The sequence below is a fragment of the Bradyrhizobium sp. KBS0727 genome, assembly GCF_005937885.2.
In the GTDB taxonomy this organism is placed as follows: domain Bacteria; phylum Pseudomonadota; class Alphaproteobacteria; order Rhizobiales; family Xanthobacteraceae; genus Bradyrhizobium.
Map to the genome: position 1 here is coordinate 1327140 of NZ_CP042176.1, position 55819 is coordinate 1382958.

A 55819-nucleotide genomic window follows, 5' to 3' on the forward strand; every position below is an offset into this window, starting at 1 on the left:
ATCAAAGCCCGGTTGGGCTCAACAAATCTCCGCCAGCTTGACATCAGCAACGGATGCCAGGCCCACACGGTTTTGCCGTACGCAGCAATCCAGGTTCGCCAACAGGCTTCGCCGGACACGCCCGTCTTTGCCAGAAGGCTCAGCCGAGCAAAGCGCCGTTCGTCTGCATGAGGGTGATCGCTCACAGGCCAAGCCCGCCCTGCAATTCCCGTTCACGCCGACGCTGCCGCGTCCACCGCATCCCGCCCCGCGTTTCTGACGATCCGGATACGCCCCTCGTTTGGGACGGGATGGCGGAGTTGTAGGAGTGATTTGGGGGAATCGCGAAGCGGAATATTTTTGCGCGAAGGACTCGACCGAGACCAAGCGTGATTTGCCCGTCGGGCAACACAAGGGGTTGGGGGTGGTGGCGCCCTTCGCGAGGGCTGATCGGCGATGGCATACGCAGCTGGTCGCCTCGCCGCAGTCACAGATGCTGCTGGCGGTCGATGTGGTGAATAAGGTAGTCGTCGCCCTTACTGCAAAGTTGGGTGGGCTGTCGATTTGGAAAGACTTTACACGGGGATACGTGCACTGCACACCAGTTTCCCCCTTGAATTGTGTACAAAGTGGCCGTCCTAATCGAGATTGGTTGAGCTCTCACAGATGGTCACAACATTTAGAATTGCGGAATATGGCTGGAAATCGACAATTACTCCTCACTAGACTTGCAGAGCGGCTGCACGGCCTTTTTGATGGTGCAGTGAATCTAAGCGATGTCGCTGGTAAGCCCGAAAAAGATATTGAGAATTTCTTTTTAACTCGATCCTTGGCGGCGTTGTCTTTGATGGACGATGCCGACTTGAGGCCTGAGGATGCTGCCAAATGCGTAACCGATGGTGGTTCTGATGACGGCATCGATGGAATCTACATCGATGATAAAAAGAAAATCATCTATTTTGTTCAGAGCAAATGGAGGTCGGGTGGAAAAGGAGTCGAGCTGGCGGATTTCACGCGATTCCGTGATGGAGTAAAGAACGTTTTGGAATTGAAGTGGACAACCGACAATTCCAACCTGCATCCGTTTATCAACAAGATCGAAAATTCGCTAAAAGATATTGAGACTACACTCGTTATGCTCTTGGCGCATACGAGCGACAACAACATTGCTAAGAACATAAATTCAAAGATTAGCGAATTTCTTCTGGAGCAAAATAAGATCCAGAAGGACTTTATGGAATTCCGCGAGATTGATTTCTCGAAGATCACTCATATCGCAAGGTCAAAAACGAGGGCGTCTGACATTGACGTTTCCGTAATGCTGCGAAACTGGGGGCGTCTGCTGAAACCTTACGACGCCGTGTATGGCGCCGTCTCGGCTATGCGTTTAGACGGGGCGAGCCCGATCCTCCTCCGAGTTTAGGTTTCAATATTCGCGCGGCAACAGTTGCCGCCGCCTGCGCATCTGGGGACTTGAAACTAGCCGTTTCTGCGAAGCGCTACATCAGCGGATTGTGGGATGATATCAAGAAGGAGCCGTACACGAAGCTTTTCAATGACGGCACGACCGCGTTGTATCTGTGGAACATTGTTCAGTTAATGATGGCGGTCGATGCAAAGCTTGCCGAGCTAGCAGATAGCCTTGAAGGGAGAGAACGATTGATTGCAGTTCATGGCAATCGCTTTATTCTTTTCCGTGTTCTGTCTCAGGTTAATCTTGGGATTCTGAAAGATGCGAACTGCGACTTAAAGCCCGTGATGCTCAAATGCGAGCAATTGGCGTTTGATACTTTGAACGCAATTATACCCGCGATAAATAAGAAGTTTCCGGATGCTTATCCTGGCAACATCTTCAAGAACCAAGATAGGCAAGCGGAATTACTGACGGCAATCTCAGCATAAGAACGTTCTTTCGCCTCTGTCCAGATTGTAGTTTGAAGCAAAAGATGTCTCACCTCTTCTTCCACCCGCCGCGGTGCCCGGGTGCACCGCCGCTCGAGCGCGGCGTCGGCCCGAACTCCGGGCCTGATTGCCGCGAGTCCGTCGGCTGGAAGATTTTGCTGCCGCTGCCGAGGTCCGGCTTGCGCGGCTTGGCGCTGTCGGGGCGGAAGGGCAGGGACTCGGGCCCGTGCATTTCGTCGAGATGGGGTTTGTGGACTTTGGAAGAGCCGCTGGCACCACCCGTGGAGCGCCCCTCACCCCGCCCCTCTAAGAGCGAGCTTCGCTCGTCTCGACCCCGTAAAGAACGGGGCGAGGGGGAAGATGAGCCGGCGCGCATTCCACCTTTCTTTTTCATCGCGCTCGCGGGAAGGTTGGCCGCGTCGCCGTATTTTTTCGTGCCCGTGTAGGCGCCGGCTTTCGCGGCGACGCCGCGCTGCTTGATGGTGGGATCGTCGACCACGGCCAGTTCTGTCGCACGCAGGCGTTTGACTTCGTCGCGCAGGCGGGCGGCTTCCTCGAAGTTCAGGTCGGCGGCGGCTTCGCGCATCCTGGTTTCGAGATCGCCCAGCACGGCCTCGAAATTGTGGCCGATCGAGATGACGTCGTCGGCCATGCCGCCGTCGCCGATCTCGACCAGCACGTGGTCGCGTTCGTAGACGGAGTTCATGATGTCGCCGATCGACTTCTTGATGCTCTCCGGCGTGATGTTATGCGCGGTGTTGTATTCGACCTGCTTTTCGCGGCGGCGGTCGGTTTCGGCGATGGCGCGCTCCATCGAGCCGGTCATCTGGTCGGCATAGAGGATCACCTTGCCGTCGACGTTGCGCGCGGCGCGGCCGATGGTCTGGATCAGCGAAGTTTCGCTGCGCAGAAAGCCTTCCTTGTCGGCGTCGAGAATCGCGACCAGCGCGCATTCGGGAATGTCGAGGCCTTCGCGCAGCAGGTTGATGCCGACCAGCGCGTCGAACGCGCCGAGCCGGAGGTCGCGGATGATCTCGATGCGCTCGATGGTGTCGATGTCGCTGTGCATGTACCTGACACGGATGCCCTGCTCATGCAGGTATTCGGTGAGGTCTTCGGCCATCCGTTTTGTCAGCACCGTGATCAGGCTGCGGTAACCCGCCTGCGCGGTGGCGCGGACTTCGCCGACGAGGTCGTCGACCTGGGTGCGCGCCGGGCGGATGTTGACCGGGGGATCAATCAGGCCGGTCGGGCGGATCACCTGCTCGACGAATACGCCGCCGCTCTCGTTCAGCTCCCAGCCGCTCGGCGTCGCCGACACCGCGACCGATTGCGGGCGCATCATGTCCCACTCTTCGAAGCGCAGCGGACGGTTGTCCATGCAGGAGGGCAGGCGGAAGCCGTATTCGGCCAAGGTCGCCTTGCGGCGGAAGTCGCCTTTGAACATGCCGCCAATTTGGGGGACCGTGACATGGCTTTCGTCGGCGAACACCAGCGCGTTGTCGGGGACATATTCGAACAGCGTCGGCGGCGGCTCGCCGGGGCGGCGTCCCGTGAGGTAGCGCGAATAGTTTTCGATGCCGGCGCAGCTACCGGTGGCTTCCATCATTTCGAGATCGAAGGTGGTGCGCTGCTCCAGCCGCTGCGCTTCCAGCAGTCGGCCGTGGTTGTTGAGCTCGTCGAGCCGCAGTTTCAGTTCCGACTTGATCGACTTGATCGCCTGCACCAGGGTCGGGCGCGGCGTCACATAATGCGAGTTGGCGTAGATCTTGATGAATTCGAGATCGTCCTGGCGGTGGCCGGTGAGCGGATCGAACTCCTCGATATTCTCCACGGTGTCGCCGAACAGGTTCACGCGCCAGGCGCGGTCTTCATAGTGCGCCGGGAAGATGTCGATGACGTCGCCACGGACGCGGAAGGTGCCGCGGGTGAAATCGGCCTGGGTGCGCTTGTATTGCAACGCGACGAGATCGGCGATCAGTTGCCGCTGGTCGATGCGCTCACCCTTCTTCAGCGCGAACGTCATCGCGGTATAGGTCTCGACCGAGCCGATACCGTAGATGCAGGACACCGAAGCCACGATGATGACGTCGTCGCGCTCCAGCAGCGCGCGCGTCGCCGAGTGGCGCATGCGGTCGATCTGCTCGTTGATCGACGAATCCTTCTCGATATAGGTGTCGGTCCGCGGCACGTAGGCCTCGGGCTGGTAGTAGTCGTAATAACTGACGAAGTACTCGACCGCGTTGTCGGGGAAAAAACTCTTGAATTCGCCGTAGAGCTGCGCCGCCAGCGTCTTGTTCGGCGCCAGGATGATGGCGGGCCGCTGCGTCGCCTCGATCACCTTGGCCATGGTGTAGGTCTTGCCGGAACCGGTAACGCCGAGCAGCACCTGGGTGCGGTCGTTGCGCTGGATGCCTTCGACCAATTCCTTGATCGCGGTCGGCTGGTCGCCCTTCGGCTCGTATTCGGATTTGATCTCGAAGCGCACGCCGCCTTCGGATTTTTCGGGACGCGGCGGCCGGTGCGGCGTCCAGATCCGGACCTGGCCGTCATCGCCCTTGAATTCGGGGCGGCCGTCGCGGATCAGGTTTTCCAGCGCGTCGGCGGTGGCCTTGACGCCGAAGGCTTCCATCTTGCTGCGCGGCGGCCGTGCCAGCGCCTCGTCATCGTCTTCCGCGGTCGGCAGGCCAAGCTGCCGCGCCAGTTCGGGATCGAGGGTCGGGATCGTCGCCGACGTCCCGTAATTGGCTTGCGGCGCCTCGTCGAAGCCTTGCGCGTCGCGTTTGGCGACATTGTCGCCGGTTGCACGCGTCGACGCCCGCGCGCGGTGCGCGGCGGCCTCGCCGCCGGCGCGGCGGTCCCAGGAATTGTCCGGCGGCGGCTGCAGCCCGGTGCCCGAGCCCATGCCGGCATCGCCGCGGTTGAGCGCGGGATTGAGCAGTTCCGCCAGCGCCGGCCCGATTGGCTGAACGTCGGGCCGGGACGCCTTAGAACTTGGCGCTTTGGATTTCGGGGTTTTCGCGGGTTTTTTGGGAGTGCCGGGGTTCTTCGCCATGGCCGGAATATGGGGCGAGTCAGGGGCTGAGAAAAGGGCAAAGGCTGGGGGGAAGAAAGGCTGCTGACGTGTTTTGGTTGTCAGCAGATGTCAGTAAGACGCCGCACGGAAGGAAAGACGGAACTGCAATCGCGCAGCTAAGCCCGCAGATCGCCCGGGCCTTGCGTGACCTCGCTCGCCCCGACGATGTCGAGATGAATCCCGCCGCATCGCGTGCAGCGCATGGTCCAGTATTCGGCGCCGGCGCGGCCGGGGATGATGCGCAGCACCGTCAGGTCAGCTTTGCAATCCGGGCAGTTGGTCAGCCGGGACGGCAGCGCCGACGAAGTGGCCGCGACTTGGGCTGCCGGCACCTTCGGACTCGCTACAGGGCCGCCGTGAACCGCGGCTTGAAGCGGTCGATATGGGCTATCGCATCCGCGATCGCCGCCTCCGGATCCGACCAGGCGAAGCCGACTTCGAGCGTCGGAAACGACAGGCCATCGATCACGAACGGCTCCTGATCCGCCCGTTGAATCCTGGCGTGCCATAGACCTCTCCCCACCTCGAACGACTGAATTTCAAAGCCGCCATACATCATGGCGAATCTCCCGGGATTGTGCGTTGGGTCAGCAGATCATGGCGCGGCAAGAGCCGGTGTGAACGAGTTCACATTCTCAGCACTATTTCCGGCGAGCGCGGCGGAAATCAGCGCCGCGCGACGATATGGTCGGCGAGCACGGCGGCATCGTCGCCGACACCTGACAGGAACGAGGAATTCATCTTCGACAGCCATGGCAGGCCGAGGAAATACAGTCCCGGCACCTCGGTGACGCCATTGCGGTGCAGCGGATCGCCGTTCGTATCCTTCACCGGGATATCGATCCAGCCGAAATCGAGGCCATAGCCGGTCGCCCAGATCACCGCGCCGATGCCGGCTGCGCCAAGGTCGAGGCGCTGCAAGGGTTCGATGACGCAAGCCGGATCCGGCAGCGTTGTCCGCGCCCCGGGTTCGTCGGGCAGATCGAGACCATGCAGCTTGACGTAGCCGTCCACCATGTTGAGGAACGTGGTGAAGACGAGGTCGCCGGCGATGAGGCTTTCGGCAAGTCCAGGCGCGATCTCGATCACGCCGCCGCGCGCGCTGCGCAGATGTCCTGTTAGCGTCATGCCGTCGGCGGCATAACGGCGGAAGTCGATAGTTTCGCCGCCATAGGCGCCCGAGATCACCGGTCCCAACCCCGACGCCCCGCGCTGCGCGGTCGGGATCTGGTCGATCCCCATTTCGGCAAGCCACCAGAACAGGTCGCGGCCGCGGTAACGGCGCGGCAGCCGGCGGTGGGTGCCGACCGAAAGATAGACGCGGCGTCCGGCGCGCTGCAGCTCCTCGGCGATCTGCGCGCCCGACGCGCCGGCGCCGGCCACCAGCACTGAGCCTGACGGAAGCTGCTCCGGATTTTGGTAATTCGAGGCGTGGACCTGAAACACCGGATGGTCGCGCAGCAGGTCCGGCACCAGCGCGCGCTGATAGGGACCGGTGGCGACCACGACATTGCCGGCCTCGATGGTGCCATCGGTGGTCTGGGCGACAAAGCCGCGTGCATCATCGCGTCGGTGTAGCCGTGTCACCTCGACGCCGCAGCGGATCGGCGGCGCGACGAAATCAGCATAGGCCTCGATGAATTTTACGATCTCATCCGTGGCGGCGAAGGCGTCCGGCTCGGTGTGTGGAAACGGAAAATCCGGCAGCCGCACCGACCAGTTCGGAAACTGGAATTTCAGGCCGTCCCAGCGTTCGCTGCGCCAGCGTTCGGCGATCCGTGAGCGTTCCAGCACCAGATGGGAAAGTCCGCGCTGCTTGAGCCGGTGGCTCATCACGAGGCCGGCCTGGCCGCCGCCGATGATCAGGGTCTTGACCCGATCAGCCGGCATGGCGCTGGCCCTTGCGGCGCGCGGCCGGTTCCGCCGCCGCGCGAATGATCCAGCGCCGGAACGCGGCGAAGTCGCGCTGCTCGGTGCGGAAGCCGCGATAGACCAGATACCAGCGCATGCCCTTGGGCACGCCAATATCGAACGGCGCCACCAGCCGTCCGGCCGCGAGGTCGTCGTCGATATAGGGGCGGATGCCCATCGCGATGCCGAGGCCGTCGACGGCGGCCTGCAGCGCCTGGCCGTAGAACTGAAACTCCGGCCCGCGCGCGGTGAGGCGGGCGACGCCGGCGGCCTTCAGCCAGGACGGCCAGTCGTCCGGCGAATGCGCGACGCGCAGCAAGGTCGGACCCTTGAGGTCGCCCGGGCGCTTCAGCGCGTTGGCGAGCCGCGGCGCGCAGACCGGCGTGAGGTCGGCGGCGAATAAGGGTTCGGCGATCAGGCCCGGCCACTCGCCGTGGCCGAGCTTGATGCCGCAGCTCCAGTCGTCGCCGAACGGCGCGGCCGCGCCGCCGGTGGTGATGCGCACCTCGATGTCGGGTTCTTGTTTGCGAAAATCTACCAGCCGCGGGATGAACCAGCGCATCGCAAAGGTCGGCCCGACGCCGATGGTCAGCACCCGCGCGCCGGAGGGAGCCGTCACCTGCGCGGTCAGGCTCGCCAGCGCATCGAAGATCGGGGTCAGTCCGCTCTGATAGGCCCGCCCCGCCGCGGTGGTCTCGAGGCGGTTGGCCTTGCGCTCGAACAGAGCGACGCCAAGCCGTTCTTCCAAAAGGTGCACCATGCGGCTGACCGCGGCCGCCGACACGTTCAGCTCGGCGCCCGCCGCGGCAAAGCTGCCGCTCCGCGCCGCCGCCTCGAATGCCTTGATGCCGTTGAGAAAGAGCAGCCGCCGCACGTAACCCTCAGGAAAACTGATGCCAGGGCAAGATAACTCAGTTTGCGCCCGCGGTCCAAGCACGGCAAAACAGGCTTACGGAGATTCCAATGACGCCGCTTCTGATCGCCGCGCTCGGCCTGCTGATGGTCGCGACCGCGTTCCTGTCGGGCCTGTTCGGCATGGCCGGCGGGATGATCCTGATCGGCGTGCTGCTGACCTTCATGCCGCTGCCGACGGCGATGGTGCTGCACGCCATCACGCAGATGGCGTCGAACGGCTGGCGCGCCTTCCTGTGGCGCGCGCATATCCGCTGGCGGCCGGTATCGGTCTATCTGATCGGCTGCGCGCTTGCGCTCGGCCTGTGGTCGATCACCCGCTACGTGCCGGACAAGCCGATCGCGTTGCTGCTGCTCGGCGCGACCCCGTTCATGGCGCGGATGATGCCGAAGGACATCAAGCCCAATCCGGACAGCATCTGGCAGGGCACCTTCTACGGCACAATCTGCATGGGGCTGATGCTGATGACCGGCGTCTCCGGTCCGCTGATGGATACGTTCTTTCTCGGCGGCAATTTCGGCCGCCGCGAGACGGTCGCCACCAAGGCGACCTGCCAAGTCGCCAGCCATTTCACCAAGCTGATCTACTTCGGCGGCATCATCGATCAGGCGGCCACGCTCGATCCGGTATTGGCAGGGGTTGCGATCGCGGCGTCGATGCTCGGCACCACGCTGGCGCGGCGGATTCTGGAGGCCATGAGCGATGCGCAGTTTCGCACCTGGGCCAACCGGCTGATCACGACCGTTGCCGGCTATTACATTCTTTATGGCGGCTGGTTGCTGTTGTCGCGCACCAGTGCCTTTGCTTTCTGATCTCGGCTCTTTGAGCGAGGAGAGTTCCGATGACCGATCCATCAGACCCGCTGGTGCTGGATCTCGTCGAGTGGGTCGCGCGCGAGCCGCGGCTCTATTCCGACGTGATCGAGACCTGGCGAACGTCCTGCCCGCGGCTGACGATCTGGGAGGACGCCATCGATCGCGGCTATGTCGCGCGCCGGCCGACCGTGGAAGGGCTGCGGGTCACCGTCACCGAGGGTGGCGCGAAGTATCTGCGCGAACACGGTCGCTCCGGCTGAGCGGGTTTTCGCGTGAAAACGCTATAGCCGCGGCCGGATGATCTCCACCATGCGGTCCGCGGACGTACCCGGCGGGAAGAAGCCGAGATAGTTTCCCTCGCGGTCCATCAGGTAGATGAAGGCGGTGTGGTCGACGGTGTAGTAGCCGCCGTCTTCCTTGACGCTTTCCTTGGGGGGATCGACCTTGGCGTAATAGACCTTGTAGGCGTCGGCGGCGTTGCGGATGGCCTCGGCGCTGCCGGTCAGTCCGATCAGGCGCGGATGGAACATCGGTACATATTCGGCGAGATGTTTTGTCGTGTCGCGCTCGGGATCGACGGTGATGAACAGCGGCTGCACGCTGTCGGCATCGGCGCCGAGTTTGTCGAGCGCGAGCCCGATCGCCTGCAGGTCGGCCGGGCAGATGTCGGGACAATAGGTGAAGCCGAAATAGACCAGCATCAATTTGCCGCGAAAGTCGCGCTCGGTGCGTACCTTGCCGGTGTGGTCGGTCAACTCAAAGGGACCGCCGACCGGCTCCCGATTCCACATCAGGATGTCCATGATCTCCGCCGGCGAGCGCGTCGGTGTTTCGCCGGCGAACGCGGGTGCCAGAATCAGCCACAGGACGATGGCGCGCAAGATCACATGCCCGACGACCAGATCCCGGCGAAAGCTCATATTCCAAAAGTGAGGCGGCTGCCGGTGGTAGTGACCAGCACCTTGTCGCCCATCTGCGCGGTGGCCTCCTGGACGAAATTGAGTCCGCTGCAATGCATCGGGATCAGCACATCCGGCTCGAGCGCCTTGATCTCGCCGACCACCTGCTTGAGGTAGTCCGCCGGCGCCGGCCCGAGATGAAAACCGCCGACGATGGCATGAATCTTCTGGATGCCGGAGACCTCCTGCGCCTGCTTGACCGAATTGACGATGCCGACATGGCCGCAGGAGGAGATCACCACGAGGCCCTGATCGCGGACATTGAAGCAGGTCGCGTGCTCGTGGATGTGCTCGTCGGGCACGATCTTGCCTTCCATCTCGGCCGGCAGGTAGTGACCGATGTTGCAGCCGAGGCCGTCCTTGATGCCGAATTCGACCCAGGTCTGCGGCAGCACGCGCTCCCCGCTGCGGCGGGTGATCTTGCCGGTCGTAAACGCGTGCCCGGCGATGACCGTCGGCGTTTCGCACAGCACGGTCGTGACCTTCTGCGAGGCGAGCTGGCGGCGGTCGAGCGCGCCGAAGTCGGTGAACTGACCCTTGGTGGGCGTGGCGTTGACGCGATGGCAGAAATTGTCCTCGCCGCCGGCGTAGAGTTTGACGTCGGCCGGAAGCTTGTCGCGGAACTTGTCGAGGAAGCCGAGCAGACCGCCGAAATGATCGTAATGCCCGTGGCTGACGATCAGCGCATCGATCTTGCCGGGATCGACGCCGACCAGTTCCATGTTGTTGATCAGAACCTCGGGCGTATAGCCGTAATCCAGCATCAGCGTGCGCTGGCTGCCCGCGGCCTGCGATTCCAGCCACAGCGACAGGCCCCATTCGCTGTGTACCGGCTTTCGGTAATCGGCGCTTCTTGGCAGCGGCGTGATCGAAACGCCGCTGGCCTGTTTGGGGCGGAAGAACGCATCGAAGCTGGAATCGACCAGCACCTTGATCGACAGCTTGTCCACCGTCGGCACCGCAATGGGTGCTGCGCTGGCGATCTCGACGCAGGAAAATGCGCCCGTGGCTGCGATGCCGGCGAAGGCGGCGGATGCTTTCAGAAAATCGCGGCGGGCAAGATCCGTGGTCATCGAAATACCTCCCCGATCATCTTGCGGTTAAATCCGCAAAACCTGCCGGCAAACTTAGGCGCAAACCTGCGCCGCCTCAATGGCGGGGCGCGCGCCTCTCATCACATTCGCGCGCGACCACGCCGGCGGCATTGACTTGGGAATGCGACCCGGCTCAAATCGATGCATCCGCATCCTTTTCGGGATGCGCTTCTATTTCAAGCAGGGACAGCAACGCCCATGATCGATCTCCATTACTGGACCACGCCGAACGGTCACAAGATAACGATGTTCCTCGAAGAGGCCGCCCTGGAGTACAAGATTTTCCCGGTCGTCATCGGCAAGGGCGATCAGTTCAAGCCGGAGTTTCTGAAGATCGCGCCGAACAACCGGATCCCGGCGATGGTCGATCACGCGCCGAAGGGCGGGGGCAAGCCGATCTCGATCTTCGAGTCCGGCGCGATGCTGCTCTATCTGGCGGAGAAGACCGGAAAGTTCCTGCCCGCCGACCTCTACGGCCGCTACGAAGCGATCCAGTGGACGTTCTGGCAGATGGGCGGGCTCGGGCCGATGGCTGGGCAGAACCACCACTTCCGCAACTATGCCGTGGAAAAGCTGCCTTACGCCATCGACCGCTATGTCAATGAGACCAACCGGCTCTATGGCGTGCTCAACAAGCGCCTCGCCGACCGTGAATTCATCGCCGGCGATTATTCGATCGCCGACATGGCAAGCTATCCCTGGATCGTGCCGTACAAGAACCAGGGCCAGAACATCGACGACTTCCCGCACCTCAAGCGCTGGCTGGAAACCATCGGCGCCCGCCCTGCCACCGAGCGCGCCTATGCCAAGGCGAAAGAGGTCAACCCGAACTTCGGCCAGCCCGCGATCCGCACCGAGGAAGAGCGCAAGCTGCTGTTCGGGCAAACGGCGGCGGTGGTGAAGTAGGGCGTCACGCGCTGCTTGTCATCATCCGCCACCGGGTCGCGCGAATGCGCGCCCGATGACAGGCTCCGGCGGATGATCCAGTAAAGTCGCCGGTCATCGTTGCTCCGACCGCCGCGGCGTACTGGATGCCCCTTCGCGAGGCATGACGAGTGTTGTGTGTTCGCAGCGGAATCGAAAAGTGCCGAACCCGGAAGTCGTCGCTTCATTCGATCACCTCGTCGGCGCGGGTCAGCACCGTGGAAGGGACGATGAGGTCGAGGGACTTGGCAATTCTCAGGTTCAAGGCGAATTCGAATACAGTCGGCCGCTCAATCGGAATTTGGCCGGACGCGATGCCGATGCTGAGCCGACTCCAAGCTCGGTGATCACTTCATCAACTCCTTCGCCACCGCGGCAAAGGCCGGAAGCGTGACAGGATCGTTGGCGGCATTGGCGGCGTATGGGTGCGAGGCGTAGCGCACGATCACCATCTCCGCCTTCGGATCGATGTAGATCGCCTGCCCGTAGATGCCGCGCGCCTCGAACGCGCCGTTCTCGTTGCGGGTTTGCCACCACATGTCGCGATAGGACCAGCCGGGCAGGGTCTTGTAGCCGGCCTTGGCAAATTTTTCCTTGTCGCCGCCCTTTACAATGTCGGCGACCGCTTCCGCCGGGATAATCTGCTGACCGTTGAAGCGACCCTCGTTGCGGATCATTTCACCGAAGCGGGCGAGATCGCGCAGCGTGGTGTTGAGCCCACCGCCTCCGCTCTCTGTGCCGATACTATCAACCATGAAATAAGCGTCGTTCTCGGCGCCGAGCTTTTGCCAGATCTGCTGCGACAAGAGATCTGCCATCGACTGGCTAGATGCACGCTTGATAATCCACGCCAGCACCTCGGCGTTCGATGTCTTGTAGGCGAAGGCGGCGTCGTGCTCGCCCTCCTTCTGCAAGGCCACGAGGAATTCGAAGAACGTCTTCGGCCCGGTGTAGCCCGGCGGCTGCGGCACCATGCCGCCCGCGCGCGCATAGTCGAACACTTCTGCCTTGGGGTCGGTGTAGTTCTCCGAATATTTGACGCCGATGGTCATGTCCATCACCTGCCGCACGGTGGCGTCGCCGTACGCGGAGTCCTTTAGCTCCGGCACGTATTTGACGACCCGCGCCTCAGGATCGAGCTTGCCTTGCGCTGCGAGTGTCGCCGCCAGCGTGCCGACGAACGACTTGGTGACCGAGAAGGCGATGTGCGGCCGATGCGCGTCGCCCGCGCCGAAATATTTCTCGTAGATGATCTTGCCCTTGTGCAGCACCAGGAGGCCGTCGGTGTAGGTCAGGGCCGGCATGTCGCCGAAGGCGATCTGCTTGCCGTCCATTGTCGTGACAGCAATTTTGTCGAGGTCGCGCTCGGCGCGCGGCAGTTGCGCAACCGGACCTTCGCCGCGCCACACATTCGCCGTGGGTACCAGTTCGCGAATGTGGCTGAACGCCCAGCGCGTGCCGGGGAATTTTCCGCTGGATCCGTCGGTGAAGCGCACGGTCTTGTCGGCCGGCGGCGGAAAGCCTTGCATCACGCGGTTGGCGACGGGATCAGTCTGCGCCGCGCCGGGCAGTGTCGGCGCATCCTCGGCGCGGACGTCATGGGCAAAGCCTGTGAGCGCGAACGCGAGCAGGCTGGCGCCAGCGAAATTGGACGCGCGGCGCGCGCTGAGATGGGTCATGGCGTTTCCTCGCATCGTTTTCGTGCCGTTGCCGCAATGGCGGTCCGGCAGGATTCCGTATACGCCGCGCAGCGTAGCGAAAGCCACGTGGGATAGGGAAGGTTCGATTGAACTACTTTCGAGGTATTTTCGGGTCTCGGATCGCACAGTTTTCAGTCGAAATTTGAGCGGATGCCGGCATCGCGTCAGCGGCCGGTGTAGCTCGGCGGCCGTCGCTCTCTCCACGCGGCGAGGCCCTCGGCGAGGTCGCTGGTCGGCACCATCGCGGCGAACTGCTCGCTTTCGACCTGCAGTCCTTCGCCGATGGTCATGTTCAATCCGCGGGTCACGGCGGTGATGATGCTGCCGACTGCAAGCGCCGAATGCCGCATGATGCGGCCGGCGAGTTCGCGCGCCGCCGGCAATAATTCCTGATGCGGCACGACCCTGTTGACGAGCCCGATCTGCAGCGCCCGCGCCGGCGGAAAGGGGTCGCCGGTCAGCAGCAGTTCCAGCGCACGCTTGCGCCCGGCGAGCCGCGGCAGCCGCTGGGTGCCGCCGAACGTCGGCGGCATGCCGAGATTGATTTCGGGCTTGGCAAAGGATGCGCGGTCGCTGGCGATGGCGAGATGGACGGCTTCGGTGATTTCGCAGCCGCCGCCGAACGCCAGACCGTTGACGGCGGCAATCACGGGCTTCCTGAACGCTTCCAGCCGTGCGGTCATGGCCTGGCCGCGCCGCACGAAGTCGCGCGCCGCGGTATTCGCACCGCGGCGAACGCTGCCGGAAAATTCGTGGATGTCGGCGCCGGCGGAAAACGCGCGTTCGCCGGCGCCCGTGAGCACCACGACGCGCGCGCTGGGATCGACCTCGACCTGATCGAGCACGGCCATCAGCCGGTCGATCAGCTCATAGTTGAGCGCGTTCAATTTATCGGGCCGGTTGAGCGTGATCAGTGCGATCCCGCCGTCGACGTCGAGCAGTATGGTGTCGGACATTCAGGTCGTCTCCGAGGGTGCAGGGTTGCGCGCAGCATAGGAGTCGGCCCGGATTGAGTATATTCACTGGGTAGTATACATGATGGCCATGGCACGATCCGCAATCCCGACCCGCGAACGCATCATCTCGGCGGCGAACGTGCTGTTCTACAATGACGGCATCCGGGGCGTCAGCGTCGACGCGGTGGCGGCGAAGGCCGGCGTCACCAAGCGCACGCTGTATTATCATTTCAGGAGCAAGGACGATCTGGTGGCGGCCTATCTCGCCGGCCGCGATCAGCCCAATCTCGCGCTGTTCAAGCAATGGTTCGCCGAGAGGACGACGGGTTGCCGGCCCAGGTCGAGCGCATCTTTCGCAACCTCGCCCGCGCCGCGCGACATCCGAAATGGAAAGGCTGCGGCTTCCTGCGCACCTCGGCCGAACTCGCCAACATGCCCGGTCATCCCGCGATCAGGATCGGCGCCGCGCACAAGAAGAAGTTCGAGGAGTGGCTGCGCGGGACGTTTTCGGCCGCCGGGATTGCCGAAGCGTCAAAACTGTCGCGGCAGATCCTGCTGCTGCTGGACGGCTCCTTTGCCGTCGTGCTGCTGCACCGCGATCCCAGCTACATGGAAACCGCCGGCGAGGCCGCGCGAGCGTTGATCGAGGCCGCTCTCGCGGCCCGTGCGAGGCAAGCTCGCGCCAGGCCGGCGTCGCGGCGGGCCAAAGGGTCGGCGGGTTGACTCGGTCGCAATCATGTAACATATGATGTTACATGAAACGAGATAGCAGATTATCCGGTGTGCTCCACGTCCTGCTGCACCTGGCAGAGCAGCGCGGGCCCGTGACTTCCGAAATGCTGGCGAAAGCGATGGACACCAATCCGGTGGTGGTCCGTCGGATCATGGCGGGCCTGCGGGAGCAGGGATATGTCCGGTCGGAAAAAGGGCATGGCGGCGGGTGGCGGCTCGCCTGCGACCTGTCGAAGGTGACCATGTGCGACATTTACGCGGCGCTTGGCAGCCCCGCGCTTCTCGCCATGAGCCACCGGGCGGATACGCCCGGCTGCCTGGTCGAACAGGCGGTCAATGCCGCTCTCAATCAGGCGTTTTGGGATGCCGAGGCGTTACTGCTCGCGCGTCTTGGGCAGGTGACGCTGGCCATGCTGAGCGCCGATCTTCACCAGCGCATCATCGCCCGTGGCGGATCTCATGATCTGGAGAATGTCCATGCGTCGTGACGCCATCATCACCGGCGGATGTAGGACAGCATGAGCGAGTGGATGGCCGCATTTTCCGATCCTCAGGCGGTGGCGCGCTACGCCGATGGGCCGCCGCGTTTCGTGCCTGGTTACACCGCCATGCAAACCATGACGACGCTGCTGCTGGCCGAGCGTGTCGCGGAAGATGCCCGCGTGCTGGTGCTTGGCGCCGGAGGCGGGCTGGAATTGAAGGCATTTGCGCAGGCCCGTTCGGGCTGGACCTTCGACGGCATCGATCCGTCCGCCGAAATGCTCAGGCTGGCCGAACAGACCCTTGGGCCACTCTCGTCGCGCGCGCGCCTGCACCAAGGCTATATCGATGGCGCGCCACAGGGGCCGTTCGATGCAGCCACCTGTCTGTTGACCCTGCACTTCATGACCGCCGAGGAGCGGCGACGTGCGGCTGTCGAAGTCCACCGCCGCCTCAAGCCCGGCTCGCCCTTCGTGATTGCCCATCTCAGCTTTCCGCAGGGTGACGGCGAGCGCGCGCTCTGGCTGTCGCGACACGCCGCCTTCCTGATCGCCTCCGGCCTCGATCCCGACAAGGCGGCGAATGCTCGCGTGGCGATTGACACGCAAACGAACATTCTCGCGCCGGAGCAGGACGAAGCGATTCTCCGCGAGGCCGGCTTCTCGAATGTCAGTCTGTTCTACGCCGCCTTCAGCTTCCGCGGCTGGGTGGCCTACGCCTGATGCGAGCCGTCATCGTCAAGGCCGGCGGGCAGAACCGGCAGGGGGTTCGCAGCACGTCGCGCACTGCGCCGAGGTCGGCACTGCGGCGCAGTTCGCGCGCGGTCACCTGAACAGTCCGCCCACCACGCCGCCAATCAGCCCACCTGGACCACCACCGCCGCGGTGGCGCCGACGGGCCGGACGGTCGCCATCGGATTTGTCGCTGCTAACGAAGCCGGCGTTCGCCACCGCGACGGACTCGGTCAGTAGCGCCTGATGCTGCAGCGTGTTGAGGAAGCCGGTCTTGGGATAGCCTCGTGCCGCCTGCCAGCGCGCGATCACCGCACGGGTCGGATCGTCGAACCGTCCGTTGATCTTGGTGTCGAAGCCGAGGCGGGTCATTCGGCGTTGCACGTCGCGACGCCTTGCCTTGTCGAGGCCGATCTGATCTTCGGTTTCCTGAGTTGCTTCGTCAGCAAAGATCGCGGGATCGACGGATGCCTGCAGGTCTCGGTCGGTCGTACTCGGACCGGCTTTGGCAACATTTGCGCTGACGAGAATTCCCAGGACGAAAAGTGCGAGGATCGAGACACGCATGGGCGTCCTTCCCTGATCTTGAAGTCTCAATGATTTCGCATTGAAAGTCTGCGTCGATTCAAACGCGCCGCCGCCAAACGCGAACGTCCGGCGAGCGGCGTCCAATCAAAGGCCAACTTCAGCTTCCTCGCTGGTCAACTGTTGTGCAGATCACTTGTTCCGTATCGCGCGTCGATTGTTGCGCTGCGTTGCACATCCAGAGCGCCCGTCCCAGCTAACGCCGCTCGAACCGGCACTTTGTTCGCAACGTCTCAAGCACCGCGCCGAGGTCGGGCACGATCGCCGCGCAGTTCGCGCGCGACGCTTCCGTCGGCGGCACCATGTCGGGGACCATGATCGTGATCGCGCCGGCGGCAAGCGCCGCCGCGACGCCGTGATTGGAATCCTCGACCGCCACGCAGGATTCCGGTTTGACGCCGAACCTTGATGCCGCCAGCAGATAGAGTTCGGGGCTCGGCTTGCCGCGGACGACGTCGTCGCGGGTCAGGATGGTTTCGAACCGATCCCGGATGCCGGCAAGCGCCAGATGCGCATCGGCCGTGCGCCGCGACGAAGAGGTGACGATCGCCATCGGGTATCCGGCCGCCTGCAGCGCGTCGAGCAGTTCGACCGCGCCGCGTTTCACGGGCAGCCCCGCCGCCAGAATTGCATCGCGCTTGACGATGAAAGCCTTGCTGATTTCGGCCAGCGGAAAGCTGTCGCCGTAACGCGCCCGCAGCATCGCCTCGCATTCCGGTCCCGGAAGGCCGACCATTGCGCGGCAGAGCGGAACGACATCGTCGGTATAGCCATGCCCATGCAGTGCCGCGACCAGGCTGTCGAGATAGACCTGCTCGGTGTCGAGCAGCGTGCCGTCCATGTCGAGCAGGACGGCGCTGACGTTCCATGTGCCGGTCACGTTGACATCGCATCTGCGGCGCGCGCGGCCGCCTCGCGCAGGCAATCCGGGCAGAGACAATCGCCGCGGTCCGACGGCAGCGGCAGGCGATAGGCTTCGTCCTTGCACCAGCACGGCCCGGACAGGTTGCAGCCGAATTCGGCGCCACAGGCGGCGCAAGCGAGGCGGCGTGCGGGCTGGTTTTCCGACCGATTTGTCATGAATTGGGGCCGCATTCCTACGCGGAATTAATCTCGGGTTCATCTCGAACGGCAGTATAGTCCGGGGCAATATACGCCCGGGAACGCTTAAGGGAAATCGAATGGCCCGCGATTCGCAAGCAGCCCTGGTTGCGCTCAATCGCTTCGGCTTCGGCGCGCGCGGCGGGGCATCCGGCGATTTCGTCAACGCCGCCTCCGATCCGCGCGGATTTGTGAAGGCCGAGCTTCTTCGCCCTAACGGCGTGCTGCTCGAAGTTCCCGGATTGCAGTCGACGGCGGCGCTCGGCAAGGCGGTGTTCGACTATCAGTTCGAGATCCAGCAGGCCCGCGACGCCGCCGCCAAGGCAGCACCCGCCACTGGCACCGAAGCGCCCGCCCAGCCGGCGCCGCCGGATGCGAAAGCGCAACGGCGAAACCTGTCGCTCAGCAGCATCGCCATGGACATCACGGCGAAGGAACCGCAGGCAAAGGAATCGCAGGCGAAGTCGGGCGACGGCGCCAATGCGACGATGGCCGATCCTTCAGCTAAGTCTGCCGAGACCATGCAGCCCAATGCGCCGAAGCCGCCGCCACAACAGCTCAACATCATCCAGAAAACCTTCCGCGCCGAGGCGCTGGCGCGGCTGCAGCGCGCCACCATTGCCGATTGCGGTTTCGTCGAGCGGCTGGTGGTGTTCTGGTCCAATCACTTCTGCATCTCGGCCGGCAAGGGTGGACTGGCGCGGATGTGGGCGGGCTCGTTCGAACGCGAGGCGATCCGGCCGCATGTGCTCGGCCGCTTCGCCGATATGCTGAAGGCGGTCGAACAGCATCCGGCGATGCTGTTTTTTCTCGACAACCAGCAGTCGCTCGGCCCGGACTCCCGCGCCGGCCAGAACCGCAACCGCGGCCTGAACGAAAATCTCGCGCGCGAGATCATGGAACTGCATACGCTCGGCGTCGGCGGCGGCTATTCGCAGGACGACGTCACCTCGCTGGCGCGCATCATCACCGGCTGGACCTATGCCGGACGCCAGGGCCAGCTCGGTACGCCCGGCACCTTCGTGTTCAACGCCAATGCGCATCAGCCGGGCGCCCAGCGCGTGATGGGCAAGATCTATGAAGCCAACGGCGTGGCGCAGGGCGAGGCGGTGCTGTCCGATATCGCGCGGCATCCGTCGACCGCGAAATTCATCGCCACCAAACTGGCGCGGCACTTCGTGGCTGATGATCCGCCGCCGGCGCTGGTGGCGCGGTTGAGCGATGTCTTCGTCAAGACCGACGGCGATCTGAGGGCGCTGGCGACGGCGCTATTGAATTCCGACGAAGCCTGGCAGGCGCCGCTGACCAAGATGCGCTCGCCTTACGAATTCCTGGTCGCGAGCGGGAGATTGCTCGCGCAAATTCCCGGCGATCCCGCCCGCTATCTCGGTGCCCTCAATGTGCTGGGGCAGCCGCTATGGGCGCCCGCCGGGCCGAACGGCTTTCCCGACAGCAACGCGGCATGGGCTGCACCGGAGGGCATGAAGCTGCGGCTCGATATCTCCGCGCAGATCGCTTCGCGGCTCGGTGACGGCATCGATCCCCGCGCTTTGCTCGAACTCGCCGCCGCGGACGCGGCCTCCGAGGAGACGCGCAAAACCGTCGAGCGCGCCGAATCGCGGCAGCAGGCGCTGGCGCTGTTGTTGATGTCGCCGGAATTCCAGAGGAGATGACACCCATGGAAACGACAACGACGCAAACCACCATGGATTGCTGCGAAGGCCTACGGGCTTCGGTAACGTCGCGGCGCGCGCTGTTGCTGGGCGGCGCGTCGTTTGCGGCCTGGGCCTACTTGCCGAAATTCGCGCGGGCCGCCGACGGGCGCGATCCGCGGCTGGTGGTCATCATCCTGCGCGGCGCGCTCGACGGGCTTGCCACCGTCGCGCCGATCGGCGACCCCGACTATGCCGGCCTGCATGGCGCGATCGCGCTAACGTCATCAGGTCCGAACGCGGCGCTGCCGCTGGATTCGTTCTTCGCGCTGCATCCGTCGATGCCGGAATTCGCGCGGATGTATCGCGACAAGAAGGCGGCGGTGGTTCACGCGGTGGCGACGTCCTATCGCGACCGCTCGCATTTCGACGGACAGGACGTGCTCGAAAGCGGCTTTGCCGGTCCCGGCCGGGTGCAATCCGGCTGGCTCAACCGCGCGCTGGAATCGCTGCCAAGAGGAGATCGCGTGACGAGCGCGCTCGCGGTCGGTCCGACCACGCCGCTGGTGTTGCGCGGCGCAGCACCAACGGTCGGCTGGGCGCCGGTCGCGTTGCCGCAGGTCGCCGACGATACCGCGACGCGGCTTGCCGAACTTTACAGCCACCGCGATCCGGCGCTGGCGATGGCGCTGACCCAGGGGCTCGCGCTCGACAAGGCGGCGCAGGGCGACGACATGAAGCCGAAGCCCGGCACCAATGGTGTCGGCGCGATGCGGCTGGTAGCGCGGGGGGCTGCGAAACTGATGATGGCCGACGACGGTCCGCGGATCGCCGCACTCGCCTTCGACGGCTGGGACACCCACGCCAATGAGGGCGGCCCGGTCGGCCGGCTGGCGCAACTGCTTGGTGGCCTCGATGGCGCGCTGGCGGAATTCGAAAGCGGGCTCGGCGCGCGCTGGCGCGACACCGTCGTCGTGGTCGCCACCGAATTCGGCCGCACCGCGCGCATCAACGGCACGCAAGGCACCGATCACGGCACCGGCACCGTCGCACTGCTCGCCGGCGGCGCGGTGAAGGGCGGCCGGGTGATCTCGGACTGGCCGGGCTTGAAGTTCGCCAATCTCTACCAGGGCCGCGACCTCGCCCCGACCACCGACCTGCGCGCCGTCATGAAAGGCGTGCTGCACGATCAGTTCGGTTTAGGGGAGCGGGTGCTGGCCGAAACCGTGTTCCCCGACAGCGCGCCGGTGAAGCCGATGCAGGGATTGGTGGGGTAATGTGGTTGGTCATTCCGGGGCGCGCAACGCGCGAACCCGGAATCTCGAACTTCCGGGTCCGGTCCTTCGGACCGTCCCGGAATGACGAACCTACTTCGTAATCCCGTCGATCTCCGCCATTTCTTCCGCGCTCAGCGTCCAGCCGATCGCCTTGACGTTCTGCTCGACCTGTTCGACACGGGTGGCGCCGGCGATGACGCTGGAGACTTGCGGGCGCGCCGCGAGCCAGGAGAAGGCGAGTTCGAGCATGGTATGGTCGCGCGCTTTCGCGAATGTCTCGAGCTTCTCGACGATGTCTTCGTTGCGCGGCGTGACGTAGCGGTCCTTCAGGGCGGGCGCCTTGGCGAAGCGCGTGTCGGCGGGAGCCGCCGCGCCGCGCTGGTACTTGCCGGTCAACAGGCCGCTCGCCAGCGGGAAGAACGGCAACAATCCCAGTTTGTATTGCTGCGCCGCCGGCAGCAGGTCCTTTTCGATGCCGCGCACCACCAGGCTGTATTCGTCCTGGCACGAGACGAAGCGGTTGACGTTCATCTGCCGCGCGACCAGTTCGGCGTCCGCGATGCGCCAGGCCGGAAAATTCGAATTGCCGATGTAGCGCACCTTGCCCTGGCGAACGAGATCGTCGAGCGCGCGCAGGGTTTCCTCGATCGGCGTCAGGGGATCGTAATCGTGCTGCTGGTAGAGGTCGATGTAGTCGGTCTTCAGCCGGGTCAGGCTGGCTTCGACGGCGGACATGATGTAGCGGCGCGACGCGCCCTGCTTGGTGCCGTCGTTGCTCATCGGCTTGGCATATTTGGTCGCCAGCACGATGTCCTTGCGGCGATCGCCGAGCACCTGGCCGAGCACGGTTTCGGAGCCGCCCATGCCGGCATAGATGTCGGCGGTATCGAACAGCGTGATACCGAGGTCGATCGCCTTGTGGATCACCTTGCGCGAAGTCTCCAGGTCGGTGCGCTGGCCGAAATTGTTGCAGCCGAGGCCGACGGCGGAGACGCGCAGGCCGGAGCCGCCGAGATTGCGAATTTGCATGGATCGATCCTGTGGGGGTGGCACGAAAAGGGCCGGCACTCTGGCCCGCCTGACCTCTGCCCGCAAGGTGCGGTGTTACCGCGATCGGCGGGGGGCAGGAATGCAGGAATAAAGCAAAAAAGATGCGGCCCCGGTCAGACGCGGCGACTGACCGGGAACCGCTTGGGGCGCGTGATCTGAGACGGGGGGCCTGATCAGACGCAGGCACAACCTAGCCGGGCTATGTTACGCGCCGGTGACACCGCGACTTATCCACAGGGACGCCAAGAGGGTCGCAAAGCTAGGTCAGAATATCTTGCGGTAGACCACGAAGCCCGACTTGTCCGCGACCTTGTCGTAGAGCAGCATCGCGGTGTGGTTGGTCTCGTGCGTCTGCCAATAGACGCGCGACGAACCGGCGAGTTGCGCCTGGGCGTAGACGCCCTTGATCAGCGCCCGCCCGACGCCCTTGCCGCGTGCGGCGGCGCCGGTGAACAGGTCCTGCAGATAGCAGGTCGGTTCGATGGCGGTGGTCGAACGGTGAAACAGATAGTGCGTCAGCCCGAGCAGTTCGCCGCCACTGTCGGCGACCAGCGCGTGCACCGGTTCATAGCCGTCGAAGAAACGCTGCCACGTCATCGCGGTGATCTCAGGCGCCAGCGCGGTCGGCCCCGACCGGCCGTAGAACGCGTTGTAACCGTCCCACAGCGGAAGCCACTGCGCGTAGTCCTGGCGGGTGACGAAGCGGATGGTGACATCGCCGGGCATGCGTGTTTCCGTTCTGGAGGAAGTCGCGCGGAAAAGTAATGACGGCGCGCGAGGGCGCACCATTCCTATCGTCGCAATGCTGTGGGATCAATCGCCTGGCGACCGGGCGCGGCGCCGGGGCGACCGGGCCGGGCCGGGTTTACTCCGCCGCGCGCAACCGCCGGGCGAGGTAGCGGTCGCTGCCGCCGCCGCGTAGCGAGCGGTAGTAGTCGGCATTCGCGGGATCGTCGCTGTGACGGACGAGGTCGGTGACGGGCGTGTAGCTCAGCATGCGTCCGCCGTCCGGCAGCGCCGTGCAGCTGAAGCGCAGCACCTCGCCGCTGGTGAGATTGATGTTGATCGGCGTGGAATCGCCGGCGCGCATCGCCTCGGTGCGCCTGGCGATGAAGGCGCCCAATTCGTCCTCCGGCAGCTCCCAGGCGCCGGTGTCGCGGCCGTGATACATCAGCGCGATAAAGGGCGGCTTGCTGTCGGCCTGCTGGTCGGAGAGCTGGAAATAGTCGCGGAAGGCGCGGTTGATGAATTCCGCGCGGGTGTCCGGACCGAGCAGTACGATGCCGATGTCGACCTGATCGAGCGCCGCCGACAGCCGCGCGGAGGTGGCATGGTGCTTCTGCTCCCAGGCGAAGGCGTCGATCCATTTCTGCCGCAACACCCCGGTGATGACGGCGGTGCCGGCCGCGGTCGCCGCCAATAGTCCCATGCGCGCCAGATCCGACATGTCGTAGCCAGGCATCGCGCGGTGCCCGAGAAAGAACACCGCCGATGACGCCACCGCGATCGCAGCGCTGATCAGGCCCCAGACAATGCCGCTGATCGAAGCGGCAAGTGCGACAATGCAGACGAACAGCGGAGCCGGATTGGGGACGGCAACGAAGTGGCGGTCGACAACGAAGGCGATCGCCGCCGTTGCTGCCGTCAAAGCGGGACCCGAGATTGCGCGCCAGTCGATCCGCATGCTCTTATCCGTCGTCCGCCGACTAACAATAAGGCTCCCAGTCTGCCCGATAGTTGCCACAGTGGCGGGCTTTCGCTTGGTAGCCTTAAGAAGGCGTTGCGCGGATGTGTCCGGCTTTTGTGGTTTTGAAATCAAATGATATTCGAAATCGGCTGGAACCGGGTTCCGCGCCCGCTTGTTAGCGCGGGTAAATTTCAAGAGGACGTAATGCCGACGATCTCCCCCTCGATCCTGCCCATCCTGATGCTGTTTGCCTCCAATGTGTTCATGACCTTCGCCTGGTATGGCCATCTGAAATTCAAGGAAAGCTCGCTGCCGCTGGTGATCATGGTGAGCTGGGGCATCGCGTTCTTCGAATACTGGCTGGCGGTGCCGGCCAACCGATGGGGCAGCGCGGTCTATTCGGCGGCGCAGCTCAAGACCATGCAGGAAGTGATCACGCTGGTGGTGTTCGCCGGATTTTCGGTGCTGTATCTGAAGGAGCCGCTGGGGTGGAATCACGCGCTCGGATTTGGCTTCATCGCCGCCGGCGCGTTCTTTATTTTCCACAAATGGTCGTAGGGCACACCTTCGCGGCGGGCGACCGCATCCGCACCGCTCCGTCGTGGTCTTCGCCGCGCGTACCGGTGGCGATCAGGAGCGCGACCGCAAGCAGGGTCGCTACCGCCAGCGCGACGGTCACCAGTCCAACAGGTGTTTTCATCATAGTCCGGTCGCGATCGAGATCGTCGCGTGCTGCTCTTTTGTTTGACGCGTTTTCCTGACGCGAACCGGCGTCCACCCCCGGATCAAGTCCGAGGGCATGCTTCGCTCGAAAACGCGGCTAATAATGATGCAAACGGAAAAGCCGTGATTACGCTGGCACCGGCATCGCCATCGAGACCTTGATCGACAACACGGTCAGCGTGACGGCGAGGCACAGCGAGAGCGCGCCGATCGCTAGCGTGGCGGCGATGGCGTTGGTCAATCGGGAAGAAGCAACAGGTGCATGGCGGCTCACAAAGCCCGCCGTGCCGGGCGACCGTATCATGGTCCAAATCCTTCAAGGCGCGGGCGAATCACCCGCGACGCCGGAGAATCTCGCAGGGTCCGCCGGCAACATTGCGGCGATTCCCGCGCCGAAAATGGCGAAATCGCCGCAGGCGTTAACGCTCACCCCCCGGTTGTTAACCTTTGGGCGCGTTCTCGCGCGAATGTGAAGGGTGCGACGCCAGTAACCGGGGCGGTCAGGCTCCGGCGGCGATGCGGGCGGGGTCGTCGACCTCGGCGCCGGGCTGCCAGTCCATGGCGACGAAACCCGGGGTCTGCTCGACCCGGCGCAGCCAGCTGCGGATCGCAGGGAAGGTTGCGAGATCATAATCGCAGCGGTCGGCGACGTGGGTGTAGCCGTACACCGCGATGTCGGCGACCGTCAGCTGTCCGGCGGCGAAATAGGCGTGGTTCCTGAGATGATTTTCCATCACCTGCAGCGCCGCGTAGCCGCGCTCCATCCAGTCTTCCAGCGCGTGGGTCTGCAGGTCGCGGCCGCCCTTGACCAGCGACAGCCAGAAATAGGCGGCGCCGATATTGGGCTCCAGCGCATGCTGTTCGAAGAACATCCATTGCAGCGCCTCGGCGCGCTCGATGCGCGATTCCGGCGCCAGCGAGGTGCCGCCGCAGACATACCAGAGGATGGCGTTGGACTCCGCGAGGTAACGTCCTTCGCCGACTTCCAATAGCGGCACCTGTCCGCTCGGGTTCTTCGCCAGAAAGTCCGGCGTGCGGCTTTCGCCGCGCAAAATGTCGACTTCGATCGCGTGATACGGCGCATTGAGCAGCGCCAGCGCAAGGCGGACCTTGTAGCTGTTGCCGGAGCGCTGCATCGAATAGAGCTTGTACATCGTGTTCAGGGTTTCGTCCGGTCGAGAGGATGTGCACGCATGGCGAGCTTGTCGCGACGCGCCTAAACAATGATGCCGTTACCGATGGCTCGCAAGACCTGCCGGATGGAAAAAGTCGAAAACCTCTACCGCACTGCACGCGTGCAGAATGATTCCATCAATATGGCACGCAACACGTGCAAACAATTCAGATCACGCTTGCGCGATTCGGCGCGCGCCGACCGCAATGTCGGCGCGATCCAGCGCCGCGCGCCGCAGGACGAACGCATAAAAGGCAAGCATCACCATCAGCCCAAGGGGAATGGTGGTCACGCCGGCGATGCTGCGCGACAGCAGCGGCACGATCCAGGCCGCTGCCAGCAGGCTGATCTCGAAATCGCGGAAACCCCGATCGAGGCCGTATCGCGCGAAGAAGGCGATCGCGACCGCCAGCACCACGAGGTCATAGTCGAGCACGTAGGGCGTCGCCAGCAGGCTGCCTACCGCCAATGCGGCAGCCTTGAGTTCGAACGCGGCATCGCTGTGCCAGAGCCAGGCCAGGCTGGCGGCAAGCGAGACCAGCAGCGAAGCCTGCACCGCATAGGCGATCGGTACGCCGACGCCCCAGGCCCGTACCGCCGAGAAGATCGACTGAATCTTTTGCCAGCCGGTGCCACCCTGTTCGAGCACGATGGTCTGCGTGAAATTCATCGAGTCGGTGAAGGCATGCCAGATGCTGCCGCCCAGCGTCAGGAAGCTGACGGCGACCAGCACGGCAACGGTGATGGCCGCCGCGCCGATCGTGCGCCAGCGTCCGCCTGCAACGAGGGCGATCGGGATCAGCACGCCGAACTGCGGCTTGTAGGCCAGTAGCCCGATCAGCACGCCGGCAAGCGTCGGCCTTCGATCGAGCCAGTGCAGGGCGCCGCCGAGCAGCGCTGCGGTGAGGAATCCGTTCTGGCCATGACCGACATTGACGAACACCGCGGGAAAAGCTGTGGCCGCAAGCAACGTTTCGGGACGCGGCAGGATGGCGCGGATCGCGGCGAGGTAGGCGGCAAAGCTTGCGATCAGCCAGATCGCCAGGCCCCACGCATAGGGGACGGCGGCGACGAGCACGGCGATCGCAAGGAAGAACGGCGGATAGTGCCAGCCGTAGAACGGCACCTCGCGGCCGTCGAACACCGCCTTCTCGGCGGCATGCTGCAGCGGAGGCGCATAGGCTTCCGCCGAGCGGCCCTGCCAGGTCAATGCACCCGCGGCGTAGACATTGGAGAAATCGGTGCCGATCGGCTGGCCGTTGCGGTCGATCAGGCCGTCGGCGACCGCGATCCATCCGGCGAATACCAGGACGGAGAGGCCGAACAGGATCAGGCTGTAGCCGCGCATCCGCGCCGCCGTCAGCCAATCGCCCGATCGCAGCCCTTGCCGGATATTTGTCATTTCGCCGCGGAATTTGCCGAATATTGCGCTGATATTGCTCCGACCGTACCGAGCCCACTTTAACGTTCTCTAAAGTTTGGGCCTCACCGGCCAAGCTTCTTGCGATGCAGCGCGCAGCGCCTTAGGGTGCAGCGATCCCATCAGAAAGAGTCGTGGAATCCTTGCGAGTTCACGACGTTTGCCCAGAGATAATCAGGAGATAATGATGACCTTCCTGTCTGCTGCGCTCGACCGTGTAAAGCCGTCCGCGACCATCGCGGTCACGGATAAAGCACGCGCGCTGAAAGCGGCGGGCCGCAACGTCATCGGCCTTGGCGCGGGCGAGCCGGATTTCGACACGCCCGCCAACATCAAGCTGGCGGCGATCCACGCCATCGAGGCCGGCAAGACCAAGTACACCGACGTCGGCGGCATTCCCGAGCTGAAGGAAGCCATCATCGCCAAGTTCCAGCGCGAGAACGGCCTGACCTACAAGCCGAACCAGGTCATCGTCGGCACCGGCGGCAAGCAGGTGCTCTACAATGCGCTGATGGCGACCATCAATCCCGGCGACGAGGTGATCATCCCGGCGCCGTACTGGGTGAGCTATCCGGAAATGGTGGCGCTGGCCGGCGGCGAATCCGTTCCGGTGGTGTGCCCGGCTTCGAGCGGCTTCAAGCTGCGGCCCGAGGATCTGGAAAAGGCGATCACGCCGAAGACCAAGTGGATCATCCTGTGCTCGCCGTCGAACCCGACCGGCGCCGCCTATACGCGCAGCGAGCTGAAGGCGATCACCGACGTGCTGGTGAAGCATCCGAACATCTGGGTGATGACCGACGACATGTACGAGCACCTGGTCTATGACGACTTCGTGTTCTCGACGCCGGCGCAGGTCGAACCGAAACTCTACGACCGCACGCTGACCGTGAACGGCGTCTCCAAGGCCTATTGCATGACCGGCTGGCGCATCGGCTATGCCGGTGGTCCCGCCGAACTGATCAAGGCGATGCAGACGATCCAGTCGCAGTCGACCTCGAACCCGTCGTCGATCTCGCAGTGGGCGTCGGTCGAGGCGCTCAACGGTCCGCAGGATTTCATCCCCGTGCACAACAAGGTGTTCAAGGAACGCCGCGACCTCGTGGTGTCCATGCTCAACCAGGCCAAGGGCATCGAATGCCCGCGGCCCGAAGGCGCGTTCTACGTCTATCCGTCCTGCGGCGGCACCATCGGCAAGACCTCGCCGTCCGGCAAGGTGATTGCGAACGACGAGGACTTCGTCACCGAATTGCTGGAAACCGAAGGCGTCGCCGTCGTGCAGGGTTCGGCGTTCGGGCTTGGACCGGCATTCCGGATTTCCTACGCGACGAAAACCTCCGATCTCGAAGACGCCTGCAAACGTATCCAGCGCTTTTGCGGCAACCTGCGGTAGCGCGTTTCGCGTCGACGGAACTGTCGTTCGGCTCGCGTTGGCAAACGCGTCAAAATAATGACGTGTCAAATCACATCACACGTCGCACGTTTGATGTTTTGACGTCTTCTTTGGGAAGCGCCTTGTTTTGAACACGGCGCTTCCTTCCTGTCCGCTCCGCAAATCAAGTTCCTCTTGCGGAGATTCAGAGACATGAGATTCCTGACACTGACCCTTGCCACGGCTGCGCTGATCGCGCCGCTTGCCAGCGCCAACGCGCTGCCGCCAGTTCGCGCCGGCATCCTGCAATGCCAGGGCGGCCAGAACGTCGGCTTCGTGGTCGGCTCGGTGACCAGCCTCGAATGCGTGTTCCAGAGCGAGGGGCGGCGTCCCGAACCCTACATCGCGACCGTGCGCCGCTATGGCCTCGACCTCGGTATCACCGCGCAGACGCAACTGGCCTGGGCGGTGAACGCGCCGAACAGCCGGATCAGCCGCGGCGATCTCGCCGGCAATTATGGTGGCGTCGGCGCCAACGCGTCGGTCGGTATCGGCGGCGGCGGCAATTTCCTGGTCGGAGGCCCCGCGAACTCTTACGCGCTGCAGCCGATCAGCTTGCAGGGCCAGACCGGGCTGAACGTCGCCGCCGGGATCGCCGATATCGAGCTGCAGCCGTTCCGCGGCCACGCGCCGCGCCGGCATTATCACCGCCATCGGCGCGGCTGAGATTGGTTACGGTTGAAGGAAAGGCCCGCGCAAGCGGGCCTTTTTTTGTGTAGCTCGCCATTCCTTCAGTGGCTGTCATTCCGGGGCGATGCGTAGCATCGAACCCGGAATCTCGAGATTCCGGGTTCGCTTCGCGCCCCGGAATGACGCCCAAAATCTGGCAGCGCCCTTAATGTTATGGCATAGAACTCTCAGCGCCGCGGGCACGGCGCGTTGTCCTGTTCTCTGCTCGCATCACCATTTTTCAGCCGGAGACGTCTTCATGCATCGCTTCCTCATTCTTGCCGGTGCGGCACTTGCCATGCTGACCGCATCCATCGCCTGCGCCAACGCGCAAGCTCCGGGACGCGTGCAGGTCGGCGTTCTGGAGTGCCGCGGCGCTGCCAGCATTGGTTTTGTCGTCGGTTCCGTGACCAATCTCGGTTGCGTGCTGCGCGCCGAAGGCCTGCCGGAAGATCGCTACATCGCCACCATTCGCAAGCTCGGTCTCGATCTCGGCATCACCCAGGAATCGGCGCTGGCCTGGGGCGTGTTCGCACCGGTGGCGCGGCTCGGGCCGGGCGATCTCTCCGGCACCTATGCCGGGGCACAGGGCAGTGCGACGCTCGGCGTCGGTGTCGGCGGCAATGTGCTGATCGGCGGATCCAACAATTCGATCGCGCTGCAGCCGTTGAGCGTGCAGGGCCAGGTCGGGGTCAGCGTTGCCGCCGGACTCGAAAGCCTGGAACTGCGACCGGGACGTTAACTGCTCATCTGCTGCCTCGCCCCCGCACTTGGGGCGAGGGTAAAACCAGGGCGCGTCACGATGCAGCGCAGCGACATTTCCTGCTTGCCAAAACAGCGGGACGGGCGGAGCATCCGATTTGCCGACCCAATCAAGGGCCGAGCTCCAACGTTAGGAGGCGGCAATGGGACAAGATGTCAGAAGTCCCCGAGGTCCACGGTGCATTGCGCTGGTGGGCCCTTTCCAGAGTGGTAAAACCTCCCTTCTTGAAGCCATCCTGGCGCGCACAGGCGCCATCCCCCGAGCCGGCAGCGTCGATGCGGGAACTTCGGTGGGCGATTCCAGCCCCGAAGCGCGCCACCACAAGATGGGCGTAGGCCTCAGCGCCGCCACAACCAGTTTCATGGGCGACAGCTATACCTTTATCGATTGTCCCGGCTCGATCGAGTTTGCGCAGGACATGCGCGCGGCGCTTCCCGCGGTCGATGCTGCGGTCGTGGTCTGCGAAGCCGACGAGAAGAAGTTGCCGCAACTGCAGATCATCCTGCGCGAGCTCGAGGATCTCGGCATTCCGCGCTTCCTGTTCCTGAACAAGATCGATCGCGCCAACAAGCGCATCCGCGAGACGCTCGCGACCCTGCAACCGGCGTCGCGCGTGCCGCTGGTGCTGCGCCAGATTCCGATCTGGAACGGTGAACTGATCGAAGGTTTTGTCGATCTCGCGCTGGAACGCGCTTTCGTCTATCGCGAGCACAAGGCTTCCGAAGTCGTGGATCTCGACGGCGGCAATCTCGACCGCGAGAAGGAAGCGCGGTTCTCGATGCTGGAAAAGCTCGCCGATCACGACGACGCGCTGATGGAGCAACTGCTTGAAGACATTCAGCCGCCGCGCGACGCGGTGTTCGACGATCTCGCGCGCGAATTGCGCGAAGGCCTGATCTGCCCGGTGCTGCTCGGAGCCGCGACCCGCGAAAACGGCGTGCTGCGGCTGATGAAGGCGCTGCGGCATGAGGCGCCCGATGTCACCACGACCGCCAAGCGGCTCGGGGTGTCCTCGCAAAAGGACGCGCTGGCCTACGTGCTCAAGACCGTGCATTTGCAGCACGGCGGCAAGCTGTCGCTGACGCGGATGCTGGCCGGCCACCTCGATGACGGCGCGACGCTGCAGTCCTCGTCCGGCGAAACCGGTCGCGTATCCGGCATCCTCGCCGTCAACGGCGCCTACGACAGCAAGCGCGCCGCGGCGGAAGCCGGCGATACCATCGCACTCGGCAAGCTCGACGCCATCAGGACCGGCGACACGCTGTCGAGCGGCAAGACCGCACCATCCGCGCTCGCGCATGTCGAACCGGCGCCGCCGGTGCTGGCGATGTCGCTGGCGGCCACCGACCGCAAGGACGACGTCAAGCTCGGCCAGTCGCTGCTGCGGCTGAACGAGGAGGACCCGTCACTCACCATGGTGCAGAACCCGCAAACCCACGACATCGTGCTGTGGGGACAGGGCGAGATGCATTTGCGCGTGGCGCTCGAAAGGCTGCACGAGCGCTTCGGCGTCAACGTCAAATCGCATGCGCCCGCGATCGGCTACCAGGAGACCATCCGCAAATCGATCACGCAGCGCGGCCGCCACAAGAAGCAGTCCGGAGGCCACGGCCAGTTCGGCGACGTGGTGCTGGAGGTCAAGCCGATGCCGCGCGGCTCGGGCTTCGAATTCCACGAAAAGGTCGTCGGCGGCGCGGTGCCGCGCAACTATATCGGCGCGGTCGAGGAGGGCGTGGTCGACGGGCTGACGCGCGGCCCGCTCGGCTTCCCCGTCATCGACCTTACGGTGACGCTGACGGACGGCTCCTATCACAGCGTCGACTCCTCCGATCTCGCGTTCCGCACCGCGGCGCGGATCGGCATGAGCGAGGCGCTGCCGCAGTGCCAGCCGGTGCTGCTGGAGCCGATCCACATGGTGGAGATCGTCTGCCCGACCGATGCCACGGCGAAGATCAATGCCATTCTGTCGGCGCGGCGCGGCCAGATTCTCGGCTTCGATACCCGCGAGAACTGGCCGGGATGGGACTGCGTGCGCGCCACCATGCCGGAAGCCGAGATCGGCGACCTGATCGTGGAACTGCGCTCGGCCACCGCCGGCGCCGGCAGTTTTACAAGGCAGTTCGACCGCATGTCCGAAGTCACCGGCCGCGCCGCCGACCAGATCATCGCCGCGCACCGGGTGGCGGCGTAGCCTTTGCCGGTCGTGCCGCCCTGTCGGGAGGCATGATCATTGGCAACGCCTTCGATCACAGCTAGCTTGCGCATCAGGGTTGGTGCGCAAGTCCACGATGCTTGATTCACGCCGCAACGTTGTCCTGGCCTGCGCGCTGAGCGCGCTTGCCGGCTATGTCGATGCCATCGGCTATCTGCACCTTGGCGGCCTGTTCGTCTCCTTCATGAGCGGCAATTCGACCCGGATGGGCGTCGCCATCGCGCAGGCGCATTGGCAGACCGCGGCGGAAGCGTTCGGACTGATCGCGCTGTTCGTAATCGGGGCGGCGGCCGGCAGCCTGATCGTGCTCGGCCACGGTGCGCATCGTCAGCCCTTTGTGCTGCTGGCGGAGGCCTTGCTGCTGGCCGTCGCCGCGCTCGCCTATACGTTCGGTCAGCCGAGCCTCGCGGTGGCCGCGATCGTGCTGGCGATGGGGCTGGAGAACGCCGTGTTCCAGATCCATGGCGGCGCCGGTCTCGGTCTGACCTACGTCACCGGCGCGCTGATCAAGGTCGGCCAGCTGATGGCGAAGGCGGTGACCGGCGGCCCGCGCTGGGCCTGGGCGCCCAATCTCATGTTGTGGGCGGCGCTGGTCGCGGGCTCGGTGCTCGGCGCGCTGGCCTATGCCTGGATCAATCTTGCTGCGATCTGGTTTGGCGCGGCCGCGGCGCTGGCCCTGAGCGGCATCGTTGCCGCGACCAACCGGCAACCACCCCGGATCAAGTCCGAGGGCATGCTTCGCTCGAAAACGCATTGACTTAGGTCCCGGCTTGCCCGATTTGACGGCCATGACAAGTGGAACCAAATCCCCCGCGGCCTGCCTGATCGGGTGGCCGGCGGCGCATTCGCGCTCGCCGCTGATCCATCATTACTGGTTGCGGACGCTTGGCATCGAAGGCGGCTACGTCATCGAGGCCGTACCGCCCGACGAGTTCGGGGATTTTGTTCTGCGGCTTTCCGTTCGCGGCTTCGTCGGCGCCAACGTCACTATTCCGCACAAGGAGCGCGCCCTGGCGCTGTCGAAGCCGGACGACCGCGCCCGCGCGGTCGGTGCGGCCAATACGCTGTGGTTTAGGGACGGCGAGCTGTGCTCGACCAATACCGACGTCGAAGGCTTCATCAACAATCTCGACGCCTGCGCGCCCGGCTGGGACAAGGCGGAGGACGCACTCGTGCTGGGCGCCGGCGGTTCGTCGCGCGCGGTATTGTTCGGATTGATCGAGCGCGGCATCAAGCGCGTGCATCTGGCCAACCGCACCCTGGCGCGCGCTCGCGCGCTTGCGGAACAGTTCGGGCCGAGGGTGGTGCCGGTCGCGTGGGATGGCGCAGGCGGTCTGCTGCCGCGCGCCGGCCTGCTGGTGAATACGACCTCGCTCGGCATGCACGGCCAGCCTCCGCTCGAACTCGATGTGGATTTGCTGCCGTCCGATGCCGCGGTCGCGGATCTCGTTTACGTGCCGCTGCAAACGCCCTTGCTTGCCACCGCCCAAGGCCGCGGACTGAAGACCGCCGACGGGCTCGGCATGTTGCTGCACCAGGCGGTGCGGGGTTTTGAATTGTGGTTCGGCCGGCGCCCCGCGGTGACGCCGGAATTGCGTGCGCTGGTCGAGGCCGATCTCACGAAGACATGATCGGCTGATCGCGGATTTTTGAGCCGGAATATTCACGAAAAACCGGGGTCAATAGTTAGGTCAGCACAGCGCTGTCCCCCGGAGATTCTCGTATGCCCGCCTTTAGCTATCAACTCGTTCGCCCGCTTTTCGCCGTCGTGATGGTCGCGGCTTCCACGATTTATGCGATCGCCCAGCAGCCGCCGTCGCCGTCACGGGTTCGCGGCACCATCGAGGCCGTCGATGGCGAGGTGCTTGCGGTCAAGTCGCGCGCCGGCGAGGACGTCAAGCTGCACATGACCGGCGACATCAAGATCGTCGGCATCACCAAGATCGCGCTGTCCGACATCAAGGTCGGCTCCTTCATCGGTACCACCACGGTTCCCGGGCCGGACGGCAGCAACAATGCGGTCGAGGTCCATGTGTTTCCGGAAAACATGCGCGGCACCGGCGAGGGCTCGCGGCCCTACGATCTCAAGCCCAACAGCACCATGACCAATGCGACGGTGGAACAGTCCGTGGTCGGCAATGACGGCCACACCCTCAACATCAAGTACAAGGACGGCGAGAAGAAAGTCGTGGTTCCCGCGGAAACGCCTGTCGTCACCTACGTCCCCGCCGACAAGTCGGACCTCAAGCCCGGCGCCAAGGTGATCGCCTTCATGAAGAAGCTGCCGGACGGCTCGTTCGAGACCAACCGCGTCAGCGTCGGCCGCGACGGCCTGACGCCCCCGATGTGACGATGGAATAGGCCCTTCCATCCGGGGTTTGCGAAGGATCGGCCGCACAGACGGCCCAGGGAGGACATCATGCCGAAACTCGTCTCGTTGATCGCTTCGCTTGCCATTGTTTCCGCTGTCGCCACGGCGGCATCGGCGCAAACGCCGCCAACCGTGCGCATTCGCGGCACCATCGAGGCCGTCGATGGATCCATGCTGTCGATCAAGTCCCGCGAGGGCACCGACATGAAAGTGCGGATGACGGACAATGTGGCGGTGTTCGGCGTTGCCAAGACCGACCTGTCGGAAATCAAGGAAGGTTCCTACATCGGCGTCACCGCAGTTCCGGAACCGGACGGCGTTCAGAAGGCGGTCGCGGTGCATATTTTTCCCGAGAACCAGCGCGGCGCCGCCGAAGGCTTTCGGCCTTGGGATCAGCGCCCGAACTCGACCATGACCAATGCCACCGTCGCCCAGACCGTGAAGGGCACCGACGGCCAGAACATCCTGGTCAAGTACAAGGACGGCGAAAAGAAAGTCCTGGTGCCGCCGGGTACGCCGATCGTCACCTTCGTCGCCGGCGACAAGTCCGAACTGAAGCCCGGCGCCAAGATCATCATCTTCGGTGCGGTCAAGAAGGACGACGGCACGCTCGAAGCCAACCGCGTCAATGTCGGCCGCGACGGCATTACACCGCCGATGTGAGGCGACGCGTCATTCGGGGCGATGCGTAGCATCGATCCTTAGATGCGCAATTGCGCACCGGGGAATCTCGAGATTCTCAGGTGCGCAATTGCGCACCATAGTTCGCGTTGCGCGCGCCCCGGAATGACATTCGTCAGATCGCAAGCACGTGATCGTCGATTTCGGCGATGGTGTTGACGCCGCACAGGCCCATCGTGGTGATCAGTTCCTTGGCGAGGATGTCGAGCGCCTTGGTGACGCCGGCCTGTCCGCCGGCGCCGAGCCCGTAGGCATAGGCGCGGCCGATCATGCAGGACTTGGCGCCGAGCGCCAGCGCACGCATCACGTCCTGGCCGGAGCGGATGCCGCCGTCGAACATGATTTCCACCTGCGAGCCGACCTCATCGACGATCTCAGGCAGCACCTCGATCGACGACGGCGCGCCGTCGAGCTGACGGCCGCCGTGGTTGGAGACGACGATCGCCTGCGCACCGGTCTTGGCGGCGATCTCGGCATCCTCGACGTCGAGAATGCCCTTGAGGATCAGCTTGCCCGGCCAGATGCTGCGGATCCAATCGATGTCCTTCCAGTTCAGCGAGGTGTCGAACTGCGACGCCGTCCACTCCGACAGCTTGGTCAGGTCCTCGGTGCCTTTGACGTGACCGACGATGTTTCCGAAGCTGCGGCGCTTGCCGCGCAGCACGCCGGCGACCCATGACGGCTTGCTCGCGAAGTCCAGTAGTTTCGACAGCGACCATTCGGGCGGCACCGTCATGCCGTTCTTGATGTCCTGATGGCGCTGCCCGATCACCTGCAGGTCGACGGTGAGCACCAGCGCCGAGCACTTGGCGGCGATCGCACGCTCGATCAGCGACTTGATGAAGCCGCGGTCCTTCATCACGTAGAGCTGGAACCAGAACGGCTTGTCGACGGCAGCCGCGATGTCCTCGATCGAGCAGATCGACATCGTGCTCTGGGTGAAGGGAATGCCGGCGGCCTGCGCCGCGCGGCAGGCATAAATCTCGCCGTCGCCATGCTGCATACCGAGCAGGCCGACCGGCGCCAGGATCAGCGGCATCGCGGCGGGTTCGCCGAGAATCGTGGTCGAGAGATCGCGTTTCGACACGTCGACCAGGATGCGCTGGCGGAACTTGATCTGCTGCAGGTCGTCGTGGTTGGCGCGCAGCGTGTCCTCGGTATAGGAGCCGCGGTCCGCATAGTCGAAAAACGCTTTCGGGACGCGCCGCTGGTGCAACTGGCGCAGATCCTCAATGCAGGTAATGTGCTTCATGGACGTTCCGGCCCTTCTTGAATTTCTTGGCTGTGTTGTCATCTAGCATGGTTGGTTCGCCAGCCAAATCGCGGACCAAAGCCCGCGGGAGGGAGATGTCATGTCTGCACCGCGTACCACTTCCAAAGCTGCCAGCGCCGCCGAAAAACAGGCCGAGAAGCGCCGGCTGGACGAGGCCCTGGAGGAGGGGCTGGAAGAGACTTTTCCGGGCTCCGACCCGGTCAGTGTGACCCAGCCGGCGCCCTCGAGGGGCGACAGCCATGTCAAACGGGGTGGCTGAGATCCCGCAGCGGCACCGCCGAATCGGAAAATGGTGCACTACGACAATGGCTTAGCTATTGCCTTTGGCTGCCGTTGGCCGTAATGATTCATCATATTTTTTGAAGTCCTTTTAGCCCCTGAGGGATTATAACCCCTGCACGCTACGATGGGCGTTCGGGGATTCCTGCCGGGAATGGCTAGTTTAGCCCCCGGTCGGGAAATCTTGGGGAATGCTGGGGGGTCATATGAGCCGCAAATATTTCGGTACCGACGGGATTCGGGGCCGCGCCAATGGTTTGATCACGCCGGAACTCGCGCTCAAGGTGGGGCAGGCGGCCGGGCTGGTGTTTCAGCGCGGCGACCATCGCCATCGCGTCGTCATCGGCAAGGACACGCGGCTCTCCGGCTACATGATCGAATACGCCATGGTGGCCGGCTTTACCTCGGTCGGCATGGACGTGCTGCTGCTCGGGCCGATCCCGACACCGGCGGTGGCGATGCTGACCAAGTCGATGCGCGCCGATCTCGGCGTGATGATTTCGGCGTCCCACAACCTGTTCGAGGACAACGGCATCAAGCTGTTCGGCCCACAGGGCTTCAAATTGTCCGACGACGTCGAGAAGCAGATCGAGCAGTTGCTGGACGAACCGATCGACCGCCATCTGGCGCAGAGCGCCAGCCTCGGTCGCGCCCGCCGCATCGACGGCGTCCACGACCGCTACATCGAATTCGCCAAGCGCACGCTGCCGCGCGAACTCTCGCTCGACGGCCTGCGCGTCGTGATCGATTGCGCCCACGGCGCTGCCTACAAGGTGGTGCCGGAAGCGCTATGGGAGCTGGGTGCCGACGTCGTCGCGATCGGCGTCGATCCGGACGGATTCAACATCAACAAGGAATGCGGCTCGACGTCGCCGGAGGCGCTGAGCAAGAAGGTGCGCGAGATGCGCGCCGATATCGGCATCGCGCTCGACGGCGACGCCGATCGCGTCATCCTGGTCGATGAGCGCGGCCATGTGGTCGACGGCGACCAGCTTCTGGCCGTGATCGCGCAGAGCTGGAAGGAAGACGGCCGGCTCGCCAGGCCCGGCATCGTCGCCACCGTGATGTCCAATCTCGGGCTCGAACGCTTCCTCGAGGGCCATGGTATCGGCATGGTGCGCACGCCGGTCGGCGACCGCTACGTGCTCGAGCAGATGCTGAAGCAGGGCTACAATCTCGGCGGCGAACCGTCGGGCCACATCATCCTGTCCGACTATGCCACCACCGGCGATGGTTTCGTCGCCGCGCTGCAGGTGCTGGCCGTGGTGCAAAAGCTTCGCCGCCCGGTGTCGGAAGTCTGCCACCGCTTCGATCCGCTGCCGCAGATCCTCAAGAATGTGCGCTACCGCAGCGGCAAGCCGCTCGACCATGCCGGCGTGCAATCGGCGATCGTCGACGGCGAAAAGCGCCTCAACGGCCACGGCCGCCTGCTGGTCCGCTCCTCCGGCACCGAGCCGGTGATCCGGGTGATGGGCGAGGGCGACGACCGCATCCTGGTCGAGGACGTCGTCAACCAGATATGCGACGCACTCGGTCACGCCGCGGCAGCCTAAGGCGCGCAATATCTGGATATCCGGCGTGTCCTGACGCATCGCAGCCATCGGCGATTGCTGCTGGTCGGGCTGGCGCGCCCGTCGTAGAAAACGCGCATTGCGATCTGCGAATTAGAGCCTTATCGGTTCTGATTGAATCAGAACCGGGCTCTACTCTTTTGTTTTGACGCGTTTTCTTTACGCGAACCGGTATCCACTTCGCTCGAAAACGCTATAGCTGAGGGAAGCGCGCTTGAACAAGCCCGTCACCGTCTCCGAGGAAGCGCTGGCAGCTCCCGTGCTCGTGCCGGATGTTGCGCCGGGTTTGGCGGCCAAGGCGGCCGCGGCGGGACCGGCCTATATCGTGCTGGCCGGAATCAGCTTCTCGCATTTCCTCAACGACACGATGCAGTCGCTGATTGCCTCGGTCTATCCGATCCTGAAGCACGCCTACGCGCTGGACTACGGGCAGATCGGCATGATCACGCTGGCGTTCCAGTTTACGGCGTCGCTGCTGCAGCCGCTGGTCGGGCATTTCACCGACAAGAAGGCGCAGCCGTTTTCGCTATCGATCGGCATGGGCTTCACCTTCGTCGGCTTGCTGCTGCTCAGCATCGCCGGCACTTACGGCATCATCCTGATCGCTGCCTCGCTGGTCGGATTGGGCTCGGCGGTGTTTCATCCGGAATCGGCGCGGATCGCGCGCCTCGCCTCGGGCGGGCGCTACGGTTTCGCGCAGTCGATATTTCAGCTCGGCGGCAGCTTCGGAACCTCAATGGGCCCGGTGCTGGCGGCGCTGATCGTGGTGCCGTTCGGCCAGCCCAGCATCGCCTGGTTTTCCTCGATCGCATTTCTGGCGATCGTGATCCTGTGGCGGATCGGGGTCTGGTACAAGCCGCAGATCGCCACCAAAAAATCCGCCGTGGTCGAACGCCATCCGGATGCCCCGGACTCCCGCCGCGTCAGGATCGCGCTGGTGGTGCTGGTCGCGCTGCTGTTTTCCAAGCAGCTCTACGTCTCCAGCCTGTCGAGCTATTACATCTTCTATCTGATCGACAAGTTCGGAATCTCGACCCAGGCTGCCCAGCTCTACCTGTTCATCTTCCTTGCCGCCAACGCGGCCGGTGCTTTCTTCGGCGGCCCGCTCGGCGATCGCTATGGCCGCAAATACATCATCTGGTTCTCGATCCTCGGCGCGCTGCCGTTCACGCTGGCGCTGCCCTATGCCGGCCTGTTCGGTTCGGCCGTGCTGAGCGTGATCATCGGCCTGATCCTGTCGTCGGCGACGTCGTCGATCATCGTATTCGCGCAGGAACTGATGCCGCACCGCTTCGGGATGATTTCGGGCGTGTTCTTCGGCGTCGCCTTCGGGATCGGCGGACTAGGTGCTGCGGTGCTCGGCAAGCTCGCCGATCACACCGGCATCGCGTTCGTGTATCACGTCTGCGCCATCCTGCCGGCGCTCGGGCTGCTCGCGGTGTTCCTGCCGAAGATGCCGCGCTACGCGCGCTGACGCGCTCAAGCGTGGCGGGTGGCGGCTCGCGTTAACAAATCCTGACCAGCCCGGCCGCGCCGCGTTGTCCGTCAATACATCGTTAGGATGTGTGACGGCTTCCCCACTTTCCGTGCTGCAATTGCATCGGTTTTCCGCTGCAAACAAAGGGCTTTCAGAAATCGTCAGAGATTATCAACCTTAAAAATTAGGGTTAAGCGCCGCTTAAGCATTTGATGGCATCGTCCGACCGTGAGTTTTTGAAGTGAGGCCTCCGTAGTCAGCCCTCACCGGACAAAGGACGAAGCCAATGCGTAGCGTTAAGTTGATCATCGCCGCCGGAGCGGCCACGTTATTGTCCCAGGCTGCGTTTGCAGCAGACATGGCGATTGCGCCGCCCCCGCAGATGTATGCACCGCCCCCCGTGGTCGAGGATTTCGGCGGCTGGTACCTGCGCGGCGACATCGGCTTCAGCAATCAAAAGGTCCGCGCTGTTACCCCGAGCTTTGTCGATCCAGGGATCACCGTAGCTTCGACGCAGGGCCTTGGCTTCGACAGCGCCGGAATCTTCGGTCTCGGCGCCGGTTACCGGGTGAATAATTGGTTCCGCGCTGATGTGACCGGCGAATATCGCGGCAGTGCCAACATGCATGGTCTCGACATCGTCGCCTTCAACGGTGTTGCGGGCTTTACCGACGAATATCGGGCCAGCAAATCCGAATGGCTGGTCCTTGCCAACGCGTATGTCGACCTCGGTACCTGGTGGTGCGTGACCCCGTTCATTGGCGCTGGCGTCGGCGCGTCGCGGAATACGATTTCGAACTTCCTCGACGTCAACACACCGAACGCAGGCGTCGCCTTTGCGCCGACCGCTTCGAAATGGGATCTCGCCTGGGCGGTACATGCTGGCCTGGCCTACAAGGTCACCCCGAACCTCACGCTCGAACTCGCCTACCGTTACGTGGATCTCGGAAGCGGCGTTACCGGCGCGCTCACTGACTTCACCGGTTTTACACGCGGCCGGACCATGCAGTTCAAGGATATTACGTCAAACGACCTGAAGTTCGGCGTGCGCTGGAATTTCGACAATCCGCAGCCGGTCTATCAACCGCCGCTGATTCGCAAAGGTTAATTCGGCCTTTCATCGGTTAACGATTGCAAACGGCGCGGGATCTTTCCGCGCCGTTTTGCTTTTGGCGGCGCGCGGAAGCATTGCGTCGGTCGCGCGAAAATATCCGCCGCTTTTCCGGCAAGATTGCGCCAATCGGGTGCTCACGAGAACGATTGGTTAAGGTTAACAGGCGATGATCATCGCCGAGTTCAGAGTGTGCGATGGAGCGTTGTGATGCGTTTGATTTTGCTGGCAGCGATGATGTGCGGCGTTGCGGCGGGTGCGCAGGCCGCCGATCTTCCCGATCTGCCGATTCTCCGCGGCGCCGTCACCGACGGACTCTCCACCAGCAATGTGAACTGGCAGGGCTTCTATGTCGGCGGCCAGGCGGGTTATGGATCGTCGGACGAGAATTTCACCGGCTCGAACGCGAACATGCTCGCGGCCTTGCTTGACCACAACGTCATCCAGCAGATGCAGGTTTCGAATTGGAACCTCGGCCTCGGAAAGCAATCGTCGCGCTCGTCGGGCTATGGCGGATTCGTAGGTTACAACTGGCAATGGACCGACGTCGTCATTGGTCTTGAAGGAAGCTATCTGCACGGCACGTTCGGGGGCACGGCTCACGCGTCGAGGGAGCTCGTGAGCGGCACCGCATTGACCGACGGTCTGTTCCACGACGTTGCGGTCGATTCATCGGCGTCGATTTCGGTTTCGGACATGGCGACGCTCCGGGCGCGCGCGGCCTATGTGTGGGGCTGCTTCCTGCCTTATGCGTTCGGCGGAATTGCGCTCGGCAATGCCGACATATCGCGCAGCGTCGTGGTCCGTGACGCCGTCAGCAACACGATCGCCGGGCCGTTCGTTCCGCTGGCAACATTGACCGCGACGAATGTCCAGCACAACCACCTCGTCTACGGCTACTCGGCAGGCCTTGGCGTCGACGTCAATCTGGTCGGCGGCCTCTTCATGCGTGCGGAATGGGAATATGTCCGGTTCACATCGTCGGTAGACACCAGCATCAATACCGTTCGCGCGGGCCTCGGCTACAAGTTCTAATCCGGCCGCCGCCGTCGGCTCGCTGTTGACAGACCTGTTCCCGCCTGCTGCTCTGCCGTCTCCCAAGAGACGGCCAGCATGAAAATCTACGGCGATATCAATTCAGGCAATTGCCTGAAGGTGAAATGGGTGTGCGATCGCCTCGCGTTGCCCTACGTCTGGGTGGCGATCGATACGCTCAAACAGGAAACCCGGACGCCGGAATTTCTCAAGCTCAACGACGCCGGCCAGGTGCCTACAGTCGCGTTCGACGACGGCCGGACGCTGGCACAATCCAACGCCATCATCCGTCATCTCGCCCGCGGCAGCGACCTCATTCCCGCCGATGCCTTCGCGCAGGCCAAGATGGACGAATGGCTGTTCTGGGAACAGTACAGCCACGAGCCCTATATCGCGGTGTGCCGCTTCCACATGTTCTATCTAGGCAAGCCGGCCTCTGATCTCGATCCCGACAAGGTCAAGCGCGGCTACGCTGCGCTGGCGCGGATGGAGCACCAACTCGCGATCACGCCGTTTCTGGTCGGTAACGCCGTCTCGCTCGCCGATGTTTCGTTGTTGGCCTATACGCGCGTGGCGCATGAAGGCGGCTTCGATCTCGGCTTCTATCCTGCCGTGCGTCGCTGGATCGGCGAGACCGAGAGATTTCTCGGCCTGCCGCCGGCGCGTTGAAATCTCATCTGGAAAGCACCATGGCTGCCATTTCGAACGTCACCATCCGCCGCGTCCGTCGCGAGGACGTCGCCGTCATTGTCGGCATGCTGGCGGACGATCCGCTCGGCGGCGCCCGCGAGCGGATCGAGGATCCGCTGCCGGCATCCTATTTCAAGGCGTTCGAGGCCGTCGAACGCGATCCGAACATCCAGCTCGTGGTCGCCGAGGACGGCGAGGGCGCTGTGGTCGGCTGTCTTCAATTGTGCATCCTGCCGGGGCTGAGTTCGCAGGGCGCCTCGCGCGGCCTGATCGAGGATGTCCGCGTCGCCAGCCATTGCCGCAGCCGCGGCATCGGCGAGCAGTTGGTGCAATGGGCGGTGGCGGAAGCGCGCGGCAAAGGCTGCAAGCTGGTCGAGTTGCTGACGCACCAAACCCGGATCGATGCGCAGCGGTTCTATGAACGGCTCGGCTTTGCGCGCAGCCATGTCGGCATGACGGTCCGATTTTGATAGGCCGACGGCTCTTATCCGCAGGGTTGAGATGCGCCTCCGATCGTTCGCGACGGCAGCGACTATGTGGTGCGGGCGGACGAGAAAAGCGTTCTGAAGATTTCCAGCCGGCGGCGGGCCGCCAAGCTGGTCGCCGATGCCGCCGAATTGCTGCAGCAGCAGCCGGAGCACTCCACTGAGGTCGAGGGCACATCAATCGTCCCTGATCTCGGAGCAATTCCCGATCCCACCCAAGTTCCTTGACGATCGGGCGCCTTTACCTTATGTACCGCGGCGGGACACCTCCCCCCAACGGGAGGCTTACTATCTGGAAGGATAGATTATGACCGTAGCGAAGCCCGCCTCGCGGCCCAATGTGCCGCATTTTTCTTCCGGCCCCTGCGCCAAGCGCCCCGGCTGGAACCCCCAAAATCTCAAGGACGCAGCGCTCGGCCGTTCGCATCGCGCGAAGGTCGGCAAGGCCAAGCTCAAGCTCGCGATCGACCTGACGCGCGAAGTGCTTGAAGTGCCGGCCGGCTACAGGATCGGCATCGTGCCGGCGTCCGATACCGGCGCGGTCGAAATGGCGCTGTGGTCGCTGCTCGGCGCGCGTCCCGTCACCACCATCGCCTGGGAATCGTTCGGCGAAGGCTGGGTCAGCGACATCGTCAAGGAATTGAAGCTCAAGGACGTTACCAAGCTGCATGCCGGCTATGGCGATATCCCCGATCTCTCCAAGGCGGATCCGGCGTCCGACATCGTCTTCACCTGGAACGGCACGACCTCGGGCGTGCGGGTGCCCGATGCCAACTGGATCAGCGCGACGCGCGAAGGTCTCACCATCTGCGACGCGACCTCGGCAGCGTTTGCGCAACCGCTCGACTGGCCGAAGCTCGATGTCGTTACGTTCTCCTGGCAGAAGGCGCTGGGCGGCGAAGCCGCGCACGGCATGCTGATCCTGTCGCCGCGTGCGGTCGAACGTCTCGAAACCTACAAGCCGGCATGGCCGCTGCCGAAGATCTTCCGCATGACCAAGGGTGGCAAGCTCAACGAAGGCATTTTCGAGGGCGAAACCATCAACACGCCGTCGATGCTGTGCGTCGAGGACTATCTCGACGCGCTGAACTGGGCGAAATCGATCGGCGGCCTCAAGGCCCTGATCGCGCGCGCCGATGCCAACACCAAGGCACTCGCCGACTGGAAAGCGAAGACGCCGTGGATCGACTTCCTGGCCAAGGACGCATTGATCCGCTCCAACACCTCGGTGTGCCTGAAGATCGTCGATCCCGCGATCACCTCGCTGACCGCAGACGCACAGGCCGACTTTTCGAAGAAGCTGGTCGCGCTGGTGGAGAAGGAAGGCGCCGGTTACGACTTCGCCTATTACCGCGATGCGCCCGCGGGCCTGCGGATCTGGTGCGGCGCCACCGTGGAAGCGTCTGACGTGGCGCTGCTGACGCAGTGGATCGACTGGGCGTTCGCCGAGACCAAGGCAGCGTTGCCGAAGGCGGCGTAAGTACTCTGCCAACCTCGCCCCGTTCTTTACGGGGAGAGGTCGCCGCGTCTTCGCGGCGGGTGAGGGGCTCCCTCAGTTTAGCACCTCGCCCGCAATTGCCCCTCACCCCAACCCTCTCCCCGTAAGAACGGGGAGAGGGAGTAGAATTCGCTCCGCAGCTTCATCCGAGCGCTTGGCGCCGACCCCCCCCCAGCGAGGGAGGGTAGAGGAACACAAAATGACAAAGCCCAAGGTTCTCATTTCCGACGCGCTTTCCCCCGCCGCCGTCCAGATTTTCAAAGACCGCGGCATCGAGGTCGACTTCCAGCCCAATCTCGGCAAGGACAAGGACAAGCTCGCCGAGATCATCGGCAACTATGACGGGCTGGCGATCCGTTCGGCGACGAAAGCGACTGCCAAGATCATCGAGAAGGCGACCAAGCTGAAAGTGATCGGCCGCGCCGGCATCGGTGTCGACAATGTCGAAATTCCCGCCGCCACCGCCAAGGGCATCATCGTGATGAATACGCCGTTCGGCAATTCGATCACGACCGCCGAACACGCGATCACGCTGATGCTGGCGCTGGCGCGTGAAATTCCGCAGGCCGACGCCTCGACCCAGGCCGGCAAGTGGGAGAAGAACCGCTTCATGGGCGTCGAGATCACCGCGAAGACGTTGGGCGTGATCGGTTGCGGCAATATCGGCGCCATCGTTGCCGACCGCGCGCTTGGCCTGCGCATGAAGGTGATCGCGTTCGATCCGTTCCTGTCGCCGGAGCGCGCCAAGGACATCGGCGTCGAGAAGGTCGAGCTCGACGAGCTGCTCAAGCGCGCGGATTTCATCACGCTGCACACGCCGCTGACCGAGAAGACCAGGAACATCATCGACGCGGCGGCGATTGCCAAAATGAAGCAGGGCGTGCGTATCATCAATTGCGCCCGCGGCGGCCTGGTCGACGAGCAGGCGCTGGTCGACGCCCTGAACTCCAAGCATGTCGCGGGCGCGGCCTTCGACGTGTTCGTCGAGGAGCCGGCCACCGAGAACGTGCTGTTCGGCCATCCCAACGTGATCTGCACGCCGCATCTCGGCGCCGCCACCACGGAAGCGCAGGAGAACGTCGCCCTGCAGGTCGCCGAGCAGATGTCGGACTATCTCTTGACCGGTGCGATCTCGAACGCGGTGAACTTCCCGTCGATCACGGCGGAAGAGGCGCCGAAGCTGAAGCCGTTCATCGAGCTGGCCGAGAAGCTCGGCTCGTTCGCGGGCCAGCTTACCGAGACCGGCATCGCCAAGGTGCAGATCACCTATGAGGGCCAGGTCGCCGAAATGAAGATCAAGGCGATCACTTCGGCGGTGCTGTCGGGCCTGCTGCGGCCGATGCTGGGCGAGGTCAACGTGGTCTCGGCGCCGGTTGTCGCCAAGGAGCGCGGCATGGTGGTCGACGAGATCGTGCGCGCGGCGCATAGCGACTACGAGAGCCTGATCACGGTGACCGTCTCTACCGAGCGGCAGGAGCGTTCGGTATCGGGCACCGTCTATCACGACGGTAAGCCGCGGCTGGTCGACATCAAGGGCATCCGCATCGACGCCGAATTCGGCAAGTCGATGATCTACGTCACCAACGAGGACAAGCCGGGCTTCATCGGTGCTTTCGCGAGCCTGCTCGGCGACGCCAAGCTCAACATTGCGACCTTCCATCTCGGCCGCGTCAAGCAGGGCGCTGACGCCATCGCGCTGGTCGAGGTCGACGGCGCTGTGCCCGCTGAAGTGCTTAGCAAGGTGCAGGCGCTGCCGCAGGTCAAGCAGGCCAAGGCACTGACGTTTTAAAAGGCGCTGACCTTCCCGGCCAACGTGGTTTTAGGCGGCTGGTCTGTCCTGTCCGGGACGGATCAGCCGCTTCCTGCTTCCGCGAACCGGCGTCCACCACCGGATCAGGGCCGCATGCTTCGTTCGAAGCCGCTGCAGCTGCCCAAAATTACAGCGGCGATACGTAATCCTACGGACCTGCAATTTTACTAAAAATTGCGGGACGGCACGCTAGAGCCGAAGGAGCAGGTTTTCCCTTTGAACCGACCTCCTCAGGAGATCAGCATGCGGTCTCTTTCATTGCGTCTTACTCACAAGATTACGGCGATCGGCGTCATCGGCGTGGTCGGCGTCGTCCTGATCGGCGGCATGCATCTCTATGGCGAGAACGCCATCGCGGTCTATCGCGCCGCCGCCGAGAACGCGCGCACCATCGCCGAATTGAACCGCAGAATCGAGGTCGAGCTGCTGGAAGGCCGGCGGGCCGAAAAAGATTTTCTGCTGCGCAACGATGCGAAAAAGGCCGACAACCAGATCGAGATCGGCAAGGCCGTTGCCGGCGACATCGATACGCTGCGCAACAAGGTCGTAGCGATCGGCAAGCCGGATCTCGCCCGTCATATCGAGGCGATGCAGGCATCGCTGAAAAAGTACCAGGCGAATTTCGTCGCCGTCGTCGAGCAGAAGCGCGAGCTGGGCCTCGACGAAAAATCAGGCCTCGAGGGACGGCTGCGCAGTTCGGTCCACGATATCGAATCGCGGGTCGAAGCGCTGCACGAGCAATCGCTCGTGATCACCATGCTGACGATGCGCCGTCACGAGAAGGACTTCATGCTGCGGCGCGACGCTAAATATGGCGACGACATGAAGAAGCGAAATGCCGAATTTCTCGCGGGCGTCGACAATGCCGGCATTCCGGAAGCCGCAAAGACCGAGCTGAAGCAGAAGCTCGCCGACTATCAGCGCGACTTCCAGGCCTGGATGGCGCAGGCGCTGAAGCTGGCGGTCGAACTCAAGTCGATGTCGGATGCTTTTTCGGCGATCGAGCCGGTGATCGAGGCCGTGTCAAAGTCGGTCAATGACATCCGCGCCGAGGCCGACCGGCTGAACGTTGCGGAACGTGACAGCATCCAGTGGTGGATGGAAGTCGCCATTCTGCTGATCGCGGCCTCGGTGCTGGGGGCAGGGCTGTTCATCGGCCGCTCGGTGTCGAAGCCGCTGGCAGCGATGACGGCGGCGATGATGGAGTTGGCAAGGGGTAATTTCGCCATCGTGCTGCCGGGTCTCGGCCGCCCCGACGAGATCGGCGAGATCGCGCAGGCGGTCGAAACCTTCAAGGTCAATGCCGAGCAGAAGGCCCGCGACGAAGCCGAAGAAAAGATCCGGCAGGACCAGATCGTAGCGCAGCAGCGCAAGGCCGACATGATCAAGATGGCGGACGCCTTCGAGGGCGCGGTCGGCGAGATCGTCGAGACGGTGTCCTCCGCTTCCACCGAATTGGAAGCCTCGGCGGATGCGCTGACATCGACCGCGGCGCGCTCGCAGGAACTCTCTACCATGGTGGCGGCGGCTTCGGAGGAAGCTTCGACCAACGTGCAGTCGGTGGCGTCGGCGACCGAGGAACTATCCTCCTCAGTCAACGAGATCAGCCGCCAGGTGCAGGAATCGGCCCGGATGGCCAACGAGGCCGTCGATCAGGCGCAGCAGACCAACAATCGGGTCAGCGAGTTGTCGCAAGCGGCGGCACGGATCGGCGACGTCGTCGAACTCATCAACACCATCGCGGGGCAGACCAACCTTCTGGCCCTCAATGCGACGATCGAGGCGGCGCGTGCCGGTGAGGCCGGCCGCGGATTTGCGGTGGTGGCTTCCGAAGTCAAGGCGCTGGCCGAGCAGACCGCCAAGGCGACCGGCGATATCGGCCGCCAGATCGCCGACATCCAGTCAGCCACCCAGGACTCCGTCAACGCCATCAAGGAGATCAGCGGCACGATCGGGAGACTGTCGGAAATCTCGTCGACCATTGCGGCCGCGGTGGAAGAGCAGGGCGCCGCCACGCAGGAAATCTCGCGCAATGTGCAGCAGGCGGCGATAGGCACGACCCAGGTCAGCGCGCATATTTCCGACGTCAAGCAGGGCGCGACCGAGACCGGTTCGGCCTCGGCGCAGGTGCTCTCGGCCGCGCAGTCGCTGTCGGGTGACAGCAACCGCCTCAAGCTCGAGGTCGGCAAGTTCCTGAACACGGTGCGCGCGGCCTGAACCCGCGCGCGAACTACCAGCGGGCGGCCGATACCGCCCGCTGACGGCCGGTGCGCCATTCGGTGATGCTGCAGCCGAACTTGCCGCGAAACCAGCGCGCCAGCACGCTCTGCGCCGAAAAGCCCAGCATGCCGGCGATCTCCTTCAGCGGCCGGTTGCCGTCCTCGATCAACCGCATCACCATGTCGGCACGCTCTTCGTCCAGGATCGCGGAAAAGCTCGTGCTGCATTCCAGCAGCCGGCGGTGGACGGTGCGGCGATCACAGCCCAGATGCTCGGCGACGGTCTCGATCGCGCAATCGGCACCCGGCAGCAGCGCGCGCATCAGTTCGCGCACCTTGCCCGCCCAGTCTTCCGGGCGCCCACCGATTTCCTTGACCCGGTTCTCGACATAGCTCGCCAGCATCGGATGCGCCGTCGGTATCGCCCGGTTCATGTCTCGCGCATGAAGGATGATGGCATCGAACTCGGAATTGAACGTGACGTCGCAGCCGAAGAACTTGCGGTGATAGCTGCGGCGGCGTGGCGGCGAATGCGCCAGATGAATTTCCAGCGGCCGCCAGTCTTCTGGAAATAGCGAAGCGATCAGCCGGTGGATCCGGCCCAGCGCCAGTTCCGTCGACTGCCGCGTGGCGCGCTGCCGGCCGCCGCGAAGATGCATCGCGATTATGACCAGATCGTCGCGCCGGTCGATTTCCAGCCGCATCGCCTCGTTTTGAAGCTGGATGTAGCGCGCCAGCATTTCGATCGCCGCGCCAACGGTGGCCTGCTCGCGAACCACCAGCGCCACCGGGCCGAGGGTAGAGAAGCCGCCATACTCGGCCAGCCGCAGGCCGAATTCCTCGACCCCGGAGGTCTCGGCGGAGGCTTCCAGCAGCCGGCGGACACCCGCGACCGCGACGCGCAGGTCCGGGCGCTCCAGGCAGTGCAGCGGAAGCCGTGCCTGTTTCAGCAGCGCCTTCGGGTCGATGCCCACCGATCGGGCAACTTCCGCGTAATGCGTCAGGCTGGCGCTGCGTATCAGGTCGGTCATGCTTTAAATCTCAAGGAGTGTCCCGAAATGTAAAATATCTGTCCCCATTGGTCAAACGCCGGAACACGTTCCGGTATAAATACGTGATCCAGATACTGAGAGTACGGAGCGCGCGAGCTCCGGGTGCGCGCGATCGCGGCACAGATGGATCGATCAATTTCAGTTCGATCAAGCCTGCGATCACCCAAAGCCATATCGACCAAATCTGTTGCCGGGGGCAGCTATGCCGTGGAATGCGACGTCCAGGGGTGAGGTGTTCGTCATCGATAACGACGCGGCAACGCGGGAAACGTTGTCGAAGACGCTGCAGTTACGAGGCTACGACGTCATCAGCTTCGCCGACGGCCCGTCGCTGCTGGCCTATGCGAAGACCCACACGCCGGTCTGCGTATTCGTCGAGGTCGGCATGTCGGACCGGTCCGGGTTCGACGTTCTCAAGAAGCTGCGCGCGGAAAACTGCCCCGCACCGATCTTTGTCACATCCGCCGAAAGCGTGATCCCGATGGCGGTCGATGCCATCCGCAACGGGGCCGCCGATTTCATCGTCAAGCCGATTCATGGCGGCGACATCGTGGTTCGGATCGAAGCGGCGCTGGGCGAATTTTCGGAGTCTGCGACCGACGACACGATTTCGAAGATGTCGCTCAGCGTTCCCGGCTCCGTGCCGCTGACCGTGCGCGAGCGCGAGGTGTTGGCGCGGCTTGCGATCGGCGAAACCAACAAGGAAATTGCGCGCTATCTCGGCCTGAGCGTACGGACGGTCGAAGGTTATCGGGCCGGCATCATGCGCAAGGTCGGCGCCCGTACCGCGGCCGAACTGCTCCGCCGTGTGTTTAGCCACGGCCGCTATCAGGATCGCCATCCCTGACAGGGCCCTCGCCGCGGTCCTGCCGCCGACGAGCCATATGGAAACCCCAATCGAACCGGTTTCTCTGTCGCCGCGTCTCATCACCAGGGGTGATGAGCGTTTTGCGCGCCGCCGTCTTAACGACGGATAAGGAGAGAATCCATGCGATTGCTTGCCAATAGTCTTGTTACGACCAGCCTTGTGGTGTTGACGGCACTGGCCGCCGCGCCGGCGCAGGCGGCCGACCTCGACGCCAGTTCGGCGGTCGATGCCGTCACCGTCTATCCCGACGGCGCCAGTATCACGCGTATCATCACGCTCGATCTCCCGGCCGGTGACAATTCGGCGGTTTTGAAAGATTTTCCGCTGGCGCTGGATCCGTCCTCGCTGCGGGTCGAGGGCGCGGCGGGCGCGAAACTCACCATCGGCGCGATCGACGCCCGGCCGCCGCGCGCCGCACCCCCGGTCAATCTGCCCGAACTCGACAAGCGGATCGAGGCGCTGAAGGACGAGCGCGCGAACCTGCAGGGCATGGTCGATGCGGCCACTGCGCGGCGTAAGTTCGCCGAGCGTTTTGCGGAAAGCTCTCCGGCCGGCATTGGCGACAAGGGCGAGGCGCGGCCGATTTCGGAATGGCGCGCCGCCTTTGCTGCGGTCGGCGAGGAAGTGGCCTCCGCCGATACCGCGATCCGCGACGCCGAGCGCAAGCAGCGCGAGCTCGACCGGCAAATCGCGCAGCTCGAACAGGACCGCGCGCAGAAACCGCCGAACAAGCTCGAGGTCCGGATCGATCTGGCGGCATCGGCCGCCACCAAGGCGACGCTGCGGGTGACCTATGCGGTGCGCAACGCGCGCTGGACGCCGCTCTATGATGCGCGGCTCGACACCGGCACCGAAGACCGCAAGCCCGTGCTTGAACTGGTGCGCCGTGCCGAAATCACCCAGAGCACGGGCGAGGACTGGTCCAATGTCGCGCTGTCGGTCTCGACCGTGCGCACCACGCGTGGCGGCAACGCGCCGGATCTGAACTCGCTGATCGTGCAGTATCCGCAGCCGCCGCGCCCGATGCCGGCCCCCATGGCCTCCGACAGCCAGCGTGCGCGTGGCGGGCTCGCCAAGCTGGCGGAACCGTCTCCCGAACGCGCCGACGAGCAGCAGGCGACCGCCGATGTCAGTGGCTTCCAGGTGATGTTCAAGATTCCCGGTCGCGTCAGCCTCGGTGCCAGCGAAGGCGCCAAGAGCCTGCGCGTCTCGAGCGCGACCCTGGCGCCCGATCTGGCGGTACGCGCCGTGCCGGTGAAGGATCCGACCGCCTTCCTCGAAGCCAGCTTCAAGCAGAACGAGGACGCGCCGCTGCTGCCGGGCCGGGTCTCGATCTATCGCGACGGCAGCTTCGTCGGCCGCGGCCAGATGGCCGCTGCCAGCAAGGACGAGACGGTGCGGCTCGGTTTCGGCGCCGATGACAAGATCAAGATCGAGCGCGCCGTCGTCAAACGCAACGAGGGCTCGGCCGGACTGATCGTGACGACGTCGAAGACCGACGAGCGCTCGTTCAAGACCACGGTGCGCAACGGCCATGACTTCCCGATCAAAATTGCGATCGAGGACCAGTTGCCGGTCAGCGAGAACGAGGAAATCCAGGTCGAAATGCTGCCCGCCACCACGCCGCCGACCGCGACCAATCTGCACGACAAGCGTGGCGTGCTGGAATGGGCCTATGACGCCAAGCCCGGCGAAGTCAGGGACATCGCCTTCGCGTGGCGGGTGCGCTGGCCCAAGGACAAGGGCGTCGTGATGATTCCGTCGGGCTGAAGTCGGGGCGCTCTCGCGCATTCGCGCGGTCCGGGTGCCTCGACTCCCTCTCCCCGCTCTTTGCCGCAAGCGGGGAGAGGTGAAGCGCACCGCGCTATTCCTTCACCGCCCCGGTCAGCGACGAGACGTAGTAGTCGACGAACAGCGAGTAGAACACCGCGACCGGCAACGAGCCGAGCAGCGAACCCGCCATCAGCGCGCCCCACTGATAGACGTCGCCGGAGACGAGCTCAGTCAGGATCGCAACGGGGACAGTCTTGTTGGCGCTGCTCTGGATGAAGGCCAGCGCGTAGATGAACTCGTTCCACGAAAGCGTGAAGGAGAAGATGCCGGCCGAGATCAGGCCCGGCACCGCCAGCGGCAGCGTGATCCGCCACAGGATCTGCAGGCGGGTGGCGCCGTCGACCAGCGCGCATTCCTCGAGCTCGTACGGGATCGACTTGAAATAGCCGATCAACAGCCACGTGCAGAACGGCACCAGGAAGGTCGGGTAGACCAGGATCAGCGCCAGCGGACTGTCGAACAGGCCGAACTGCACCACGACGGTGGCGAGCGGAATGAACAGGATCGACGGCGGCACCAGGTAAGCGAGATAGATTCCGAGGCCGACATAGGGGCTGCCGCGGAAGCGCAGCCGCTCGATCGCGTAGGCCGCGAGCGTGGAAGCGAACAGCGACAGGAAGGTCGATCCGACCGCCACGAACATCGTGGTCTTCAGCCAGCGCGGATAGGCGGTGTTGAACAGCAGGTGCCGGATGTGGTCGATAGTCGGCGAGGTGATCCAGAACGGGTTGTGTTCCTTGTAGTTGAGCAGCTCGGCGTTCGGTTTGAACGAGGTGATCGCCATCCAGTAGAACGGAAACAGCAGGATCAGCACGAAGCAGGACAGCGGCAGGTAGATCATCATCACCCGCCGCGCCCGCGAATCCCACGCCATGGTGTCCGGCGTGGCGCTGGCGACGTTGGATTGTGCGACCGCGTCAGTCATTGCTCTCTCCCTGCTGCCATTTGCGGCGGGCAAGGCCGAAGTAACTGAACAAGGTCGCGAACACCAGGAACGGGATCATCGAGACCGCGATCGCCGCCCCCTCGCCAAGTTCGCCGCCGGCGATGCCGCGCTGGAAAGCCAGCGTTGCCAGCAGATGCGTCGAGTTGACCGGCCCGCCGCGGGTGATGGCGTAGACCAGCTGGAAGTCGGTAAAGGTGAAGATGATCGAGAACGTCATCACGATCGCCAGAATCGGCAGCATCATCGGAAAAGTGATGTAGCGGAAGCGCTGCCACGCGGTGGCGCCGTCGAGCATGGCGGCTTCATACAGCGACGGCGAAATGGTCTGCAGGCCTGCCAGCAGCGAGATCGCCACGAACGGAATGCCGCGCCAGATATTGGCGGCGATCAGCGAGAACCGCGCCGGCCAGGGCGTGCCGAGGAAGTCGATATTATGGGTGCGGATGTGCAGCACGTCGACTAGCAGATAGGAGATGATCGAGAACTGCGGATCGTAGATCCACCAGAACGCCAGTGCCGACAGCACGGTCGGCACGATCCAGGGCAGCAGCACGATGGCGCGCAGCAGGCTCTTGAACGGGAAGTGGTTGTTCAACAGCAACGCCAGCCAGAAGCCGAGCGCAAATTTTCCGAAGGTTGCGATACCCGTATAGACGATGCTGTAGAACACCGCGTTCCACCACAGGGGATCGCTCAGCAGATACTGGAAGTTCTCGAAGCCGACGAACACGCCGCGCCGGCCGATCGTGGTGTCGGTGAAGGCGAGCCAGACCCCGAGGCCGAGCGGATAGGTCAGGAACACCGCGAGCAGGCCGATCGCGGGCGCGAGGCAGACCGTGATCAGGAACGGCTTGTAGTCGAACAGCCGCACCAGCCAGCCCGGCTGCCGCTGTAGGGTTCGCCGCGAGGGGAGTGTGGTCACGGACATGGGATGTTCGTCCTCGGTAAGCAGTCATTCCGGGGCGCGCGTTAGCGCGAACCCGGAATCTCGAGATTCCGGGTTCGATGCTTCGCATCGCCCCGGAATGACGGAAGCGCTACGACCGGCGGAAATACCGCTTCGCGCGCCGTTCCGCTTCGGCTGCGGCGGCTTCCGGCGTCGCGGCGTCGGTGGCGACGGATGCGCACATCTGCACCAGCACGTAGTCGGCGTTGACGGCGCCGGTGGCGGTCGAGATCGGACCCTTGTAGCCGTTATAGTAGTTGCTCTTCATGGTATCCTTGAAGATCGCGACCTTCGGATCGCCGGACCACACCGCGGCATCGGCGTAAGCCGCCAGCGGCTGCGCCCAGTAGCCGCTGTTGGCATTGAGCCAGGGCTCGTACTGCTCCTTCTCCAGCATGAACTGCAGGAAGGCTTTCGCGGCGTTGGGATACGGGCTGTGTTTGAACACCATGGCGTTCAGCGTCAGTCCCGACATCGGCGAGACCGGTGCCAGTCCCTTGATCAGCAATTGATGTTCGGTATCCTCGGCGATCGCGGCCGTGGCCGGATCCTTCTTCAGCGAGAAATACAGCGAGACGCCGTTCGCGGTCAGCGCGATTTCGCCGGAGGAGTAGGCGCGGTTGTTGCTGACGTCGTTCCAGGACGGCGTGCCGGCGATGAAGGTCGGATAGAGCTCCTTGAGGTACTTCAGCGCCGCGATGGTTTCCTTGCTGTTGATGATGACATTGCCTTCCTCGTCCAGCAGGGAAGCGTTGTGCGACCACAACAGCCAGCTGGCAAAGCCGTTGCCGTCGCCGACGGCATTGCCGAGCGCGAAGCCCGCCGGCTTGCCGGCCGCCTGCAGCTTCTTGCAGAGGTCGAGGAAGCCGGCGTGGTCTTCCGGCACGCGGTCGAAGCCGACCGATTTCAGAATCGACTTGCGGTAGACCAGAGGTCCGCCGCTGGCGCCGAACGGCAAGCCGATCCAGGCGTTGCTCTTGCCCTTCATGCCGTACTTCTTGGCCAGCGCCAGCCAGCCGCCGTAGCGCTTGCCGATGTAGTCGGCGACGTCGGTGAGTTCGACCAGCTTGTCGACATAGATGTGCGGCGCGTCGCCAAAGCCGATGATGATGTCCGGGCCCGCGCCGGAGTTCGAGGTCACCGCGGTCTGCTGGTTGATGTCTTCCCAGCCGACGAAGTCGACCTTGACCTCGACGCCGGTCTTGGCGGTGAAGTTCGCGGCGTTGGCGCGGAACACTTCTTCGTCGGCCGGAACGAACCGGACCGGGCGCAGCATGCGTAAGGTCGCGCCCTTTTCGATCGGGAGCGCGGGGGCGGGAACGTCGGCGACCTTGATTTCCGCGCGTGCCGACGTGCCGGTGGCCGCGAGGGCGGCGGCGGAAACGCCCAACACGAGCGCATCGCGACGGGTGATGTCGTTCTTCATGGTATTCTCCCTGTTTGTCTGGTTCCCGGCGTTGAATCGCCGGTGAACGCTTCCGTTTGAGAATTCGTGGTCTTAGCTGTTGGGCCCGCGATCCATGCTGACGGGTTGCCAGCGGCGGAGCGCGGTGTTCTGCAGCACCGACGGATTGACGCAGCTTACCGGCCACATTCCCTGCAGGACCAGTGACAATTCGTAGCCCACGCGGCGCTTGCGCGCCTCGTCGAAACGTGCCGAGGCCGAGGCGACATGGGCGGTCAGCGTGACGTTTTCCATGCCCAGCATCGGATTGTTGTGCGACGGCGGTTCCTTCTCCAGCACGTCGAGCGCGGCATGC

At 63.8% G+C, this 55819-nt stretch carries 55 protein-coding genes and 1 pseudogene (1 of these 56 running past the window's edge); 32 read left to right on the plus strand and 24 right to left on the minus strand.

All coding sequences use genetic code 11. The features are described 5' to 3' along the window. The first annotated feature begins 307 nt into the window (after positions 1–307). Together FFI89_RS06265 and FFI89_RS06270 are read left to right on the plus strand one after the other, a co-directional pair. Complete coding sequence (locus FFI89_RS06265) at positions 308–1402, plus strand: hypothetical protein (RefSeq protein WP_138833890.1); 1095 nt, start codon at positions 308–310, stop codon at positions 1400–1402. Between the two features lie 50 nt (positions 1403–1452). Beyond that, positions 1453–1881 (plus strand): hypothetical protein, encoded by a 429-nt coding sequence (locus FFI89_RS06270; protein ID WP_138833892.1) that lies wholly within the window; start codon positions 1453–1455, stop codon positions 1879–1881. A 49-nt stretch (positions 1882–1930) separates the two neighbouring features. Here the strand turns inward: FFI89_RS06270 and uvrB are convergent, their stop codons facing one another. The 5 genes from uvrB to FFI89_RS06295 form a co-directional block, all read right to left on the minus strand. Continuing rightward, entirely contained in the window at positions 1931–4936 is a 3006-nt protein-coding gene (gene uvrB, locus FFI89_RS06275) for an excinuclease ABC subunit UvrB (protein ID WP_138833894.1), read from the minus strand. A 137-nt stretch (positions 4937–5073) separates the two neighbouring features. Continuing rightward, entirely contained in the window at positions 5074–5289 is a 216-nt protein-coding gene (locus FFI89_RS06280; RefSeq protein WP_138833896.1) for a hypothetical protein, read from the minus strand. An 11-nt stretch (positions 5290–5300) separates the two neighbouring features. Continuing rightward, entirely contained in the window at positions 5301–5516 is a 216-nt protein-coding gene (locus tag FFI89_RS06285; RefSeq protein WP_138833898.1) for a hypothetical protein, read from the minus strand. A 107-nt stretch (positions 5517–5623) separates the two neighbouring features. Next, positions 5624–6847 carry an NAD(P)-binding domain-containing protein gene (locus tag FFI89_RS06290; protein WP_138833900.1) on the minus strand — a complete coding sequence of 408 codons (1224 nt, stop codon included), beginning with the start codon at positions 6845–6847 and terminating at the stop codon, positions 5624–5626. Beyond that, entirely contained in the window at positions 6837–7742 is a 906-nt protein-coding gene (locus FFI89_RS06295) for a LysR substrate-binding domain-containing protein (RefSeq protein ID WP_138833902.1), read from the minus strand. Before FFI89_RS06295 ends, FFI89_RS06290 begins: the two co-directional genes overlap by 11 nt. Positions 7743–7831: 89 nt before the next feature. Here FFI89_RS06295 and FFI89_RS06300 point away from each other — a divergent pair, with 89 nt between their 5' ends. Both FFI89_RS06300 and FFI89_RS06305 read left to right on the plus strand, forming a co-directional pair. After that, a complete protein-coding gene (locus tag FFI89_RS06300; protein WP_138833904.1) occupies positions 7832–8593 on the plus strand; it encodes a sulfite exporter TauE/SafE family protein in 762 nt (253 codons plus the stop codon). A gap of 29 nt (positions 8594–8622) precedes the next feature. After that, positions 8623–8856 (plus strand): hypothetical protein, encoded by a 234-nt coding sequence (locus FFI89_RS06305; protein WP_138833906.1) that lies wholly within the window; start codon positions 8623–8625, stop codon positions 8854–8856. Positions 8857–8877: 21 nt separating this feature from the next. Here FFI89_RS06305 and FFI89_RS06310 read toward each other — a convergent pair whose 3' ends face one another. Both FFI89_RS06310 and FFI89_RS06315 read right to left on the minus strand, forming a co-directional pair. Next, positions 8878–9516 carry an SCO family protein gene (locus FFI89_RS06310; RefSeq protein WP_246669375.1) on the minus strand — a complete coding sequence of 213 codons (639 nt, stop codon included), beginning with the start codon at positions 9514–9516 and terminating at the stop codon, positions 8878–8880. Continuing rightward, a complete protein-coding gene (locus FFI89_RS06315; RefSeq protein WP_138833908.1) occupies positions 9513–10628 on the minus strand; it encodes an MBL fold metallo-hydrolase in 1116 nt (371 codons plus the stop codon). The genes FFI89_RS06310 and FFI89_RS06315 overlap by 4 nt, the downstream gene beginning before the upstream one ends. 219 nt (positions 10629–10847) lie before the next feature. Here FFI89_RS06315 and FFI89_RS06320 point away from each other — a divergent pair, with 219 nt between their 5' ends. Next, entirely contained in the window at positions 10848–11555 is a 708-nt protein-coding gene (locus tag FFI89_RS06320) for a glutathione binding-like protein (RefSeq protein WP_138833910.1), read from the plus strand. Between the two features lie 365 nt (positions 11556–11920). Here the strand turns inward: FFI89_RS06320 and FFI89_RS06325 are convergent, their stop codons facing one another. Continuing rightward, positions 11921–13252: a serine hydrolase gene (locus tag FFI89_RS06325; protein WP_138833911.1), complete on the minus strand. Its 1332-nt coding sequence runs from the start codon at positions 13250–13252 to the stop codon at positions 11921–11923. A gap of 185 nt (positions 13253–13437) precedes the next feature. After that, positions 13438–14229, minus strand: coding sequence for a crotonase/enoyl-CoA hydratase family protein (locus FFI89_RS06330; RefSeq protein ID WP_138833913.1), 792 nt, complete (start codon positions 14227–14229; stop codon positions 13438–13440). Between the two features lie 88 nt (positions 14230–14317). On the opposite strand from FFI89_RS06330, the pseudogene FFI89_RS06335 reads away from it, so the two are divergent. The 3 genes and pseudogenes from FFI89_RS06335 to FFI89_RS06345 all read left to right on the plus strand — a co-directional run bounded on the left by FFI89_RS06335 (position 14318) and on the right by FFI89_RS06345 (position 16163). Beyond that, positions 14318–14952: pseudogene (locus FFI89_RS06335) on the plus strand (TetR/AcrR family transcriptional regulator). 32 nt (positions 14953–14984) lie between these two features. After that, complete coding sequence (locus FFI89_RS06340) at positions 14985–15449, plus strand: Rrf2 family transcriptional regulator (RefSeq protein ID WP_138833915.1); 465 nt, start codon at positions 14985–14987, stop codon at positions 15447–15449. Positions 15450–15491: 42 nt separating this feature from the next. Beyond that, complete coding sequence (locus tag FFI89_RS06345; protein WP_138833917.1) at positions 15492–16163, plus strand: class I SAM-dependent methyltransferase; 672 nt, start codon at positions 15492–15494, stop codon at positions 16161–16163. A gap of 102 nt (positions 16164–16265) precedes the next feature. Here FFI89_RS06345 and FFI89_RS06350 read toward each other — a convergent pair whose 3' ends face one another. The 3 genes from FFI89_RS06350 to FFI89_RS34795 all read right to left on the minus strand — a co-directional run bounded on the left by FFI89_RS06350 (position 16266) and on the right by FFI89_RS34795 (position 17837). After that, entirely contained in the window at positions 16266–16739 is a 474-nt protein-coding gene (locus tag FFI89_RS06350; RefSeq protein ID WP_138833919.1) for a peptidoglycan-binding domain-containing protein, read from the minus strand. A gap of 214 nt (positions 16740–16953) precedes the next feature. Further along, complete coding sequence (locus FFI89_RS06355; protein WP_138833921.1) at positions 16954–17637, minus strand: HAD family phosphatase; 684 nt, start codon at positions 17635–17637, stop codon at positions 16954–16956. Continuing rightward, the gene (locus tag FFI89_RS34795; RefSeq protein WP_138833923.1) at positions 17634–17837 is read right to left on the minus strand and encodes a hypothetical protein; all 204 of its coding nucleotides are present in this window, start codon (positions 17835–17837) and stop codon (positions 17634–17636) included. Before FFI89_RS34795 ends, FFI89_RS06355 begins: the two co-directional genes overlap by 4 nt. A gap of 101 nt (positions 17838–17938) precedes the next feature. On the opposite strand from FFI89_RS34795, the gene FFI89_RS06365 reads away from it, so the two are divergent. Then, positions 17939–19531 carry a DUF1800 domain-containing protein gene (locus tag FFI89_RS06365; protein ID WP_138833925.1) on the plus strand — a complete coding sequence of 531 codons (1593 nt, stop codon included), beginning with the start codon at positions 17939–17941 and terminating at the stop codon, positions 19529–19531. Between the two features lie 5 nt (positions 19532–19536). After that, positions 19537–20787, plus strand: coding sequence for a DUF1501 domain-containing protein (locus tag FFI89_RS06370; RefSeq protein ID WP_371722471.1), 1251 nt, complete (start codon positions 19537–19539; stop codon positions 20785–20787). A 90-nt stretch (positions 20788–20877) separates the two neighbouring features. Here FFI89_RS06370 and FFI89_RS06375 read toward each other — a convergent pair whose 3' ends face one another. From FFI89_RS06375 to FFI89_RS06385, 3 genes are all read right to left on the minus strand, one after another. Continuing rightward, entirely contained in the window at positions 20878–21816 is a 939-nt protein-coding gene (locus FFI89_RS06375) for an aldo/keto reductase (protein ID WP_138833927.1), read from the minus strand. A gap of 285 nt (positions 21817–22101) precedes the next feature. Next, positions 22102–22563: a GNAT family N-acetyltransferase gene (locus tag FFI89_RS06380; protein WP_138833929.1), complete on the minus strand. Its 462-nt coding sequence runs from the start codon at positions 22561–22563 to the stop codon at positions 22102–22104. A 139-nt stretch (positions 22564–22702) separates the two neighbouring features. After that, a complete protein-coding gene (locus FFI89_RS06385) occupies positions 22703–23521 on the minus strand; it encodes a PAS-domain containing protein (protein WP_138833931.1) in 819 nt (272 codons plus the stop codon). 207 nt (positions 23522–23728) lie between these two features. Between FFI89_RS06385 and FFI89_RS06390 the strand changes: the two genes are divergently transcribed. Then, positions 23729–24082 carry a DMT family protein gene (locus FFI89_RS06390; RefSeq protein WP_138833932.1) on the plus strand — a complete coding sequence of 118 codons (354 nt, stop codon included), beginning with the start codon at positions 23729–23731 and terminating at the stop codon, positions 24080–24082. 292 nt (positions 24083–24374) lie between these two features. Here the strand turns inward: FFI89_RS06390 and FFI89_RS34245 are convergent, their stop codons facing one another. The 3 genes from FFI89_RS34245 to FFI89_RS06405 form a co-directional block, all read right to left on the minus strand. Then, entirely contained in the window at positions 24375–24551 is a 177-nt protein-coding gene (locus tag FFI89_RS34245; RefSeq protein ID WP_168212803.1) for a hypothetical protein, read from the minus strand. A 196-nt stretch (positions 24552–24747) separates the two neighbouring features. Further along, positions 24748–25401, minus strand: coding sequence for a glutathione S-transferase family protein (locus FFI89_RS06400; RefSeq protein ID WP_138833936.1), 654 nt, complete (start codon positions 25399–25401; stop codon positions 24748–24750). A 192-nt stretch (positions 25402–25593) separates the two neighbouring features. After that, positions 25594–26823 (minus strand): glycosyltransferase family 87 protein, encoded by a 1230-nt coding sequence (locus FFI89_RS06405; RefSeq protein WP_138833938.1) that lies wholly within the window; start codon positions 26821–26823, stop codon positions 25594–25596. A gap of 205 nt (positions 26824–27028) precedes the next feature. Between FFI89_RS06405 and FFI89_RS06410 the strand changes: the two genes are divergently transcribed. The 8 genes from FFI89_RS06410 (at position 27029) to FFI89_RS06445 (ending at position 34948) form a co-directional block, all read left to right on the plus strand. Further along, entirely contained in the window at positions 27029–28231 is a 1203-nt protein-coding gene (locus tag FFI89_RS06410) for a pyridoxal phosphate-dependent aminotransferase (RefSeq protein WP_138833940.1), read from the plus strand. Positions 28232–28423: 192 nt separating this feature from the next. Beyond that, positions 28424–28936, plus strand: a complete 513-nt coding sequence (locus FFI89_RS06415; RefSeq protein ID WP_138833943.1) for a DUF992 domain-containing protein — start codon at positions 28424–28426, stop codon at positions 28934–28936. Positions 28937–29198: 262 nt separating this feature from the next. Next, positions 29199–29681: a DUF992 domain-containing protein gene (locus FFI89_RS06420; protein WP_138833945.1), complete on the plus strand. Its 483-nt coding sequence runs from the start codon at positions 29199–29201 to the stop codon at positions 29679–29681. Between the two features lie 163 nt (positions 29682–29844). Further along, complete coding sequence (locus tag FFI89_RS06425; RefSeq protein ID WP_138833947.1) at positions 29845–31893, plus strand: elongation factor G; 2049 nt, start codon at positions 29845–29847, stop codon at positions 31891–31893. A gap of 97 nt (positions 31894–31990) precedes the next feature. Beyond that, positions 31991–32671 carry a YoaK family protein gene (locus tag FFI89_RS06430; RefSeq protein ID WP_138833949.1) on the plus strand — a complete coding sequence of 227 codons (681 nt, stop codon included), beginning with the start codon at positions 31991–31993 and terminating at the stop codon, positions 32669–32671. Between the two features lie 31 nt (positions 32672–32702). Beyond that, positions 32703–33545, plus strand: coding sequence for a shikimate dehydrogenase (locus FFI89_RS06435; RefSeq protein ID WP_138833951.1), 843 nt, complete (start codon positions 32703–32705; stop codon positions 33543–33545). A gap of 140 nt (positions 33546–33685) precedes the next feature. After that, entirely contained in the window at positions 33686–34264 is a 579-nt protein-coding gene (locus FFI89_RS06440) for a hypothetical protein (RefSeq protein ID WP_168213145.1), read from the plus strand. 69 nt (positions 34265–34333) lie between these two features. Beyond that, a complete protein-coding gene (locus FFI89_RS06445) occupies positions 34334–34948 on the plus strand; it encodes a hypothetical protein (protein WP_138833955.1) in 615 nt (204 codons plus the stop codon). A gap of 133 nt (positions 34949–35081) precedes the next feature. On the opposite strand, the gene FFI89_RS06455 is transcribed toward FFI89_RS06445, so the two are convergent. Beyond that, positions 35082–36218: an alpha-hydroxy acid oxidase gene (locus FFI89_RS06455; protein ID WP_138833957.1), complete on the minus strand. Its 1137-nt coding sequence runs from the start codon at positions 36216–36218 to the stop codon at positions 35082–35084. Between the two features lie 100 nt (positions 36219–36318). Here FFI89_RS06455 and FFI89_RS06460 point away from each other — a divergent pair, with 100 nt between their 5' ends. From FFI89_RS06460 to FFI89_RS06505, 11 genes are all read left to right on the plus strand, one after another. After that, the gene (locus tag FFI89_RS06460) at positions 36319–36498 is read left to right on the plus strand and encodes a hypothetical protein (protein ID WP_138833959.1); all 180 of its coding nucleotides are present in this window, start codon (positions 36319–36321) and stop codon (positions 36496–36498) included. A 226-nt stretch (positions 36499–36724) separates the two neighbouring features. Further along, positions 36725–38071 carry a phosphoglucosamine mutase gene (gene glmM / locus FFI89_RS06465; protein ID WP_138836134.1) on the plus strand — a complete coding sequence of 449 codons (1347 nt, stop codon included), beginning with the start codon at positions 36725–36727 and terminating at the stop codon, positions 38069–38071. A gap of 232 nt (positions 38072–38303) precedes the next feature. Further along, the gene (locus FFI89_RS06470; RefSeq protein ID WP_138833960.1) at positions 38304–39563 is read left to right on the plus strand and encodes an MFS transporter; all 1260 of its coding nucleotides are present in this window, start codon (positions 38304–38306) and stop codon (positions 39561–39563) included. A 289-nt stretch (positions 39564–39852) separates the two neighbouring features. Continuing rightward, positions 39853–40674, plus strand: a complete 822-nt coding sequence (locus FFI89_RS06475; protein ID WP_138833962.1) for an outer membrane protein — start codon at positions 39853–39855, stop codon at positions 40672–40674. Between the two features lie 213 nt (positions 40675–40887). Beyond that, positions 40888–41712, plus strand: coding sequence for an outer membrane protein (locus FFI89_RS06480; protein WP_210249076.1), 825 nt, complete (start codon positions 40888–40890; stop codon positions 41710–41712). A gap of 78 nt (positions 41713–41790) precedes the next feature. After that, positions 41791–42381: a glutathione S-transferase family protein gene (locus FFI89_RS06485; RefSeq protein ID WP_138833964.1), complete on the plus strand. Its 591-nt coding sequence runs from the start codon at positions 41791–41793 to the stop codon at positions 42379–42381. Between the two features lie 20 nt (positions 42382–42401). After that, the gene (locus FFI89_RS06490; RefSeq protein WP_138833965.1) at positions 42402–42872 is read left to right on the plus strand and encodes a GNAT family N-acetyltransferase; all 471 of its coding nucleotides are present in this window, start codon (positions 42402–42404) and stop codon (positions 42870–42872) included. 66 nt (positions 42873–42938) lie between these two features. Next, positions 42939–43115, plus strand: a complete 177-nt coding sequence (locus FFI89_RS34250; protein WP_168212804.1) for a hypothetical protein — start codon at positions 42939–42941, stop codon at positions 43113–43115. Between the two features lie 79 nt (positions 43116–43194). Beyond that, complete coding sequence (locus FFI89_RS06495) at positions 43195–44367, plus strand: phosphoserine transaminase (protein ID WP_138833967.1); 1173 nt, start codon at positions 43195–43197, stop codon at positions 44365–44367. Between the two features lie 217 nt (positions 44368–44584). Continuing rightward, complete coding sequence (gene serA / locus FFI89_RS06500; RefSeq protein ID WP_138833969.1) at positions 44585–46174, plus strand: phosphoglycerate dehydrogenase; 1590 nt, start codon at positions 44585–44587, stop codon at positions 46172–46174. A 264-nt stretch (positions 46175–46438) separates the two neighbouring features. After that, positions 46439–48412: a methyl-accepting chemotaxis protein gene (locus FFI89_RS06505; RefSeq protein WP_138833970.1), complete on the plus strand. Its 1974-nt coding sequence runs from the start codon at positions 46439–46441 to the stop codon at positions 48410–48412. 13 nt (positions 48413–48425) lie between these two features. Here the strand turns inward: FFI89_RS06505 and FFI89_RS06510 are convergent, their stop codons facing one another. Next, complete coding sequence (locus tag FFI89_RS06510) at positions 48426–49445, minus strand: AraC family transcriptional regulator (RefSeq protein WP_138833972.1); 1020 nt, start codon at positions 49443–49445, stop codon at positions 48426–48428. A 223-nt stretch (positions 49446–49668) separates the two neighbouring features. Here FFI89_RS06510 and FFI89_RS06515 point away from each other — a divergent pair, with 223 nt between their 5' ends. Beyond that, entirely contained in the window at positions 49669–50313 is a 645-nt protein-coding gene (locus tag FFI89_RS06515; RefSeq protein WP_138833974.1) for a response regulator transcription factor, read from the plus strand. A gap of 141 nt (positions 50314–50454) precedes the next feature. Then, complete coding sequence (locus FFI89_RS06520; RefSeq protein WP_138833976.1) at positions 50455–52104, plus strand: mucoidy inhibitor MuiA family protein; 1650 nt, start codon at positions 50455–50457, stop codon at positions 52102–52104. Between the two features lie 94 nt (positions 52105–52198). Here FFI89_RS06520 and FFI89_RS06525 read toward each other — a convergent pair whose 3' ends face one another. The 4 genes from FFI89_RS06525 to FFI89_RS06540 all read right to left on the minus strand — a co-directional run. Next, entirely contained in the window at positions 52199–53092 is an 894-nt protein-coding gene (locus FFI89_RS06525; RefSeq protein ID WP_138833978.1) for a carbohydrate ABC transporter permease, read from the minus strand. Beyond that, positions 53085–54041 (minus strand): carbohydrate ABC transporter permease, encoded by a 957-nt coding sequence (locus tag FFI89_RS06530; protein WP_138833980.1) that lies wholly within the window; start codon positions 54039–54041, stop codon positions 53085–53087. The genes FFI89_RS06525 and FFI89_RS06530 overlap by 8 nt, the downstream gene beginning before the upstream one ends. 109 nt (positions 54042–54150) lie before the next feature. Beyond that, a complete protein-coding gene (locus FFI89_RS06535) occupies positions 54151–55485 on the minus strand; it encodes an ABC transporter substrate-binding protein (protein ID WP_138833982.1) in 1335 nt (444 codons plus the stop codon). A 72-nt stretch (positions 55486–55557) separates the two neighbouring features. Next, positions 55558–55819, minus strand: the 3' end of a protein-coding gene (locus tag FFI89_RS06540) for a C-terminal binding protein (RefSeq protein WP_138833984.1). It continues 782 nt past the right edge of the window; the window shows 262 of its 1044 coding nt (coding positions 783–1044); the start codon falls outside the window, past its right edge; it ends in the stop codon at positions 55558–55560.

What these genes read in the sequence shown, in the direction of transcription:
- FFI89_RS34795 (WP_138833923.1), bottom strand. Translation starts at nt 17,837, where the DNA reads ATGACAAATCGGTCGGAAAACCAGCCCGCACGCCGCCTCGCTTGCGCC.
- FFI89_RS06485 (WP_138833964.1), top strand. Translation starts at nt 41,791, where the DNA reads ATGAAAATCTACGGCGATATCAATTCAGGCAATTGCCTGAAGGTGAAA.
- FFI89_RS06350 (WP_138833919.1), bottom strand. Translation starts at nt 16,739, where the DNA reads ATGCGTGTCTCGATCCTCGCACTTTTCGTCCTGGGAATTCTCGTCAGC.
- FFI89_RS06460 (WP_138833959.1), top strand. Translation starts at nt 36,319, where the DNA reads ATGTCTGCACCGCGTACCACTTCCAAAGCTGCCAGCGCCGCCGAAAAA.
- FFI89_RS06290 (WP_138833900.1), bottom strand. Translation starts at nt 6,847, where the DNA reads ATGCCGGCTGATCGGGTCAAGACCCTGATCATCGGCGGCGGCCAGGCC.
- FFI89_RS06400 (WP_138833936.1), bottom strand. Translation starts at nt 25,401, where the DNA reads ATGTACAAGCTCTATTCGATGCAGCGCTCCGGCAACAGCTACAAGGTC.
- FFI89_RS06320 (WP_138833910.1), top strand. Translation starts at nt 10,848, where the DNA reads ATGATCGATCTCCATTACTGGACCACGCCGAACGGTCACAAGATAACG.
- FFI89_RS06505 (WP_138833970.1), top strand. Translation starts at nt 46,439, where the DNA reads ATGCGGTCTCTTTCATTGCGTCTTACTCACAAGATTACGGCGATCGGC.
- FFI89_RS06365 (WP_138833925.1), top strand. Translation starts at nt 17,939, where the DNA reads ATGGCCCGCGATTCGCAAGCAGCCCTGGTTGCGCTCAATCGCTTCGGC.
- FFI89_RS06440 (WP_168213145.1), top strand. Translation starts at nt 33,686, where the DNA reads ATGGTCGCGGCTTCCACGATTTATGCGATCGCCCAGCAGCCGCCGTCG.
- glmM (WP_138836134.1), top strand. Translation starts at nt 36,725, where the DNA reads ATGAGCCGCAAATATTTCGGTACCGACGGGATTCGGGGCCGCGCCAAT.
- FFI89_RS06515 (WP_138833974.1), top strand. Translation starts at nt 49,669, where the DNA reads ATGCCGTGGAATGCGACGTCCAGGGGTGAGGTGTTCGTCATCGATAAC.
- FFI89_RS34245 (WP_168212803.1), bottom strand. Translation starts at nt 24,551, where the DNA reads ATGATACGGTCGCCCGGCACGGCGGGCTTTGTGAGCCGCCATGCACCT.
- FFI89_RS06330 (WP_138833913.1), bottom strand. Translation starts at nt 14,229, where the DNA reads ATGTCCGACACCATACTGCTCGACGTCGACGGCGGGATCGCACTGATC.
- FFI89_RS06380 (WP_138833929.1), bottom strand. Translation starts at nt 22,563, where the DNA reads ATGCCCGGCGATGTCACCATCCGCTTCGTCACCCGCCAGGACTACGCG.
- FFI89_RS06435 (WP_138833951.1), top strand. Translation starts at nt 32,703, where the DNA reads ATGACAAGTGGAACCAAATCCCCCGCGGCCTGCCTGATCGGGTGGCCG.
- FFI89_RS06475 (WP_138833962.1), top strand. Translation starts at nt 39,853, where the DNA reads ATGCGTAGCGTTAAGTTGATCATCGCCGCCGGAGCGGCCACGTTATTG.
- FFI89_RS06375 (WP_138833927.1), bottom strand. Translation starts at nt 21,816, where the DNA reads ATGCAAATTCGCAATCTCGGCGGCTCCGGCCTGCGCGTCTCCGCCGTC.
- FFI89_RS06420 (WP_138833945.1), top strand. Translation starts at nt 29,199, where the DNA reads ATGCATCGCTTCCTCATTCTTGCCGGTGCGGCACTTGCCATGCTGACC.
- FFI89_RS06430 (WP_138833949.1), top strand. Translation starts at nt 31,991, where the DNA reads ATGCTTGATTCACGCCGCAACGTTGTCCTGGCCTGCGCGCTGAGCGCG.
- FFI89_RS06525 (WP_138833978.1), bottom strand. Translation starts at nt 53,092, where the DNA reads ATGACTGACGCGGTCGCACAATCCAACGTCGCCAGCGCCACGCCGGAC.
- FFI89_RS06340 (WP_138833915.1), top strand. Translation starts at nt 14,985, where the DNA reads ATGAAACGAGATAGCAGATTATCCGGTGTGCTCCACGTCCTGCTGCAC.
- serA (WP_138833969.1), top strand. Translation starts at nt 44,585, where the DNA reads ATGACAAAGCCCAAGGTTCTCATTTCCGACGCGCTTTCCCCCGCCGCC.
- FFI89_RS06300 (WP_138833904.1), top strand. Translation starts at nt 7,832, where the DNA reads ATGACGCCGCTTCTGATCGCCGCGCTCGGCCTGCTGATGGTCGCGACC.
- FFI89_RS06455 (WP_138833957.1), bottom strand. Translation starts at nt 36,218, where the DNA reads ATGAAGCACATTACCTGCATTGAGGATCTGCGCCAGTTGCACCAGCGG.
- FFI89_RS06480 (WP_210249076.1), top strand. Translation starts at nt 40,888, where the DNA reads ATGCGTTTGATTTTGCTGGCAGCGATGATGTGCGGCGTTGCGGCGGGT.
- FFI89_RS06370 (WP_371722471.1), top strand. Translation starts at nt 19,537, where the DNA reads ATGGAAACGACAACGACGCAAACCACCATGGATTGCTGCGAAGGCCTA.
- FFI89_RS06490 (WP_138833965.1), top strand. Translation starts at nt 42,402, where the DNA reads ATGGCTGCCATTTCGAACGTCACCATCCGCCGCGTCCGTCGCGAGGAC.
- FFI89_RS06530 (WP_138833980.1), bottom strand. Translation starts at nt 54,041, where the DNA reads ATGTCCGTGACCACACTCCCCTCGCGGCGAACCCTACAGCGGCAGCCG.
- FFI89_RS06325 (WP_138833911.1), bottom strand. Translation starts at nt 13,252, where the DNA reads ATGACCCATCTCAGCGCGCGCCGCGCGTCCAATTTCGCTGGCGCCAGC.
- FFI89_RS06445 (WP_138833955.1), top strand. Translation starts at nt 34,334, where the DNA reads ATGCCGAAACTCGTCTCGTTGATCGCTTCGCTTGCCATTGTTTCCGCT.
- uvrB (WP_138833894.1), bottom strand. Translation starts at nt 4,936, where the DNA reads ATGGCGAAGAACCCCGGCACTCCCAAAAAACCCGCGAAAACCCCGAAA.
- FFI89_RS06410 (WP_138833940.1), top strand. Translation starts at nt 27,029, where the DNA reads ATGACCTTCCTGTCTGCTGCGCTCGACCGTGTAAAGCCGTCCGCGACC.
- FFI89_RS06390 (WP_138833932.1), top strand. Translation starts at nt 23,729, where the DNA reads ATGCCGACGATCTCCCCCTCGATCCTGCCCATCCTGATGCTGTTTGCC.
- FFI89_RS06405 (WP_138833938.1), bottom strand. Translation starts at nt 26,823, where the DNA reads ATGACAAATATCCGGCAAGGGCTGCGATCGGGCGATTGGCTGACGGCG.
- FFI89_RS06425 (WP_138833947.1), top strand. Translation starts at nt 29,845, where the DNA reads ATGGGACAAGATGTCAGAAGTCCCCGAGGTCCACGGTGCATTGCGCTG.
- FFI89_RS06310 (WP_246669375.1), bottom strand. Translation starts at nt 9,516, where the DNA reads ATGAGCTTTCGCCGGGATCTGGTCGTCGGGCATGTGATCTTGCGCGCC.
- FFI89_RS06285 (WP_138833898.1), bottom strand. Translation starts at nt 5,516, where the DNA reads ATGATGTATGGCGGCTTTGAAATTCAGTCGTTCGAGGTGGGGAGAGGT.
- FFI89_RS06315 (WP_138833908.1), bottom strand. Translation starts at nt 10,628, where the DNA reads ATGACCACGGATCTTGCCCGCCGCGATTTTCTGAAAGCATCCGCCGCC.
- FFI89_RS06385 (WP_138833931.1), bottom strand. Translation starts at nt 23,521, where the DNA reads ATGCGGATCGACTGGCGCGCAATCTCGGGTCCCGCTTTGACGGCAGCA.
- FFI89_RS06495 (WP_138833967.1), top strand. Translation starts at nt 43,195, where the DNA reads ATGACCGTAGCGAAGCCCGCCTCGCGGCCCAATGTGCCGCATTTTTCT.
- FFI89_RS06535 (WP_138833982.1), bottom strand. Translation starts at nt 55,485, where the DNA reads ATGAAGAACGACATCACCCGTCGCGATGCGCTCGTGTTGGGCGTTTCC.
- FFI89_RS06345 (WP_138833917.1), top strand. Translation starts at nt 15,492, where the DNA reads ATGGCCGCATTTTCCGATCCTCAGGCGGTGGCGCGCTACGCCGATGGG.
- FFI89_RS06520 (WP_138833976.1), top strand. Translation starts at nt 50,455, where the DNA reads ATGCGATTGCTTGCCAATAGTCTTGTTACGACCAGCCTTGTGGTGTTG.
- FFI89_RS06510 (WP_138833972.1), bottom strand. Translation starts at nt 49,445, where the DNA reads ATGACCGACCTGATACGCAGCGCCAGCCTGACGCATTACGCGGAAGTT.
- FFI89_RS06415 (WP_138833943.1), top strand. Translation starts at nt 28,424, where the DNA reads ATGAGATTCCTGACACTGACCCTTGCCACGGCTGCGCTGATCGCGCCG.
- FFI89_RS06305 (WP_138833906.1), top strand. Translation starts at nt 8,623, where the DNA reads ATGACCGATCCATCAGACCCGCTGGTGCTGGATCTCGTCGAGTGGGTC.